The sequence below is a fragment of the Bdellovibrio bacteriovorus genome, assembly GCF_001592745.1.
GTDB lineage: Bacteria > Bdellovibrionota > Bdellovibrionia > Bdellovibrionales > Bdellovibrionaceae > Bdellovibrio > Bdellovibrio bacteriovorus_B.
Genome location: NZ_LUKD01000008.1, coordinates 414,738 through 472,408 on the forward strand (window position 1 = coordinate 414,738; position 57,671 = coordinate 472,408).

General features: G+C 45.6%; 54 protein-coding genes, 1 tRNA gene and 1 riboswitch (2 of these 56 cut by a window edge). Of the genes, 21 read left to right on the forward strand and 34 right to left on the reverse strand.

The genetic code is table 11. The features are described from left to right. The 4 genes from AZI87_RS16565 to AZI87_RS16580 all read left to right on the forward strand — a co-directional run. Positions 1-198, forward strand: partial view of an SWIB/MDM2 domain-containing protein gene (locus tag AZI87_RS16565; RefSeq protein ID WP_063209303.1) — the 3' portion only. 189 nt of this gene lie to the left of the window's left edge; 198 of the gene's 387 nt are visible here — the last part of the coding sequence; its start codon lies off the left edge, out of view; its stop codon occupies positions 196-198. Positions 199-309: 111 nt separating this feature from the next. Then, positions 310-1,074, forward strand: a complete 765-nt coding sequence (gene map / locus AZI87_RS16570; protein WP_063209305.1) for a type I methionyl aminopeptidase — start codon at positions 310-312, stop codon at positions 1,072-1,074. Between the two features lie 87 nt (positions 1,075-1,161). After that, on the forward strand, positions 1,162-2,565 hold the full coding sequence (ahcY, locus tag AZI87_RS16575; protein ID WP_063209307.1) for an adenosylhomocysteinase: 1,404 nt from the start codon (positions 1,162-1,164) through the stop codon (positions 2,563-2,565). Between the two features lie 312 nt (positions 2,566-2,877). Beyond that, positions 2,878-6,813 (forward strand): tail fiber domain-containing protein, encoded by a 3,936-nt coding sequence (locus tag AZI87_RS16580; RefSeq protein ID WP_155722602.1) that lies wholly within the window; start codon positions 2,878-2,880, stop codon positions 6,811-6,813. A gap of 35 nt (positions 6,814-6,848) precedes the next feature. Here the strand turns inward: AZI87_RS16580 and AZI87_RS16585 are convergent, their stop codons facing one another. From AZI87_RS16585 to AZI87_RS16600, 4 genes are all read right to left on the reverse strand, one after another. After that, on the reverse strand, positions 6,849-7,982 hold the full coding sequence (locus tag AZI87_RS16585; RefSeq protein WP_063209311.1) for a hypothetical protein: 1,134 nt from the start codon (positions 7,980-7,982) through the stop codon (positions 6,849-6,851). Between the two features lie 107 nt (positions 7,983-8,089). Continuing rightward, positions 8,090-8,617 (reverse strand): oligoribonuclease, encoded by a 528-nt coding sequence (gene orn, locus AZI87_RS16590; protein ID WP_063209313.1) that lies wholly within the window; start codon positions 8,615-8,617, stop codon positions 8,090-8,092. A 78-nt stretch (positions 8,618-8,695) separates the two neighbouring features. Then, on the reverse strand, positions 8,696-9,100 hold the full coding sequence (locus AZI87_RS16595) for a response regulator (RefSeq protein ID WP_063209315.1): 405 nt from the start codon (positions 9,098-9,100) through the stop codon (positions 8,696-8,698). Positions 9,101-9,211: 111 nt separating this feature from the next. Further along, positions 9,212-9,487: a heavy-metal-associated domain-containing protein gene (locus AZI87_RS16600; RefSeq protein ID WP_063209317.1), complete on the reverse strand. Its 276-nt coding sequence runs from the start codon at positions 9,485-9,487 to the stop codon at positions 9,212-9,214. A gap of 229 nt (positions 9,488-9,716) precedes the next feature. On the opposite strand from AZI87_RS16600, the gene AZI87_RS16605 reads away from it, so the two are divergent. Beyond that, positions 9,717-9,793 (forward strand) — tRNA-Asp (locus AZI87_RS16605). 585 nt (positions 9,794-10,378) lie between these two features. Here AZI87_RS16605 and AZI87_RS16610 read toward each other — a convergent pair. Beyond that, complete coding sequence (locus AZI87_RS16610; RefSeq protein ID WP_063209319.1) at positions 10,379-11,209, reverse strand: hypothetical protein; 831 nt, start codon at positions 11,207-11,209, stop codon at positions 10,379-10,381. Positions 11,210-11,236: 27 nt separating this feature from the next. Continuing rightward, positions 11,237-12,268, reverse strand: a complete 1,032-nt coding sequence (locus AZI87_RS16615) for a hypothetical protein (protein ID WP_063209321.1) — start codon at positions 12,266-12,268, stop codon at positions 11,237-11,239. Between the two features lie 499 nt (positions 12,269-12,767). On the opposite strand from AZI87_RS16615, the gene AZI87_RS16620 reads away from it, so the two are divergent. Both AZI87_RS16620 and AZI87_RS16625 read left to right on the forward strand, forming a co-directional pair. After that, positions 12,768-13,688 (forward strand): hypothetical protein, encoded by a 921-nt coding sequence (locus AZI87_RS16620; RefSeq protein WP_063209323.1) that lies wholly within the window; start codon positions 12,768-12,770, stop codon positions 13,686-13,688. Then, on the forward strand, positions 13,689-14,288 hold the full coding sequence (locus AZI87_RS16625) for a hypothetical protein (protein ID WP_063209325.1): 600 nt from the start codon (positions 13,689-13,691) through the stop codon (positions 14,286-14,288). Positions 14,289-14,476: 188 nt separating this feature from the next. On the opposite strand, the gene AZI87_RS16630 is transcribed toward AZI87_RS16625, so the two are convergent. Continuing rightward, positions 14,477-15,265 (reverse strand): HRDC domain-containing protein, encoded by a 789-nt coding sequence (locus tag AZI87_RS16630; RefSeq protein WP_172795534.1) that lies wholly within the window; start codon positions 15,263-15,265, stop codon positions 14,477-14,479. Positions 15,266-15,644: 379 nt separating this feature from the next. Between AZI87_RS16630 and AZI87_RS16635 the strand changes: the two genes are divergently transcribed. Then, entirely contained in the window at positions 15,645-16,070 is a 426-nt protein-coding gene (locus AZI87_RS16635) for a hypothetical protein (protein ID WP_063209329.1), read from the forward strand. A gap of 33 nt (positions 16,071-16,103) precedes the next feature. Here AZI87_RS16635 and AZI87_RS16640 read toward each other — a convergent pair whose 3' ends face one another. Then, on the reverse strand, positions 16,104-17,426 hold the full coding sequence (locus tag AZI87_RS16640) for a BspA family leucine-rich repeat surface protein (protein ID WP_253696966.1): 1,323 nt from the start codon (positions 17,424-17,426) through the stop codon (positions 16,104-16,106). Between the two features lie 215 nt (positions 17,427-17,641). Between AZI87_RS16640 and AZI87_RS16645 the strand changes: the two genes are divergently transcribed. Further along, positions 17,642-18,070, forward strand: a complete 429-nt coding sequence (locus tag AZI87_RS16645; protein WP_081112259.1) for a nuclear transport factor 2 family protein — start codon at positions 17,642-17,644, stop codon at positions 18,068-18,070. 126 nt (positions 18,071-18,196) lie between these two features. Here AZI87_RS16645 and AZI87_RS16650 read toward each other — a convergent pair whose 3' ends face one another. Next, a complete protein-coding gene (locus AZI87_RS16650; protein ID WP_063209335.1) occupies positions 18,197-18,565 on the reverse strand; it encodes a hypothetical protein in 369 nt (122 codons plus the stop codon). Positions 18,566-18,568: 3 nt separating this feature from the next. Then, entirely contained in the window at positions 18,569-19,054 is a 486-nt protein-coding gene (locus AZI87_RS16655; protein ID WP_063209337.1) for a VOC family protein, read from the reverse strand. A gap of 307 nt (positions 19,055-19,361) precedes the next feature. Here AZI87_RS16655 and AZI87_RS16660 point away from each other — a divergent pair, with 307 nt between their 5' ends. Further along, positions 19,362-20,162, forward strand: coding sequence for a S1 family peptidase (locus tag AZI87_RS16660; protein ID WP_155722603.1), 801 nt, complete (start codon positions 19,362-19,364; stop codon positions 20,160-20,162). On the opposite strand, the gene AZI87_RS16665 is transcribed toward AZI87_RS16660, so the two are convergent. From AZI87_RS16665 to AZI87_RS16675, 3 genes are all read right to left on the reverse strand, one after another. Beyond that, entirely contained in the window at positions 20,159-21,256 is a 1,098-nt protein-coding gene (locus AZI87_RS16665) for a 2-methylaconitate cis-trans isomerase PrpF family protein (protein WP_063209341.1), read from the reverse strand. The two genes, AZI87_RS16660 and AZI87_RS16665, sit on opposite strands and share 4 nt — an antisense overlap. A gap of 8 nt (positions 21,257-21,264) precedes the next feature. Then, positions 21,265-22,317, reverse strand: coding sequence for a P1 family peptidase (locus AZI87_RS16670; RefSeq protein ID WP_063209344.1), 1,053 nt, complete (start codon positions 22,315-22,317; stop codon positions 21,265-21,267). 82 nt (positions 22,318-22,399) lie between these two features. Next, positions 22,400-23,443, reverse strand: coding sequence for an MBL fold metallo-hydrolase (locus AZI87_RS16675; RefSeq protein ID WP_253696949.1), 1,044 nt, complete (start codon positions 23,441-23,443; stop codon positions 22,400-22,402). A 170-nt stretch (positions 23,444-23,613) separates the two neighbouring features. On the opposite strand from AZI87_RS16675, the gene AZI87_RS16680 reads away from it, so the two are divergent. Next, entirely contained in the window at positions 23,614-24,204 is a 591-nt protein-coding gene (locus AZI87_RS16680) for a TetR/AcrR family transcriptional regulator (RefSeq protein WP_063209348.1), read from the forward strand. A 20-nt stretch (positions 24,205-24,224) separates the two neighbouring features. Then, complete coding sequence (locus AZI87_RS16685; protein ID WP_063209350.1) at positions 24,225-24,488, forward strand: hypothetical protein; 264 nt, start codon at positions 24,225-24,227, stop codon at positions 24,486-24,488. On the opposite strand, the gene AZI87_RS16690 is transcribed toward AZI87_RS16685, so the two are convergent. The 5 genes from AZI87_RS16690 to AZI87_RS16710 form a co-directional block, all read right to left on the reverse strand. Continuing rightward, positions 24,489-25,313, reverse strand: a complete 825-nt coding sequence (locus tag AZI87_RS16690) for a TfoX/Sxy family DNA transformation protein (protein ID WP_063209353.1) — start codon at positions 25,311-25,313, stop codon at positions 24,489-24,491. A 43-nt stretch (positions 25,314-25,356) separates the two neighbouring features. Then, positions 25,357-26,145, reverse strand: coding sequence for a substrate-binding periplasmic protein (locus AZI87_RS16695; protein WP_063209355.1), 789 nt, complete (start codon positions 26,143-26,145; stop codon positions 25,357-25,359). 93 nt (positions 26,146-26,238) lie between these two features. After that, positions 26,239-28,020, reverse strand: coding sequence for a M23 family metallopeptidase (locus AZI87_RS16700; protein WP_063209357.1), 1,782 nt, complete (start codon positions 28,018-28,020; stop codon positions 26,239-26,241). Between the two features lie 53 nt (positions 28,021-28,073). Next, entirely contained in the window at positions 28,074-29,768 is a 1,695-nt protein-coding gene (locus tag AZI87_RS16705) for a HEAT repeat domain-containing protein (protein ID WP_063209359.1), read from the reverse strand. Positions 29,769-29,877: 109 nt separating this feature from the next. Further along, positions 29,878-31,089, reverse strand: coding sequence for an MFS transporter (locus AZI87_RS16710; RefSeq protein WP_063209361.1), 1,212 nt, complete (start codon positions 31,087-31,089; stop codon positions 29,878-29,880). Between the two features lie 68 nt (positions 31,090-31,157). On the opposite strand from AZI87_RS16710, the gene AZI87_RS16715 reads away from it, so the two are divergent. Beyond that, complete coding sequence (locus tag AZI87_RS16715; RefSeq protein WP_216635272.1) at positions 31,158-31,484, forward strand: ArsR/SmtB family transcription factor; 327 nt, start codon at positions 31,158-31,160, stop codon at positions 31,482-31,484. Positions 31,485-31,486: 2 nt separating this feature from the next. Here the strand turns inward: AZI87_RS16715 and AZI87_RS16720 are convergent, their stop codons facing one another. The 8 genes from AZI87_RS16720 to AZI87_RS16755 all read right to left on the reverse strand — a co-directional run bounded on the left by AZI87_RS16720 (position 31,487) and on the right by AZI87_RS16755 (position 37,155). Next, positions 31,487-32,344 (reverse strand): hypothetical protein, encoded by an 858-nt coding sequence (locus tag AZI87_RS16720; RefSeq protein WP_063209363.1) that lies wholly within the window; start codon positions 32,342-32,344, stop codon positions 31,487-31,489. A gap of 86 nt (positions 32,345-32,430) precedes the next feature. Continuing rightward, complete coding sequence (locus AZI87_RS16725) at positions 32,431-33,750, reverse strand: hypothetical protein (RefSeq protein ID WP_063209365.1); 1,320 nt, start codon at positions 33,748-33,750, stop codon at positions 32,431-32,433. 95 nt (positions 33,751-33,845) lie between these two features. Then, positions 33,846-34,550: a pseudouridine synthase gene (locus AZI87_RS16730; RefSeq protein ID WP_063209367.1), complete on the reverse strand. Its 705-nt coding sequence runs from the start codon at positions 34,548-34,550 to the stop codon at positions 33,846-33,848. 46 nt (positions 34,551-34,596) lie between these two features. After that, entirely contained in the window at positions 34,597-35,397 is an 801-nt protein-coding gene (locus AZI87_RS16735; RefSeq protein WP_063209369.1) for a dimethylarginine dimethylaminohydrolase family protein, read from the reverse strand. Beyond that, positions 35,398-35,874 (reverse strand): YbhB/YbcL family Raf kinase inhibitor-like protein, encoded by a 477-nt coding sequence (locus AZI87_RS16740; protein ID WP_063209370.1) that lies wholly within the window; start codon positions 35,872-35,874, stop codon positions 35,398-35,400. A 62-nt stretch (positions 35,875-35,936) separates the two neighbouring features. Next, positions 35,937-36,122, reverse strand: a complete 186-nt coding sequence (locus AZI87_RS16745; RefSeq protein WP_063209372.1) for a hypothetical protein — start codon at positions 36,120-36,122, stop codon at positions 35,937-35,939. Between the two features lie 94 nt (positions 36,123-36,216). Continuing rightward, positions 36,217-36,642 carry a hypothetical protein gene (locus tag AZI87_RS16750; RefSeq protein ID WP_063209374.1) on the reverse strand — a complete coding sequence of 142 codons (426 nt, stop codon included), beginning with the start codon at positions 36,640-36,642 and terminating at the stop codon, positions 36,217-36,219. Between the two features lie 9 nt (positions 36,643-36,651). Further along, entirely contained in the window at positions 36,652-37,155 is a 504-nt protein-coding gene (locus AZI87_RS16755) for a DUF6789 family protein (protein ID WP_063209376.1), read from the reverse strand. Between the two features lie 183 nt (positions 37,156-37,338). On the opposite strand from AZI87_RS16755, the gene AZI87_RS16760 reads away from it, so the two are divergent. From AZI87_RS16760 to AZI87_RS16770, 3 genes are all read left to right on the forward strand, one after another. After that, positions 37,339-41,337 (forward strand): DEAD/DEAH box helicase, encoded by a 3,999-nt coding sequence (locus AZI87_RS16760; protein WP_063209378.1) that lies wholly within the window; start codon positions 37,339-37,341, stop codon positions 41,335-41,337. 44 nt (positions 41,338-41,381) lie between these two features. Further along, positions 41,382-41,486, forward strand: a riboswitch (TPP riboswitch). Next, positions 41,474-43,588: a TonB-dependent siderophore receptor gene (locus tag AZI87_RS16765; RefSeq protein ID WP_253696952.1), complete on the forward strand. Its 2,115-nt coding sequence runs from the start codon at positions 41,474-41,476 to the stop codon at positions 43,586-43,588. (Overlaps the previous riboswitch by 13 nt.) Positions 43,589-43,628: 40 nt before the next feature. After that, positions 43,629-44,135, forward strand: a complete 507-nt coding sequence (locus tag AZI87_RS16770) for a DUF488 domain-containing protein (protein ID WP_063209380.1) — start codon at positions 43,629-43,631, stop codon at positions 44,133-44,135. On the opposite strand, the gene AZI87_RS16775 is transcribed toward AZI87_RS16770, so the two are convergent. Together AZI87_RS16775 and hflX are read right to left on the reverse strand one after the other, a co-directional pair. Then, positions 44,132-44,560, reverse strand: coding sequence for an SRPBCC family protein (locus AZI87_RS16775; RefSeq protein ID WP_063209384.1), 429 nt, complete (start codon positions 44,558-44,560; stop codon positions 44,132-44,134). The genes AZI87_RS16770 and AZI87_RS16775 overlap by 4 nt on opposite strands. 14 nt (positions 44,561-44,574) lie before the next feature. Next, on the reverse strand, positions 44,575-45,996 hold the full coding sequence (gene hflX, locus AZI87_RS16780; protein ID WP_063209386.1) for a GTPase HflX: 1,422 nt from the start codon (positions 45,994-45,996) through the stop codon (positions 44,575-44,577). A gap of 109 nt (positions 45,997-46,105) precedes the next feature. Here hflX and AZI87_RS16785 point away from each other — a divergent pair, with 109 nt between their 5' ends. Next, the gene (locus tag AZI87_RS16785) at positions 46,106-46,939 is read left to right on the forward strand and encodes a CvfB family protein (RefSeq protein ID WP_063209388.1); all 834 of its coding nucleotides are present in this window, start codon (positions 46,106-46,108) and stop codon (positions 46,937-46,939) included. Here AZI87_RS16785 and AZI87_RS16790 read toward each other — a convergent pair. Then, entirely contained in the window at positions 46,920-48,485 is a 1,566-nt protein-coding gene (locus AZI87_RS16790; RefSeq protein WP_081112262.1) for an FAD-dependent oxidoreductase, read from the reverse strand. The genes AZI87_RS16785 and AZI87_RS16790 overlap by 20 nt on opposite strands. Positions 48,486-48,586: 101 nt before the next feature. Here AZI87_RS16790 and AZI87_RS16795 point away from each other — a divergent pair, with 101 nt between their 5' ends. Further along, positions 48,587-49,537 carry a hypothetical protein gene (locus AZI87_RS16795; protein WP_063209390.1) on the forward strand — a complete coding sequence of 317 codons (951 nt, stop codon included), beginning with the start codon at positions 48,587-48,589 and terminating at the stop codon, positions 49,535-49,537. Position 49,538: 1 nt separating this feature from the next. Here the strand turns inward: AZI87_RS16795 and AZI87_RS16800 are convergent, their stop codons facing one another. Further along, positions 49,539-50,087, reverse strand: a complete 549-nt coding sequence (locus AZI87_RS16800; protein ID WP_063209392.1) for a hypothetical protein — start codon at positions 50,085-50,087, stop codon at positions 49,539-49,541. Positions 50,088-50,281: 194 nt separating this feature from the next. Between AZI87_RS16800 and AZI87_RS16805 the strand changes: the two genes are divergently transcribed. Then, the gene (locus AZI87_RS16805) at positions 50,282-50,614 is read left to right on the forward strand and encodes a hypothetical protein (RefSeq protein ID WP_063209394.1); all 333 of its coding nucleotides are present in this window, start codon (positions 50,282-50,284) and stop codon (positions 50,612-50,614) included. A 71-nt stretch (positions 50,615-50,685) separates the two neighbouring features. Here the strand turns inward: AZI87_RS16805 and AZI87_RS16810 are convergent, their stop codons facing one another. Beyond that, complete coding sequence (locus AZI87_RS16810; RefSeq protein WP_063209396.1) at positions 50,686-52,029, reverse strand: TolC family protein; 1,344 nt, start codon at positions 52,027-52,029, stop codon at positions 50,686-50,688. Positions 52,030-52,255: 226 nt separating this feature from the next. Between AZI87_RS16810 and AZI87_RS16815 the strand changes: the two genes are divergently transcribed. Further along, complete coding sequence (locus AZI87_RS16815; RefSeq protein ID WP_253696954.1) at positions 52,256-52,609, forward strand: STAS domain-containing protein; 354 nt, start codon at positions 52,256-52,258, stop codon at positions 52,607-52,609. Here the strand turns inward: AZI87_RS16815 and AZI87_RS16820 are convergent, their stop codons facing one another. From AZI87_RS16820 to AZI87_RS16830, 3 genes are all read right to left on the reverse strand, one after another. Beyond that, positions 52,610-53,329 carry a hypothetical protein gene (locus tag AZI87_RS16820; RefSeq protein WP_155722604.1) on the reverse strand — a complete coding sequence of 240 codons (720 nt, stop codon included), beginning with the start codon at positions 53,327-53,329 and terminating at the stop codon, positions 52,610-52,612. Positions 53,330-53,464: 135 nt separating this feature from the next. Beyond that, positions 53,465-55,297, reverse strand: coding sequence for a DEAD/DEAH box helicase (locus tag AZI87_RS16825; protein WP_253696956.1), 1,833 nt, complete (start codon positions 55,295-55,297; stop codon positions 53,465-53,467). A 90-nt stretch (positions 55,298-55,387) separates the two neighbouring features. Then, the gene (locus AZI87_RS16830; protein ID WP_063209402.1) at positions 55,388-56,185 is read right to left on the reverse strand and encodes a hypothetical protein; all 798 of its coding nucleotides are present in this window, start codon (positions 56,183-56,185) and stop codon (positions 55,388-55,390) included. A 288-nt stretch (positions 56,186-56,473) separates the two neighbouring features. Here AZI87_RS16830 and AZI87_RS16835 point away from each other — a divergent pair, with 288 nt between their 5' ends. After that, positions 56,474-57,671: the 5' portion of an ABC-F family ATP-binding cassette domain-containing protein gene (locus AZI87_RS16835; protein ID WP_063209404.1), read on the forward strand. The gene runs 434 nt beyond the window's last position; only the first 1,198 of its 1,632 coding nucleotides appear in the window; its start codon is at positions 56,474-56,476; the stop codon falls past the right edge of the window.

The following is a 57,671-nucleotide window of genomic DNA, read 5'->3' on the forward strand; positions in this document are numbered from 1 at the left end:
GCAGTTGTTGGTGCTTCTCCACTTCCACGTACTGAAGTTGTTAAAAAACTTTGGGCTTACATCAAAAAGAACGGTCTTCAAGACTCTAAAAACAAAAGAAACATCAATGCTGACGCTAAATTGAAAGAAGTTTTCGGCGGCAAAACGACTGTTTCTATGTTCGATATGACTAAATTGGTTTCTAAGCACCTTAAATAGGTCTTAGAGTCAGTTTAAACTGAACTAGATTCAAAAAGCCTAGGTAACCCCTAGGCTTTTCTCTTTTTACGGCCTATCCAAGGGCCGGCCTCTGTGCTATATATCCCCTCTATGGGAATTAAGCCTTTATCTTTAGAAGAAATCAAAAAAATGACCCGTGCCTGCCGTATTGCTGCCGATACTTTGACGTATCTGGATAAGTACGTAAAAGCGGGGATCACAACGAATGAAATCGACATACTTGCCAATGATTTCATGCTGACGAAAGGCGCGAAGTCCGCTTGTCTTGGTTACCATGGCTATCCTAAGTACACGTGCACATCTGTGAATGAAGTTGTCTGCCACGGAGTTCCCGATGATAAAACCATTCTTAAAGAGGGCGACATCATCAACGTTGACGTGACGGCTTGGATTGATGGCTTCTTCGGTGACACCTCAAAGATGTATGCCATCGGAAACATCTCTGAAGATGCCAAGGACTTGATTGAAACTGCCCGCATGGCTCGCGATATTGGTATTGAAACGATCAGACCTGGCGGCTTTACCGGCGATATTGGCTTTGAAACTCACAAATACGTGACTCGCAAAGGTTATACGACCGTGAAAGAGATCGGCGGCCATGGTGTTGGTCGCACCTTCCACGACGAGCCTTTCGTTCCGTCTTACGGGAAAAAAGGAAAAGGCGAGCGCCTGGTTCCTTTCCACTGCATCACGGTCGAGCCGATGGTGAACCAAGGTACAGATGAAATCGTGGAGTTTGATATTACCGGCTCTTCGATCAAATATTATCATACCGCAGATGGTCTATTATCCGCACAGTTTGAACATACCGTTCTTGTGACGGATACTGGTTACGAAATTTTGACTTTACCGTAACGGCGGCGGCCGGCAGAGCTGGAGCGACGGAAGTCGCGGAAGCTGAAGCAACTTTTGATTTTTTATAAACTAACAAGAGGAAACTCAATGTCACTAACGACAACAAACGGGAAATCCGCAATGAAAAAAAATGCTAAAGCAGCAGCTAAACCAGCTGCAAAAACTATCTCTGGCGACTTTAAAGTTTGCAAAGAGGCGATGGAAAATCCAGAAGTCTTCGAAAAATTGGCTAAATGGGGCCGCGAAGAAATCAAGATCGCTGAAACTGAAATGCCAGGTTTGATGGCCGTTCGTAAAGAATTTAAAAAACAACAACCATTGAAAGGCGCGCGCATTTCTGGTTGCCTTCACATGACAATCCAAACAGCTGTCCTTATCGAAACTCTTGTTGAGTTGGGTGCGGAAGTTCGTTGGTCTTCTTGCAATATCTTCTCGACACAAGATCACGCAGCGGTGGCTATCGCAGCGGCAGGTATCCCTGTGTTTGCATGGAAAGGTTTGACTGAAGAAGAATTCAACTGGTGTATCGAACAAACTATCGTGGGTTGGGGCAAAGAAGGCTTCAACATGATCCTTGATGACGGTGGTGACCTTACAAACATGATGCACGAACCACGTTTCGCAAAAGAGATGAAGAAAATCATCGGTATCTCTGAAGAGACAACAACTGGCGTGCACAACCTTGAAGTTCTTCTTAAGAACGGCAAGTTGAAAGTTCCTGCGATCAACATCAATGACTCTGTTACTAAATCTAAGTTCGACAACCTTTACGGTTGCCGTGAGTCTTTGGCTGACGGTATCAAACGTGCGACTGACGTGATGGTTGCTGGTAAAATCTGCGTGGTTGCGGGTTACGGCGACGTAGGTAAAGGTTCTGCTCACTCTCTTCGTGGATTGGGTGCTCGTGTTCTTATCACTGAAATCGATCCTATCTGTGCATTGCAAGCGGCAATGGAAGGTTTCGAAGTGACGACGATGGAAGAAGCAGCGAAAATCGCTGACATCTTCGTAACAGCAACTGGTTGCTGCGACATCATCACTGACAAACACTTCAACATGATGAAAAACAATGCGATCGTGTGCAACATCGGTCACTTCGATATCGAAATCGATATGGCTTGGTTGAACAAAAATTCAAAAGTTCGTGAAGTGAAACCACAAGTGGACATCCACACTTTGAAAAACGGTCGTCAAGTGATCGTTCTTGCAAAAGGTCGCTTGGTGAACTTGGGCTGTGCAACTGGTCACCCAAGCTTCGTAATGAGTAACTCATTCACGAACCAAGTGTTGGCTCAAATGGAACTTTTCACGAACCGTGATAAGTACCAAGAGATCTCTGTTTACCGTTTGCCTAAGCACCTTGACGAAAAAGTGGCGGCTCTTCACCTAGACAAACTAGGAGTGAAGTTGACTAAGCTTTCTTCGAAACAGGCGAAGTATCTTCATACTTCTCCTAACGGGCCTTTCAAGCCTGAACACTATCGTTACTAATCACCCGCTCGGGTGGTTCAGTCCTCGCGCTAAAGGGAGCCGTGCTGGCTCCCTTTTTCTTTTTTCTTTGTCTTCTGATTGCTATTGCTGATCTTTCTTTGCGCTGCGGAACTCGGTTTTGCCAGCAGCACAGCCCCTTTAACACCCAAGCTGGGATTTGTAATTGAGAGCACGGGTCGGATTTGTTCCGCTGGAGATTAAAGAGGATCGGACCTTTGTATTAAATTGAGCCGGTTGCTTTAGGGTAGGGCTTGAGGGGCCGATAAGTTGTTAAGGTTTCTTTATCAACTTGTACGTCTCTGGGGTAATAAAGTGCAGATATTTTCTTATCTGTTTTTTTCAATGATCTTCTTACCGTTGGTGAGCTGGGCATCACCGGCGTCTTTGACTTACCAAGGGCGTATTCTTAAGACGGATGGAACTCCGCTTGAGTATAACAACGTTTCATTTCTTTTTCAGATTACGAATCCTTCCGGCAGTTGTGTGATTTATCAAGAGCAGATCACCGGATATAGCATGGTTAATTCCGGGGGTGTGTTTGATGTGCCTATTGGAACGGGGACTGTGCAGTATCCTCTCGGTGGAGCCACGAATGTTCTGAAGGCTTTTGATAATACCGCGACATTCACGTGTGGAACTTGTTCTTTGGTGGCAGGGACTTATACCTGTGCGGATGGCTCTAGCAATTACGTGGCCTCTGTAGGTGATCTTCGTAAACTGCGTGTTTCTTTTTATGATGGATCGGGTTGGAAAGTGGTTTCGCCGGATTCGATTATTCGTTCGGTGCCTTTTGCCGGTTACTCGTATTCTTCAGAAAGACTGGGGACAAATGTCGCGAGCGATTTCCTTTTGAAAGCCGGATTGCCAACGTGTCCTGCAAATAGTTTTTTGACGTGGGATGGCTCTGCGTTTACCTGCGGATCTGTGGTGGGCGCGAGTGGCGGGACAGTGACGAATGTTGCCACAGGTACGGGGCTTTCGGGGGGACCGATCACTTCATCGGGTACGATCAGCCTTGCAAACACAAGTGTGACTTCGGGCTCTTATGGTTCCGCGAATCAGGTGCCTGCATTCACTGTCGATGCTCAAGGTCGTTTAACGGCGGCAGGCAATGTCGCGATTTCTTTAACGACAAGTGATATCTCGAATCTCTCTTCCACTCTTTCCAACTATGTTTTGCAGTCGACCTTCAATGGTTACGTTGCTTCCGCAAATTGCACTGCAAGCCAAAGCATGTATTGGAATTCTGTTTCGGGAAATTTTCAGTGCCAGTCGATTTCTTTGAGTTGGGCAAGCATCACCTCAGGAAAACCCACAAGCTTGAGTGGTTATGGCATCACCGATGCCGTCGCAAATGCGGGAGGAAGTCCTTCCGTACAAACAGGTCTTGATGCAAGCAAGCCTGCAAGCCCCACGGCGGGAGCCATCTATTTTTCAACAGACACGAATCGTATTTATCAATACAACTCTGGAGCGTGGAGTCTTATGGCTTCCGCGGCAGGAAGTGGCGGTACGATCACGGCCCTAACCTCAGATGTGACGGCGAGTGGTTCTGGTTCTGTGGCAGCCACAGTGAATTCCGTGGGCGGTTCTTCTGCTGCGAACATTCGCGCGGCAGAGCTTGCTGCCAATGCGGCGACAAATTTGAATACCGCAAGTACGATTGTAAAACGCGACGGTTCCGGAAATTTTTCAGCGGGTGCAGTGAATACTTCCTCCGTTGTTTTCAGAGACACAGGAAGCAACATCGCAACCTTGCAGGCACCAGCAGCTATTGGCACAAGTTATGTTTTAAAACTTCCTACGGGTCAGGGCTCTGCGAATCAGTTGCTCATAAACGACGGTGCGGGAAATTTATCGTGGACAAGTCTTTCTTCGATGGGAGTGACGGGGCTTTCTGTGAATACTCCTCTTACCAACACAGGAACGGCAAGTTCGCCCGTGATCGGCATCCAGCAAGCGACGACGTCTCAGTCAGGATATCTTTCAAATACGGACTGGAATACTTTTAATAACAAACAAGGAACGTCTTTGACGTCGGCAAATATTTGGGTGGGAAATGGTTCTAACGTGTCCACCGCTGTCGCTCCAAGTGGAGATGTGACAATGACGAATGCCGGAGCCTTCACAGTTAGCAAAGTACAAGGCACTTCCGTAAGTGCAACAACTCCTTCATCAGCGGGGCAGGTTCTTCGTTATGACGGAACTGCCCAATATGCTCCGGCGTTTTTACGTCTGGCAGATATTCGTGCGACGATCACTCCTTTTGGTGGAGCCTTCGCGAGCGCTGCCTGTTCTGCAGGACAAAGTCTTTACTGGCAGTCTTCAACGGATACATTCCAGTGTCAGAATATTGCCATCAATGACGGACAACTGACATTCACGGCCTCACGTTCAGCAAATACATTTCTTGCAGGCCCAACCAGTGGCTCGGGGGCGGCGAGCTTCCGTACACTTGCTTCTTCGGATTTACCGATCACGGGTGCCACGGGATCTTACATCAACGGAGGAAACTCTTTCGGTGTCGCTGCAAGCTTGGGAACGAACGACGGTAATAGTTTGACCTTGGAAACGAACGGCTCGCCGCGGGTGACGATTACAAATACTGGAGCTGTAGGTATCGGTACTGCAAGCCCAACGGCTCTTTTAGAAGTGGAGTCTGCAACGGCAAATTCGGGTCTGCGAGTGAATGCGCCTTCAGGGTTTAATAGCTATGTTGATTTCTTCAATAACGGCACTAAAAAAGGAAATATCTACTGGAATGGGACAAGCTCGACATTCCAGATCAATGATATCGGTAATACCAATACGGTGATTAACGGCGCAGGTGGTTTCGTCGGAATCGGTACCTCGAGCCCTGTTTCGATCTTACAAATCGGTGGAAATAATTATTCGACAACTTCTTGGACGACTCAAGGGTCCCAGCTCTACATTCCCGGCGTTATCATAACGGATACAACTGGTTCGGGAACTATCGCCAATCGCGCGATCACCTCTATCGGCACAAGCACATTGGCGGCCTCGAATGCAGAGACCATCACAACGGCCTCCACGATGTACATCGCAAGTCCTCCCAGTGCAGGAACGAATGTCACGATTACAAATCCACTCGCCTTACAGATCGCGAACGGAAACAGTTCCTTTGGCGGTCGTGTTGGTATCGGCACACTAAGCCCCACACATAATCTTCACGTGGTGGGGAGCGTGAACGTTGAGAGTAATACAGCGCAAGAGATTCGGATGAGAAATACAAATCTGACCTCCACCAATAAGTCATGGCGGATTGTGCAAGATGCGGCAGCAAACTTCACGCGCATTGCGAACGACGCGGATAACATAAATTACATGGCTTTCCAGATGGATACGGGCAATGTGGGGATTGGAACCGTGAATCCTGCTTCTAAGTTACAGGTGGCGGGTAATCTTCATCTTGGAGTGCAAAGCGGTGCCACTGACGACAACAGCGATTACATTATCAAATCAAACGGCCAACTTGTTTTGCAATCGAATCAGTCCGGTTTGGCGGATAATCAATACGTTCATTTGGTGCTCGACGCCGGAACGGCGACGAGTTCGGCAAGCAATATTGTGATGAAAACAAATGCCACCGAAAGAATGAGGGTCACCAACACGGGCATCAGTATGGGAACAACCGCGCAATCGATTGCAGGAAAAACTCCCACGCTTGTAGTTGCAGCCAATGGCACACCCACGATCACAAGTTATACGACCACGGCAAGCGCGATTAATCATATTATTTTTGCAAATCCCAACGGCGAAGTGGGGTACGTAAATACAGATGGCAATACCACGATCTTTGGTACCGCTTCAGATCGCCGTTTAAAACAGAACATTCGCGATTTCGATTCGGCTTATGTCGACGACGTGATTTCGCGTCTACGCCCACGTCAATGGGAGTGGAAAACCGATGAAAAACACGGCGAAGGTTTTATCGCGCAAGAACTGGCTGAAGTTATTCCGGAAGCGGTTAGTAAAGGTGATGACAACCCTCAAGGCCAAAGAGGCGAAGAGGGATTTAAGTTGTGGACCGTTGATTATAGTAAGATCACTCCGTATTTGACGGCTGAAATTCAAATCTTACGTCAAAAAATTACTGATATCTTCGCTACACAGTCGCGCGAAATCGCGAGCGTGAAAAAAGAAAACGCAGAGCTTAAACAGGAAGTGTACTTGCTAAAACAATACGTCTGCGAAAAAGACCCGCAAGCAAGTGTGTGCAAGAAATAACATCCACGAATTTAAAAACGACTTTTGTTAAACAGCTATTTTGCCAGTTTAAACGGAACCTTTGAGTACAGTTTACCGTTCACCATAATTTCTAAATAATGCGTTCCAGGATAGTAAACCCGTGTCGTCACCGGTTTGAAAGAGTGTTTCTTTCGAACGTTAAAAACTTCCTTCGCTTTGACATCTTTGCTGGTGAGTTTAAACACTTTGGGGCTTGTATTTCCATTGGACTTCTTATGATGAACTAAGTAGTCGACCATGATCTTTCCGGGCTTGGAACTTTCAATATCAAATGAGAACTCCAAATGATCGCCCACGTTGACTGAAGACTTATTGAGCTTCAGGTTTTTAATTTTCACAGAGTTGTTCGAGTCGTAACCCAAAAGCTTAAGAGCCGCAGGATTGCCTTTTTTAATCAAGGTGCGCAGAGCATGACGAACAATCCAGTCGATCTTGTCCTGATGTTTTGCGGGTGCTTCCTTAAGCCATCTTGCCGCCGTCTTAATTGCGATTTCGGCATGGTCTTTCGAGATGTCATTCAAATGGTTGGCGACGGATTTGCGAACATAAAGTTCGTCGTCATATTTTAATTTATCTAAGAGCTCGATTGTTGGGGTCGGGTCTTTGATAAAGCTTTTCAGTTGTTCTCCCCACGGCAGACGTGGGCGTGAACCCTCTGAAACCAAGCGGCGGACGTGATGGTTTTTGTCCTTGCTCCATGTGTGCAAGACCTTGAGTGTTCTTTTTTCTTCGTGAATCAGAAAGGGGCGAATAGCGAATTCAGCGGTGAAAAGTTCCGTGAATGTGTGAAGTGCTTTCATGGATTGATCGAAATCTTTAAGGCCGTAGCGGTGTACGTACTCTGTGAAGGCCCAAAGATCAAAGCCCTTCAGGGGGGCAATGCCGGTGGCTGGATTTGTTGTCGCTTTTAGTAAAATAGCCAAGGCTTTTTTGTAGTCTTCAGGAAGATGAGTTTTTAAGAAATCACAGATCAAGCGCATGCGCGGCTTTAACTCTAACTCTGGAAGTTTGTGGCTGAGTTTAATGAAAGCTTTATCGTCAAAGGCTGGGTAGTGATGGGAAATATGCTTTGCCATGCGCTTTACTAAAGCTTCGTTGATCCAGTTTTTAAAAGCGGTGTCTGTAGTTTCTTCGTTTTTCTGAGGCATGACTTATATAAGGTGCGGACCTTTTATTTGTCACGGTGAAATGCTGATTTTTGGCAGTCGCTAAAATGAAAAAAAGCCTCTGGGGTGCAGAGGCTTTTTATAAAAAACTATTTATTGAAAGTCATTTTATCGCAATAAGCGCGCAGCTCTTGAATGCTTTCACGGATATCGTCAAGGGCGCGGTGTTTGTTCGCCTTTTGGTAAACGTAATTGAACTTGTTATTGATGATCACTTTCCAGGACGACACATCCACCATGCGATAGTGCAGGCGAGGAGCAAGGTCCTTCATGTACTTGTCGATGAAAAGACGATCTTGCATGATCGAGTTTCCCGCTAAGATCGGGCGATCTTTGGGATCGGGGAAATGCTTTTTCACCATATCCACAAGTTTGGCTTCGACTTGATCTGGCTCCATACCGAATGGAACTTTTGCTGTCAGGCCAGACTTCTTATGGTGCTCGGTATTCCAAGCGTCCATATTGTCCAAATATTTTTGCGGTTGTTTAACGACAGTTTCAAATGTGTCCAGCTCTTTGAAATTAAGGTCTGTCACGATGGCTGCAACTTCGATGATCACTTCTTTTTCGACATCGAGACCTGTCATCTCCATATCGAGCCAAAAAAGTTTATTCATGAGGAAATCCTGTTCTAGGGTCAGTGACCCGGAAAGACTTCCATTTTGATCGAGGCGGGGAACTAAAACAAGAACTAGCTACTTCTGTTGCTCCATGCCGGAGCGAAGAGCCTCTTCGACGGTTCGGATCAGCTTGCGCTCATCCCAAGGCTTATCGATAAAGGCATACACGCCCAGGCGTTGCGCCTCGACAACCATCTCTTTTTGGCCATAGCCGGTGTGAATGATGAACGGAATCTTAAGATTGTTCTCACGCATCCATTTAAGGACTTCCAGGCCTGATTTCTTAGGCATCTTTTCGTCAGAAAGGACGGCATCGAATTGATGGGTTTTTAATAGATCAATGCCCTCAAGGCCATTTGCGGCTTGAGTGATTTCACCAGCGGATTCCTCAAGCAGAGCCATCAGAACTTCGCGTAATTCCGACTCATCATCGATGATGAGAAGACGACCTTTTTTTCCAAGAGTATCAAGAGTAGCCATAAGACAATTATGGCAAAAGTCATTCGAGCCGTCACCGACAGAGCGTCGGTGAGACGGTCAATTTATCGTGCAAGACTAAATTTGGATTTGTTTTCTTCTGTTAAGAAGTTTTTATTTCGCTTTCGAAGAGCCCGTGATTTTGTACTCACCAGCTTTAGAAATCGCAGCCTGAATTTGATCTTGAGAGATGTTCACGCCCGTTTTTGACGAAATCACAACTTTTCCGACGCTAACTTCACATTTTTCAAGTCCGTCCATTTTGCAAACTTGAGCTTGGATGGCTTTTGCGCAAGAACCGCAATGCATGCCTTCCACGTTGTAAGTCACTGTATCAGCCAAAGCGGCTTGGGATAGCAAAAGAGTCGTAAAGATAAGGGCCTTTTTCATAGTGTCTCCTCTTGGACAAGAGCCCTCACAGTATACCCGAAATCGGGGTTTTCCAAGCCGTCCTGATGTTGCAGTCCGTAGTTTGGGCTGTATGGAATGGAGGTTGAAACTGGGTAATGCTCACAAAGAGGGCATTGCTACCCCTTGTTAAGCTCTTTTTAAACGTTTATTAAAAAATTGATTGAATTGCGCGACCACTGTGGCTATAAAAGATTCTCCAAATCGATGTGGGGTGGTAGTTAAGTTGGTTATAACGTCCGCCTGTCACGCGGAAGGCCGCGGGTTCGAGTCCCGTCCACCCCGCCATTTTTCTAAATGGCTAATCCCCACGAACATGGAAAAAGGAAAACGGAAGTCATAACAAAGACTTCCGTTTTTTATTTGTGGGTTCGATAGTACCAAATTCATTAACTCCCGTTTTTCATCAGAATTCATAGAATCAAAATGCGTTGATGCCTTGGAAGCCATATCCATCAAGGGAATCAGGCGATTTTGGGTGCCTGTATTTTCGAGTTCTAAAGTTGTTAATTGGCTTTGAAGTGCTGCCTTTTCTTCCTGCCATTGTTTCGACTTCGATTTCCAGATGTCTTCCGGAATTTTGCCATCCAGATAGCGGTCACAAGCTTCAGATAGGCGTTTTTCTATTTCCTTGAACCTGCGTTTTATAGTTAAGAGCTGGGTTTCTTTTACCTTAACTCCTTCGGCCTCAGTTTTACGAAGTTCTTCGTCAGTCCATTGCACGACATCGGCGGGGAGCCTAATTTGTCTAAGTGCATTTTTAAACTCCTCTTCAAGGTACTCCTCGCGACGGTTTTTGACGAATTCACAGACCCTTCGACCATTAGTGCATCTGTAGCTCGTGTTTAAAGTATTCGAAACGACAATTCTAGTTTAGTTTTTTATCTTTTTGATCTGAGAGGTAGAAAAGGTCTCGAATATTTCGAGGTAAAATCTCAGAATAGAATTGTACGGAAATTGTGTTACATCAGTGCCTCTTTCGATCGTTAGTGGTTTTTCTAGAACATAAAGGTCGTCATTTATTTGCAATGTAATTTTCATGTTTTTGAGTGGCATAAAGTAAGGCTGTTGAACCATGCTTAGATTCATAAGTGGCAAGCGGGCTAGTGCAACCTTAGAGCCGAGAAGTTTCTTTTTGGGGGAACTCATAATCGGAGCATCTCCTTTTACATAAGTTGAAGCTGCAAATCTGGTCGTTGCTCCAATCTCTTGATATGTCCACATAGTACTGTGGTAAAACTTTACGCTTTCTGGCTCATCAGGTAAGAAAAGTTCAAGAATTGGAATTTGAGCGTGTGCTACGAGTATGTTAATAGCATTATGGGCATAAGGTTTGGGTTGGTTTAGTGGAGCTTGAAAAACTATTTCAACTTTTGCAGAAATAGTTTTTACTTTGTTTTTTTCTGACTGAAGGTCGGCACTTAGTAGTTTGTTATTATTTTCTTGAGTTTGTAATTGCTTCTCGAGCTCTAAAGACTTGTTTTTCAGTGTCAGAATCTCAATTTGATCAGATTTCTGACGATTTTCAGACTCCTGGGATTCTTTATAGGTAAAAAAAGCACCTGTGAATGTTGATACCACAATTAGGAATGAAATTACTTTTAGAATATCCCTAATGCGCGGGTTGTGAGATAAAAATGTGTCTAGCGGCCACTGTAATGCTGCGAGAATACCGCCGATGAGGGTCCAGGCAATTGAATTCATTTGGTTTGGTTTCGCTTTCTATGTAAGTCAGGCCAATTTTAGAATTTTAGCGACTACGGCAACTACGATTGCGAGATTGAAGTAAGATATCATCATTTGAATCCAAATTAAAAAACGCACGTTATCCGTAATTGGGATGATTTCTGATGGCACGTTGTTTGTGGCAACCATTGTAGACGTATATACGAAGTCTAAGAATCGTGGTCGCATCATCAATGAATTTAGGTCAAAAATAATTTCTAGATTGTATTTTCCCAACGCTTTAAGCGTCTCTCCGTAAAAGATGTTTTTGAGCCGTTCAATCTCGGGAAAATTTTGATTCTCAATTAATAGGGAATAAGACTCTTGAATCGCTGTGCTGAGTCTTTCAAGCGTAGTTGTTTGGGGTTGAAAGACTTGTTTATGCAGATGTTCAAGGGCGCGTTGAAGGCTACTAAATAGGCGTAGTTCGTCTACACTCATTGGGGGGGATGCGTTGATGACTCTATTAGACATTGCTGTCGCCGAAGGTTCACGAAAATACTCCATCATAATTGGGATTAACATTTCATTTATATTTGAAAGGCCGTTCTCAGTCCCGTTGAACCTAAATTCTATTTTAAGTTCTCCATACTTTTTAAATTGTTTTTCTATTAGTTGTGATGGGGTTAGCCCAAGCCTACTTATCTCACGTATGGCATCTGGCGTATCGGGATTCTCTCCGAATTGCCGATATATTGATTTATCTTCAGAAAAGCTGACCCAAGGTGCTTTACTTATTGAATCAGCGTTCTTTTGAAGCCTCAAATCGTTGATGGCGTCGATCATTAGTGTTGTTTTTAGAGATTCAGAAAAATTGAAAGCTGGAGTCGGGGAGAGTCTACCTATATAGGTTTTGCTGTCGTGAGAGACTGCGCTGATGTTTTGCCAGTGAAAAATTAACCAATAAACAACTGCGAATACGGCTATGTTAATTAGAAATAATCCTAAGCAAGTAATAAGCATTGAGATTGGGCTTCCCCAAATTTGGGAGCCAATATACGAGAGGAGTAATTTTATTTTGAATAGAATAAAACTCATTCATTTAACCTTTTTCGAGGACCAATATTACGTAATTTCTGGCAACTGCTGTATTTAGCTAATTGTCATCTGGCAACTTCATTTTGAATATTCACGAATGGAAGACTCGAAGTTTAAAGTTCTCTGGATAATAAAGATTTTTACGCACGATGTAATTTGATATTAGTTTATGGTTGGTCGCGTTATGATTTTGAATTGGTTGCTACGGGCCATTCCGTGTCCGTATTTCGTACTTAACGTTCGTAAATCGGACTTCGATCGCGCAATGACTGAATATATCGGATTAGCAGTAGGATCACTTCTTGAAGTATTTTGATTTGATGAATAGGTCATGAATTTAAATTAAACGGTTATCTTTACCATTCTGTGATTGCAGATTGTGCTTCTCTTGCTAGATATAGGTCTGGCGCAAGACGGCCAACTGCACAACAAATCGGCAATTGTTTGATTTTATTAAACTCATAACTGTATATAGCCGTTATACCTCTTGGAGGAATGAATGGCAAATTCACATTTTTTTAACTACTACACGATCAGAGTAAAAGAAAAACGCAAAGAGGGTAATGTCATCATCCGTAAATTTGGTGATGAAGAGTGGGATCTCTTCCCGATCATGCAAACATACTTTGGAAACATGAATGAGTTCGCTAAAGATGAGCTTAAAAAGTCCATGTCCGGTAAGGATATAATGAAAGAGGATCAAGCGAACAATCTATTCTACGGGATAATTCAATACGGTAACTATGGAATGCAGCAAGATATTGCTCATAAAGATGGAGAAGTTACCTATAACATGAGTGAAAATGAGGGGCCTATTAAAAAACATTTTTACCTGATCTTCATTCCACCAAATTCAACGACCGGAGCGATGATATTGCATAGCATTGGGGCGGATGGAATATCAAGTCTTGTCCAGGATGGAATTACTACGATCTTTCGCGAAATTGCGCCAAAATTTATATTAGAAATAGAGCCTGTTATGTTTAATCTAAAGGCGCAGGATGAAGTTTTTCTAAACAGTATAACGGTAAACGCTTTTGAGCGGCCTTCAAAAGTAAAAACAAACAAAACTATTGGCTCCAGAGCTAAAAAAATAGCATCGATAACGATGAACACCGCTACCAAACAGGGAATTTTAAGTAAGATATTTAAATCAGAGAATGTTGCTGAAACAGTATTGGATGAAATAAATCCGGTAATTTCGCTAAAAAATGCGGATAAATATAATACCGAAGTTAAATTGGACATTGATATTCTTGGAAAGAATAAGACGCTCAAAATTAACCGAGAATTTAAATATAGTACGTCAGAAGATATGACTGGTCGTCTGGAAATGGTTGCAGGTGTGCCAACTCTCGAGTCACTGCATAAAGAAGGCGTGGGTAGTTTAAAAGTTTTAAGAAGATTAGGGGTAATTTGAATGGAAGTGTTCTCTGCGCCTTTTGAAATCCTGTCCCATTATAATAGAATCGTTAAAGAGAATTATAATGGAATCTATCCTAGATCAGAGAAATTCTGCTTCATTGCTCTACCGATTATAATGAGTTTTTGCGTTGCTCTGATGTCTCATGGGAATATTTCAACAGCAACTTCGGAGAATTTATTGACCATTCACGGGATTTTTTTAAGCGTTCTTGTTGCGTCGTATGCTCCATTTTTAGATTTTCTTAAACCAGGTGCCACAATCACAGCGAAGGCCACCGCTGAAGTTTCAGATCAAGAGTACCTCTCGACTGAATATGTGCTTTCAAAGGCCGGTGGAACGGTCAGGAAACTACTATTCATTTCAAATTCATTATGTATTGTTTTGTCCTTGGGAATCATTGTTTTGTTATGCATTCAGCCTATAGTTTGTTCAGACTTAATTCCATGGTTTTTCGATATCGGATACATGAAGGGTCAACCGGTTATATCATTTATCTATTCGTGGACCGTTTATGGATTAGTTATTACAAATGGATATGTACTGCTGCGCATCGTCGCTATTATGGCCAATAAAATCCTTACTGAGATGGATTAAGGCTAAAGATGGTTTTCCTCTAGTTGCAATTGAGTTCTAAACTCGTCCCATACGCTCCGCCATTTTTTAGCGAAAATGGCCGACCCTACAACGATGGAAATCAAAAGGAAGCCTTGAGCTTCCTTTTTTTATTTGTGGGTTTGTAGTCCATAGGTTGGTTTAAGTCGTAAGGTCCACTTTTCTCAAACCTAAACTGATCTTTTCTTATTTAGGTCTTGGTTTGTCCTATGTTTCCAAATTATCGCTAGGAAGTGATCACCATAAAGGCGAAGTTTTTCTGATGTTACACCAATTATGTTTGCCATTGATGCGGCGTCATCTGGCATTTGCCGAGCCATCTCTTCAAGAGTGAAGTTTTTAAATACTAAATAGGCGGGAATGTTTTGCTCTATAGCAAGTCGGTTCCTTTCTTGCCTCAAATCGGAAAAAAGTTTCTGAGAATAATCTTCTGAGTATCTGTGGTTGCTATTCACAGACGTCTGAACGACAAATGTGCGCCTAACTGGGGAGTATTTATTAGTTCTAAAGCTAAAGTTAAAGTTAGATGGCGCTTCCAAAAGATAGCCTTTGTAGTCCTCGCATAATACACGTTTTTGTTCTTTAAATGTGGGGTATCGGCCGCTTTTCTTCTTTTTCCAGTCCAGCCAAGCGTGAAATAATTCATGCTGATGTCGGTCCATTACGCACAGATTTCTTAATGTGTTATCAGATCTTTTTCCATTTATGTGATGTACAACCTCATTGGGAAATAGATCCCGTTTCAAAACTCTTTTTGCAATGAGCCTGTGTTCATATTCGTTAGCCCCTCGAGCAAAGATATAGCCACCTCTATCGCTTCTCTTGCCTCTAAAAAGTTTCAACAACGGAACAGCAACACTCAAGGTTGCCAAACTCACCCAGAAAATTTTTGAAATTAGGCTCGTACCTGGAATAAGTACCATTGCAACGGCGCAGACGATCGTCAGTGTTCGAGCCATGTTCACAAGGAATCTTTTCAGCTTTATTAGAAACCAGCGCATAATAGCTGATCGACATTTTTCAGATATAAATAAACTTTATTTATAGTATTTTGACTTTAAGGCAGATTTTTTCTGATATGAAACGAGGAAATGTAATTACTTGGGACATCATACAGATATGTTTGGTTTTGATACGACAGATGTCTCTGCAATTTTAGTTTTTGATTTCGTACTTTCCCTCGTACACCTGTGCGGTCCCCTCCAGATGAAATGGTTTCCTTTTGCCCGTTTTGCTTAGACGGTGAGCAATTTTTGGTGGTATGGAATTGGCTTATATAAAATACATCTGATTTCTTGGAGTCATTGCGATACCAAGGCGATCTTTTATAGGAGCAACATGAAGAATCTAATTTCAACTTTTGTGATCATCATGGCGACATCTTCTTCGGCTTTTGCAGGAACGATGTCTTTCACTAAAGATTTCATCGCGTCTACTACCTTATCTTTGGACAACGAGCCTGGGAAAAGAATAACCATCCAGCCTTACGAAACATTTTCTAGCACTGGATATGGTCGTGACGGAATTAGTGCGTTTCCTACGTTCCGGTTGGTCTTCACTCATCCTGGTATCGACTATTCAAGCGGCTATAAAAATATTGAGCCAGAACAGTTGAATATTTACTGGGAGGGTCAATGTGAAAACGGTGCCAAAGTTTTTAAAGGTGAAATGGTTTCTTACGAAGTGCTTCGAGTTGTGATGCACAATAATTCTGGCAAAGTCAGTATTCACGGTGTTGGACAAGTAGTAGGGGACTGCAACTAAGTTCGAGGTCTGTTGTAAATCGAATCGCTAATATTAAGGAAACGTCGGCTTCCCTAAAACCCAACTAGCAGCGCCCATATCAAACAAGTTGTGACTGACACCTGCGGGAAGAGCCCAGGTACTCAGATTCTGATTGAATGAATCCGCATTTAAGAACATTTGATCCATGTTCGTCATGCTTCCGGTGAAAACCCAATTGCCGATGTCTTGGTTAAAGGCATCGGCGTCTTCGAACATTCCTGCCATTGAAATGACTTTCGACGTGTCCCAAGAGCTGCCTGATTTTGCGAGCGGGCTGTTGAAGGAGCTTGCTTCGAAGAACATAAATGCCATGTCGGTCACGTTAGATGTGTTCCAGGTGCTGATATTTTGGTTGAACGCCACGGCGCTGCCGAACATCGCGCTCATATCTGTGACGTTAGAAACATCCCAATTGCCAAGAGGCTTGTTAAAGGCCGTTGCTCCGGCAAACATATCACTCATGTCGGTGACGGCAGTCGTTGTCCAGTGATTGATGTCACTATTAAAATTCGTAGCACCTTGGAAAAGTCCGCGGAAGCCACTTGCGAGCGACGTTAAGACGGGAGCATCTGTTGCGGAAATCTGCACATTCTTACAGTTTGCGAACATGAACTCCATCTTCCACCAGGCATTGGGGCCCCATTGCTTGACGTCGACGATTTTTAGTTTGTCAGTGCCGCTACAGAATTGCAGCCATGGAAGATTACTCCCTTTCATTTTCACTTCATAAATGCCTGGGGCACCGTACGTGTGCGTGATCACGCGGCCTCCGCTGGCAGGGCTATTCACCGTTTGAGTTGAAGAATCACCCCAAGAAATTTCGAAGTCGTATCCGATCCAATCGGCCAAAGGGAAACTGGCATCCGTGTTTGCCGACGAACCTCCCTCGGTATTATTGGTATTAAAGATAACGATGAAAGAGTTTTTGACGTTGGCGTTGGAAGAGGGGCCGTAAGCCGGCGCTTGGTTGCAGTCAGCATCTTGAGCGGTGTTTGCGGCTATTGAAATATTCGCGGTGCCGTCGCCCGTACAACCTGACACAGTGACGGTGGCGGTCGCCGTAGTCCCATTTGTCACAACAGCATTGCAGCCTGCGAAGTCAGTTCCGCCTAAAATAATATCTGCATTGGTAAGATTGATCGTCGTCGCATCGGTGTAGGTCACCGTGTACACGAAAGAGGTCGCGCTGCTGCCAGAAGAAATGGCGGGTCCGGTAATGACGATGGAAGGTGCAGGCAGGGGCGGTGGAGTGACAGAAGATAAATCTGTTTTCCAGCTATTGGCCGTTATGTTCCCGATACATCCTGTCAGCCCCAAAAAGCAAAACAGGACCATCACGAACCTTGTTAAGTTACGTCCCCGAACATTCATGAGATATACTTCGGATAGCTAAGACTTTCCCTTGAATTACCAAGCCAGCATGCGATGTACCTTGCATTACCGCCTCATACTGAGACCCCCGGTCCTTCATCAGCTGTTGCGTTGATGCACTTTTTTCTGATGATCCTAAGAGCCTTTTCGACCATCATTAAGGAATTAGCGAGGTTGCCATGTCGACACATCCAAATTCAATGCGGACGCCCGAGGTTGAAACTGTTAAAGCCTTCTATGAGGCACTCAATAACAATGACATATCTGCAGCTATGAAGCTTTTTGATCCAAACATTGAGCGCGTTGAATTTGAAGACTTACCGACGGGTGGAACTTACCGTGGACTTGACGAAATGAAAGCGCATATCACCTCAGGCCGTGCGACGTGGGCCGAAGGGAGCTGTCATCCCGAGCGCTTTCTTGTCGCCGGCGATAAGGTCGTTGTATTTGTGCATGTTCACGTAAGGTTGAAAAATAAAACAGAATGGATCGACGGACATGTCGCTGATGTTTTTGCTTTCCGCGGTGAAAAGATCATCCAGATGCGTTCGTACTTAAAAAACGAACAGGCCTTAGAGTGGGCTGGGGTCAGGGACTCTTCGAAATAGCTCCATGGGCTATATATAGACGACAAGGATAAAGCCGCGTGGGTTTCAGAGCCGTTCCTTACGGACGAAAATAGATTGAACAGCCCTAAACCTTAAATTCACAGCCACCGTGGCAGTGAATTTATATTACGTTTTCTTTTTCATCACTTCTTCTAAATTCAAGCACTCGACGATTTCAACGCTATCTCCGGGAAAGATCGTGAAATGCGGATGATTTAAGAACATCTTCGCGGCTTCTTCAGCGTTAGGCGCCTCTACGATCACATACCCCGTAAGATTATTGCGAGTGTCAGAAATGCCGTTGGCATCCACGCGTTTTGTTTTTCCCAGCGGGGTTCCGTTATCTTTAATCGCGAGCTGATGTTTCTTGCCCCAGTTCATCCAGGCTTCGACACCTTGTTTTTCGCGATCGTGTCTTTCTTTTTCATTTAACGACTTCCACTTTTGATGAGTGGATTCTTCAGTTCCTAAATAGACGGCTAAAAATGTTTTCATGGATTATCCCTTATAAGCACGCTTTAAAGTTTCGATATCGAACTTCACCATTTTGTACATTTCGGCCATCACGCGTTTGACTTGCTCTGGTGTTCCATCCTTTTGCATGTCGTCCATGATCGTAGGAACAACCTGCCAAGAAAGACCGAATTTATCTTTCAGCCAGCCACATTGTTGAGGTTTTCCACCACCAGCCATTAGTTTTTCCCAGTATTCATCAATCTGCGCCTGTGTGTCGCAATAAACCATCAGGGAGATGGATTCGTTGAACTTAAAAATGGGTCCACCATTCACGGCGACAAATTTTTGTCCGTTCGCAGTGAAGTCCACGGTCATGACAGATCCTTCGGGCTTTCCGTGATGTTCAAAACCTTCCTTACCGAAACGGGCAATTGTCCCGATGCGACCATCTTTGAAAATAGAAGTGTAAAACTTTGCAGCGTCCTCAGCTTCAGAATCAAACCAAAGGCAAATACCAAAGGGCTTCATAAATCCTCCAATCTTAAAAGTGATCTTTTGTTACATACTATTTGGTATGTAAACTTTGTCAACAAGGAATTCTTTATCCAAACCTTAGGTGTCTTAAAAAGATAAAGTTTTAAACTCATCTTGCTTAAATGCAGAGAGCTAGACGCTCTAAAGATCTTTGGAGGACTTGTTGTAATTCGCGGCCAGCATTGTTCCACGCGTTTCCATTAGGACCATTATTTAGACACCAGATTCTTTTTTACCGATGACATAAGTTTCACTGTTGAAAATAAGGAACCGCCTTTAAAAGGATGTAAAGGCGGTTCCTTTGAAGACTTTGGCAAAACTCTTAGTACTGTTAACTATGGGGCTTTTCGTAGGCTGTGCACCTTCAGCGGATGATGGCAGCGTTGTCATTTCAGATGCGAGTGCAGGGATATTTGGAGGAGAGAAAGTCGATAGTGACGAGCGCATGGCTCAATCGACCGTGGGCATTTATAGCACACAGAAAAAAGCCATTTGCACGGGGACTTTGATTGCAAAAAATGTCGTGCTGACTGCCGGTCATTGTTTGGTGGGTTCCAAGTCGGATATGGAAATCAGGTTCGGGACAAAAATTTCTAAAGGGGTTTCGCGTAAGGTGGTCGAAGCTCTTCGTGAGCCTCACTACACGAACACAATCATCTTCGGTCCAGAACGTGACATCGCCCTTATCAAATTCGCAGGCAGCCTCCCTTCAGGCTATAGACCGATCCGTATTTTAAATGATTTTTCTGTTCTGACTGCGGGTAAGAAAATCATCGTTGCCGGATATGGTCGCAGTCTTCCAAAAATGAAAATGGGTGAAGGGACACTTCGCAAAACTCAGCTTAAAATCTTAAAGCCTTTCTACAGACAAGATGAAATCCAGTTCGACCAGTCCGATGATACCGGTAGTTGCCACGGTGACTCAGGCGGTCCTGCCTATACAAATGAAAATGGCGAACTGAAAGTTTTTGGCGTTACAAGCAAAGTTCGCACGACGAAGGAAAGACGTCATGTTTGCGATGGCACGGTGATCTACACTCGTATCGACTTCCATCTTCCGTGGATTGAAAAAGTCCTTCGAGATTTCGGATCTATTAACTAAACGAAAACACGTCCTTCAAAAAGAATTCTTGCGGTACGATAAAAGCTTCCACTCAAAGCCACGTACTGCGAGTTTCGTTCTTCCACCTTCGCATTCAAAGTTAATACACCTGAAGGCATGCCGATGCGGACTTCATCGAGGTTTTTATTTTCTAGTGTTTCATGAATCAGGCTTCCTGGAAGTTTCGCCGTGACGGCCGCACACAACGACACCGTTAAGGGCAAGGCCTTGTGAGGTTGTCCGCTGGCAATCACGCGCAAAGAAAAATCCATGTCGGGTGAGTACCGAGGAGCCACCAAACCTAAATAGGGAATGGCGATAGATTTTTTTGCTTCGTCAATACTTGCAGCAATGCCCATCGCCACGGAGGCCTCTAAGCGAATGCTTTCAAAGGATTTGAGAAGCTCTGGTTGATCAAGTTCCGCTGTGGACTCATCACCACGAAGGCCAAGGTCTGAGGCTTTTAAAAACACACAGGCATTCGCCGCATCAATCATTGAAACCTCCAATGACTTTCCATTGGATAATTTCAAAATGTCCCGTGTCTTGTGAGTCGGAAGAAGTTTTCCTGTTGTCGCTCCGCCTGGATCCTGAAACTCAAGACGAATCGGCGCGCCTGTTCCGCTGACTCCAGGAATCTCAAGATCTCCCGTGAAAGCCACTTCGCCATTTTTAACAGGGAAGTAGGCGTGAATCACTTTTTGAGTGTTTGTATTATAAATCCTCACGTGAGCTTCAGAGCTCGATGGCAAAACCCATTTCTTAAAAACAGCATAGGGCCCAACGGCTGAACTGATATTGCCGCAATTGCCTTTGTAGTCGACTTTTCTTTCCGTCACTGAAACTTGCGCGAAAGTATAGTCGACATCGGCATCATCACGCGAGGAGGGTTTCAGTATAGCCACTTTTGAGAGTGATGAAATGCCCCCACCCATGCCGTTAAGCTGTCTGCCGTAAGTATCGGGACTTCCTAGAGCGCTTAAAAAAATCTCGTCCCACTGGGCGCGATCTTTCGGTAAGTCGTCTTCATTAAAGATCAAGGCGCGGCTGGTGCCGCCCCTCATATAAGTGCAGGGAAAAGAAAGAAGAGACATAGAAGCCTTTACTTTACTCGCAGATTTTTGCCGTGAACATCGCGATAAGCCGGTAGGGCGCCTAAGGCAGTTGCTTCGTAAACTCCGCGAGCGACGGCGCGAGCTAAACAATCCGCAGCGACAAGGCCGATGCGATTCACGAGGTCTGCGCGTTCTTGAATGTCAGCGCCCCAGGTTCCCGTTGATGCCGCAAAAACAGTGTCACCATCAAATGGCGTGTGCACCGGGCGGATCGAGCGGGCATATCCATCTTGAGCCATGATCGCTACACGTTGCGATTCGGCTTTTGTCAGGCGAGCATTGGTGGCGACGACTCCGATAGTCGTATTTTCTCCGGCTTGATTTGTCAGACTGTCTAACGGCGAACCTGTCCACGCTTCTGCGGCTGAATTAAAATCGATGGCAGATGTTGGAATCGGTTGGCCGCCCATTTCATTCGCTTGTTCAAAAGGCCACGCCCAGAAAGAAGACTGGCCCGGCATCACCGCCGTACCCACGCAGTTGACGGCGACGATAGCGCCGATTTGTAAACCGTCACCAGAAACGGAAGAGGCACTTCCTAGTCCGCCTTTGAAAGGTCCTGCTTTGGCGCCGTAACCGGCTCCCGCGCAACCCAATTTAAAATCTAAAGACGCAGCATCAAGAGCGGCACGTCCCAGGTTCCAATAAGGGGATTTTTCTCCCCAGCCTTTATCGCCGCCATTGAGTAAGTCAAAAAGCACCGCACTTGGAACAATCGGAGCGCGAGCTGTTCCGATAGGAAATCCAATTCCGCGGGAGGCCAATGTATCTGTAACTGCAGAGGAAGCACCCAAGCCGAAAACAGAGCCACCGCTTAAGACGATAGCGTCCACACGATCCACGAGACAGCTTGGATTTAAGGCATCGGTGTCACGCGTACCCGGAGCACCACCGCGCACGTCAACCGCGGCCACTGCGGGATTATCAAACAGGATCACGGAAACACCACTCCAAGCTTTTTGATCTTCAGCTTGGCCGACGCGAATAGAGTCAACATCTGTAATGCGATTGCGAGCGCCGGGACGGAAGTTGTATTTCATCATCATACTCCTTGGTTGAGAGCTTTGATGCTAATGTCTACCCGGCGCAGGGATCAATCTAAAATTAGTTTGGAACGCGTAACTACCACCATGCTTCATTTTTATAATCGTCATTCACGGAGACGATTTGTCCAAGACGAGGTGTGACTAAGTTGATCCCTCTAGATACTGAAGCCTCTTGCAACTTCAAAATGGGATCATTCCAGGCATGAAACGCCAGGACAAACATGCCCCAGTGAACGGGAAAAAAGCGTTTCGCTTTCAGATCTACGTAAGCCTGCATGGATTCGTCAGGAAGCATGTGCACTTCCTTCCACTTTTCATTGTATTGACCACATTCTAGGAAAGCGATGTCGAAGGGACCGTATTTTTCACCGATTTCTTTAAAGTGGACGTCGTATCCAGAGTCTCCGCTAAAATAAACATTGTGCTTATCACTTCTTAACACCCACGAAGCCCAAAGAGTTTCATTATCCTTAAGGCCGGTGCGCCCTGAAAAGTGTTGAGCGGGTGTGGCGATAAATTCAATTCCATCCACGCTGTGTTTTTGCCACCAATCCAATTCCGTGATGCGCGAAGATTCAATACCCCAACCGACAAGGTGAGAGCTGACTCCCAAGGGAGTTAAGAATCGGGCCTTTTTATCTATGAAGAACTGAATGGAAGTCATGTCGAGATGATCATAGTGGTCATGTGAGATCACGATGTAATCAATCTCTGGCAAATCACTCAGATCTAAAACAGTTTTTTGGAATCGTTTTACCATGAAGGAAAAAGGCGCGGCACTTCCTGAAAAAACAGGATCCACTAAAATAATTTTGCCATCCATATTCAATAGAAACGTGGAGTGACCGAACCAGATTGTTTTTAAATGGTCCGAAGGTTTTAAGAATTCGGCCAAGTCTGGCTTCACTTCGGGAAGGGGCTGGGTCGGAGTGCGATTTTCCCCCTTGCTAAACCATTCTTTGAAAGTCGAAAAAGACATCGCGCGCTTGCGCATTTCTTTAATGGCTTCTTGCTGACGGTTGACGAAGACCTTTTCATTCTTATCGTAATTCGGCGATTGAGCGAATTTTTCTTGAAATTCTTTTCCGGGACGGGTTCCAAATGCAGCGCAGCCTACCATATAAAAGCCTCCTACAAAGGCAATAAACAAAGTGAGAAGAACGGACGCCGTTTTCATAAAACCTCACAAAGTAAACGGTTGTGTTTACTTTAGGGCGAATGCGGACTGTTTTCAACAGAAAAGTAAACGAAAGCGTTTACTTTCACAAAAACCCATGTAAAATCAGGGGTATGTTAAAAGAAGAAATCTCAAAGAAAATCAAGGACGCCGCCGTTGCCGAATTTATGAAGTGGGGATTGGATGCCGCTTCTATGGAAGACATTGCCAAGGGCGCTCAGGTCTCAAAACGAACTCTTTATAAGTATTATCCGACCAAAGAGGCGGTTTTTGATGACATGGTCTTAGAGCTGGTGGAGGTCGCTTGCGGAGGCCCTGCCATAGTCTATTCAAAAAATGAAAGTCTTGAATCACAAATAAAAGACCTCGTTGAAAAAAAAGCCGAGCTTCTGACTTCAGAAGAGTATTTAACAACAGCTCGCATCGTTTTAAGTGAAGTCATGAAGGGTAAAAAGCTGAGCGCAAAACATCTGGCGAAGTTCAATGAGTCGGAAACGAAATTCTTAAAATGGATTGAATCGGCTAAAAAGGATGGAAAAATCAAAGCGAAGATTTCGAATGAGGTTATTGCAGAGCAGATGCATGCTTTCATCAAAGGTCAGCTTTTCTATCCAGTGCTTTTTGGAATGAAGAAAGTGTCGGCTAACGACGTTAAGAACATTAAAAAGATGACAGTTGAGTTCTTCTTTAAGATGTTTTGTTAAATCTAGTTAGGTAAAATGCTATGAAATGGAAATCGGACCAAAAAATTCATATTGACCTAAAACCACCTGAGGGAAAGATCACTTGCGATTTCACCGATGAATTGGAAACAATCTCAGTTAGATCTTATGAGGTGACGGTGACGTACGGTGGGCCGCATGAAGAGGTGAAAACCTGCCGCGGAAAGATCACAGACTTTGTTACCGAAAATAAGATTGAATACATGGTGATGTCCGATGGCACCAAGATTCCACAAAACGCGATTCGACGGATTTCTTCGGAATAACTACTTCTTTTTCGCTGTCTTCTTTTTTGTGACTTTCTTGGGAGTGTTCTTAGCCAAGGCCTTCTTCTTCAGTTCCTTTTCTTTTTTTGCTAGACCTTGCACAAAGCTGCGCGCCTCGTCTTTTTCAGCCTGAGAGATCAGATTGAATTCTCTATTCGTGAGTGCTCCGATAAGCGCGTAGGCATAAATGCTGTGGCGATGTTTCGGATTCATTGCGATCAATTTTAGAAGGGTTTTCTTCCAACCTAGTTTAATGAACTGTTGCGGGGTTTTTATTCCCGCCTTCAGAAAATGTTTTTCGCTTTCCGCACCTAGGTTTTTTAGGTCGGAAATTTTCTTCGCGCGTTTCAGGACTTCCTCTGCAGGTTCGTCTGTAAACATACGTGGACGGGTGGTGTCCATCTTGTCGGGAATTCCGCGAAAAGGGTCTTTCTTGGTTTTTAATTTTGATTTGGGAATGCTTCCCCAAAAACTATGCGGACGTAATACTTGTTTAAGTACTTCGGTTGCAAGTTCGTCAAAATGCTCGGTGTGCACCGGAAGATAAAGCCACTTTGGTAAAATTGGATGAGGAATTAAAAATGGACAGCGTTGCAGAGCCTGTTCTTGAAACTCTTTATCCACCGGGAACATGCAGCCATTCCATAGATCGAAGTCGTACTTTTTTCCTTTGTAAGTGCGACTGCCGCCTTCGCTTTCAAAAATAAGAAGAACGGCTTTGTCCTCGATATAGTAAATAAAACCGCCGAACATCGCTTTTCTGCGATAATCGCCTTCAGGAAGTAAGCTCTCTATCCATTTCAGTTCTTGCGGTTCCTTTGCCATAAAGCAATTTTCAAATAAAATCGCCAAAGGGTCAAAGGGGTTTTTAAAGTGGTGGTGCTTCCGGTAAGCTCGTTAAGATTTGTTCCTGCTCTTTTTTCATTGGGCCGATCCAGGACTCTAATATTTCTTGATAGCGCGCGGATTTTTTTAGTTTAGCAAGGCCCACTTCAAATTTTTTTAATAGAAGACGGCCTTCGTCATTCTTGGCAAAGTGGACGAAAATTTCTTCTTCGGTTAGAAGTAGAAGGATCGAAAAATTGCGAAACTCTGGATTTTCTTTCAGCAGATAGTAGTACACGAATTCGTCGATAGCGATAAAGGAAACACGGTTGGCTTTAAGCATACGCAAGCTGTTATAGTCTGATGCCGTAAAAATTTTTTTTATCTTTTTATTTTCATCAAATTGCGGACCGAACGGAAAACCCGTAGGCAGGGCCACACTTCGACCTTCCAGATCGGTGACTTTACCAATCTTCTCGCGAGCGAGGGGTGATAAATTTGTGACGATGAGACCGCGGCTTTTAAATAAAGAATCTTTAGGAAAAAGAAAATCTTTATTCATCTCGGAACTGTGAGCGGAATTAAAACAAGCGGGGAATTTCCCGGCCGCCGTTAAAGCCAGGCATCTTGGATAAGGAACTTGCACCAGTTGCGGTTTTTCATCCACCAAACGAAAGGCTTCTTGCACCAGATCTACCGAAAGGCCCGCGGGCTTTCCCTGTTTTTTGAATGCAAACGGAGGCCATGAGTCCTCCACCATAATTTTTGGAATAGCGGCTTTACAGGTGGAGGAAAGAATCGCTAGGAACAAAAGAAAAATCAAAGTACGCATGCCCTTGTTTTCTAACAAGAGTGCGACAGAGTCTTCTTAAGACTCTGTAATATTAAAATTTCTGGCGAAATCACTTGGAACAGGCGCGATGAATTACTTTGTCCAAATCGCGCCGAATTTGCCTCCCGCTCCGTAAGACTGAACTTTCCACAAGCGATATCCCTGATTGCTCATCTCGTCGTACTTGCTTTGATAGACATCGCTTGTCATATCCACGACGGCGATCCATTCTCCGGGCATTTTCATCCAAACGCCTCCGAAGCGATCTCCCTTAGAAAAGGTGGCGGCTGTGAGAGATGTGCTTTTCCAACCTTGTAAAAGAAGTTCGCTGGATTTTGTTAAATACTGCTGATGATCCAGTCCATAGGTCATCTGAAATTCCAAACCATCTTGTACGAAAACCGCCGCGTGACGGCGAGTGCCTCCGACAGGATACGAGACGTAATCTTCCACTCGGAATCCTTGATTAGTCACCAGGTAATTGTACTTCGTTTGGAAGTCGGCATCGTTCATATTTGTAAACACATAGTAGGGAAGGCGGTCTGCATTCTTTTTCCACAAGGCAGTAAATCGCGGTTGTCCATTATGCACTTGAACTTGCAGTTCGCGAGGTAGCAGACCTTTAAGATCATAAGCGTGAATAGCTTTATTAAACTCGTTGGCACTCAACCAGCCTTCTGCGGCCCATGGAAAACCCACTTTATCATCAAAAGTGCCGGCTGCTTTTACGGAGCCCCCCGAGTTGTAAACACTCAGGCTTTGTAAACCCAACCCCATGTTCGTGTAATAGCCTTTGTAAAAATCTACAAGGCTCCAGCTGACATTGTGAAAATCAGGAAAGTAGGGGGCGAAGAATCGAGGGAAGTTGATTGTTTTTAGCGGAGCATAACAACCTGTGTTCATCTGGGCATAGACCGAGAACGGATCCAGAAAAACCCATTCAGTGGTATTTTTTGGACTGGGCACCGCTAACATAAAGTGCAGGTGGTTGTTGGCGCGCACAGAATCCATCGGTGTGCCGTCGTCATTCAGCCCCGTACCGACGCCGCCGGCGCCGGTGTTGCCGGATTTGCCGATGTACTGTCCAGTGCTAACCCAGTCGCCGACATTCACCGCGATGGCGTGAGATTCCTCACCCCAGTAAAGATTGCTGGTGTGAGTTTTTGTGTAACGCACATACTTTGCGAAACTGTCGGTGGCATTGGGATCTAAAGCGATGATGGCACTGGCGGCATTGATATCATGAGTGTATCCATTTCTTAAATGCATATACATGCTGCGATATTTCGATCCGTCTTTTGCCACGTGTTCGATGACGACAACATTGCCAAACCAGTTGTCCCAAATTTTTGTAACAACGCGCCCTGGAGCTACAGCCACGACATCAAAAGAAACATCCGTCCCGGCTTGAACAGAATCTCTCCAAGAATCAATTCCCGAATGTGCTTCACCGCTGTCGTAATACCAGCCTTGGATCAAAGAAACTTCATTGCCGTCAAAAGGCAAAAAGAAGGGGAGTTGTGGGTGCAGTTTTGCGGCCCAATTTCTGGCGGTGGTTTCGTTTGAAAAAACAGACTTGGGGCCTTTGTACGTCACTTCTTTATTGGCGACCGTATCCAAGATTTTATAGTTGCAGCAATCACTGGCGACGCGTGGGGAGGTACAAAGTCCCTTGTCATCCGGGAGGCTTTTATCGGGCGGCGCAGGGGGGCCTGGATCTGTGGCGACATGTTCGTCATGATCTTCGTAAAGACGGTCCGGGCCTTTATAGATTTTGACGTCATAGATGCCACGAAGATTTACTTTTTTTTCTGCGAAAGTCGAAGATGTCGAAAGAAGAAGAATGCAGACGATCAGGGCGTTTAGGGCTTTCATAGAGCTCCTCCTCCAAAATCAAAGATAGGAGGAGCTTCGCAAAGGCGTAAGGTCTAGTGTTGAGATACTTCCATATTAACCAAGGCGTGATCAATGGCACGAGCCCATTCTAAATTTTTCTTGTTGGCCATCCAACCTGAATTTTTAGAACGCTCTTCCATCAACTTATCTTTTGCGGCGGGATCATCGACAAAACTGAGGGCGCGTGTTGCCACAGCTTTCATTGTTTCATCATCTGATTTTAGAAGTTTCAAAATGTTTGGAATCGCTGGGGCTCCAGATTGACCTAAAGCTTGACTGCACCATTCGCGCACACCGTTTTCTTTGTCATGCACACAAGAACTGGCTGTTTCAAGAACGCTTTTACTGTCTTTCCATTCAACTTCAGCGAAGGCTCGCGCCGCTAACGATTTATCTGTTTGTTGCGGGGCAAAGATCTCCTTTTGCAACGCTGTCAATCCAACAGGTCCAAGACATTCTAGTGCTTTTACGGCAGGATCATCGGCTTCACCCGTTTTGATCGAGGCAACAATGACATTGATTTGTTCTTCATTGAAGTGACGTGCTTTTTCTGGCAAAGAGCACACCATGCTAATCGCGAGATCTTTTTCTGAACTTTCTACGGACAAGTTTGTCGCGACGAAATTATTAACGACGTCTTCTTTTTTTAATTCAGAAACTAAAATCTTTGAAGCCAGAGCACTGGTCTTCGGCGTGTCTAAAAGATTTGTCAGTCTTTTGCTAACCCAAGCACGCTCTTCTTCACCGAGCTTCAACATCACCAAAGAAGAAGCCTCAATGACGGGAAGGGGTTCTTTATCAGTAATGCGTTTCACTAAAAGATAGCCGATCTGTTTCACATTCGCTGCACCAAACTTCATCATTTGGCTGATCGCCGCTGCACGCACGACAGAGTTGGGATGTTTTAGCATAATGTCGGCAAGTTTTGGCAGTCCGACAACAGACTTCATCTCGGTGCACCCCACGGCCTTGATGGCCCAGTAAACCGAGTCGGCATCACCTTGCGCAGTTAAAGTTCTTTGCACGAGTTTATTTTTGTCGTTGCAGGATTCACCGGATTCGACGGCATTTTTAAGTTCGATAGCGATAGGGGAGGACGCTTGAATCGCGTGAGCTGATGTTGCCTCTTCCGAAGAGCTTGCCTGATCTGATTCTTCTGACGGAATCAGGGTTCTTTGAGAAAACGCAAAATCGGGCCGACTTTCGCGATAGGCTGTTGAAATCGTTCTTCCTAAGAATAAAGCCACAATTGGAACTAAAAGAAAAATGGGCCAGCTCAGGATAAACGCTGAGATACGGCTGAAAGCGACGCGTGAACACCACACAAGGACAGGACCCATCAGACTGCGGATGGCGAAGAAAAGACAGATCATAGAGACAACGGGAATCACCGCCGCCTGCCAAACGACTGGAGCCCAATCTGCTTTTCCCATTCCATAAATAATGTAAGCAAATGCAATGGCCACTGCCGCGCGAGCAAACCACCACCAAGGATTTGTTCTTAAGTAAGTGGGCAAAGAATGCGCAATCCAGATTCCTGCTTTTGTCAGAGTCCGGAAATTAAAATAAAGACAGATCGCGGCCCCCGCACCAATAAGTGCCAAGTAATATTCATAAACGAAGGGAAGAAAGCGAATGACAGTACCATCTAAAACCAAAGCCGCGATAATCGAACAGAAAAGTACAAACCACGGCAAGATCAAATAGCGAAGGGCATTGAATTTCATTTTTGAATAGCCTCCAGGTCTTGCGACGAGTGATTAAAATCCTCTCGAGCTTAACACAGGACGGCTATGTGAAAGATTATATTTGGCCGGACCTAGACAGAAGACAGAGTTATTGCGAGACCTTTTGAAATCCCGTCAACCACTCGGTTCCGAAATAAATAAATGCGAGCAGTGGGAATAAGAAACCCACCCACGAAGTGAGCATCCATCCTCCATGCGCATAAGCCCACGCACCGACGTAGCTGCCCACGGCTCCACCCACAAAAATCGTCGCAACATAAAGACCGTTGAGGCGACCCCGAAGCTCAGCCGAGAGAGAAAAAATCGCACGCTGACCCAAAACCAAGTTCGCCGTGATGCCTGCATCCAATAAGATCGCTGCGAACACAAGAATAGCTAACGCCCATCCCGAACCTGGCGCAAAAATATGTGTTATCAGAAATGACACTGACGCAGAAATCATAGCAACGGTCGTAGCTTGTCGACTGAATCCTTTATCGGCCATACGTCCAGCAAGGGGGGCAGACACCGCACCTGCGACTCCGGCCAATGCAAAAAGAGCAATGGCTGTTTGAGAAAGATGAAACTCTTCAACAAGTAATAAAGGCGTCGTTGTCCAGAACAATGAAAAAGCGCCAAACATGAAGGCTTGGTAGATCGCGCGTCTTCTTAAAACGGGAGTTTCTGCAAACAGATTTCCCATGGATGCCATCAACTTCGAATAGCGAATACCCGTATTGGTAGGTTGTCTTTCGGGCAGAAGTTTATAAAGTGCTAACCCTAGTAAGAGCATCAAAGCGGCAGAAAAATAAAAAACCGCGTGCCAAGAAAATAAATCCGTCAGAAGGCTCGAAATAGGACGCGACAGCATAATACCAATCATCAATCCGCTCATCAGACTTCCTACGACACGACCGCGTGTTGCTTCGGGCGCTAAGTGAGCCGCATAAGGCACGATCACTTGCACCGTTGAAGCACCTAATCCCACGGCTAAGGCCGCAAGAAAATAGGGAATCAAACTTGTCGCGAAGGCCAAGCCCAGTAAGCTAACGGTCGTTAGCAAGATCATTGTCAAAATCAGTTTTCGATTTTCAAGAATATCGGCCAGGGGAACGATCATAAGGACACCCAGTCCGTAACCCACTTGAGTCAGAGTCACAACCAAGCCCGCCAAAGAAGGATCTAGATTGAGAGCCTTGCTGATAAGCCCCACCAGAGGCTGCGCATAATAAAGGTTAGCGGCGACAACACCGACCGCCAGGCCTAAAAGCAATATAAGAGATTTAGAAAGCGAATGAGAGGAGGAAGCAGAGGAAGACATAAGAACCTTCATTTGTTAGATACCTATCGAACAATAAATAAACCTGTTCTTGCGTTGGCGCAAGAAGAATGTTAGATATTTATCTAACAATGGAAACTATCGATCATCCGAAACTTAAAGATATCAGTTTGGAACAAGTGCTAAAAGCACTCGGGGATCCTGTGCGTCTCTCCGTTGTAAAGCAGCTCTTGAAGGATCCTGAAGGTGAAATTGCTTGTGGATCTTTTGACTACTCCGTGACAAAGGCGACGTTTTCTCATCATATGCAAATTTTGCGTGAAGCGGGTGTGACTCGCAGTCGCCAAGACGGGACGAAAAAGCTTGTGTCTTTGCGCCTTGACGAACTGGAAAAAAGATTTCCCGGCTTAATTGAAGTGATTCTTACGACTAGATAGATTTATCGAGCGCACTCTTTGAGAAGTCCAGCGCATCTATCTAATATCGTCACACGAATGTTTTCCCGATGCACCAAAAGCTCGGGGAGTTTTGTTTTTTGAACAATGCGATAAAGTTGAATGGCTCTTTCTAAATCGGCCAGACGTTGCTTCTGCGGTCCACGCGAAAGAGGAAACTTCGGCAGTGTTACGTTGGCAACGACGCTTTTTTGTACGTCGGTAACCCAGTCTATTTCTGTTTGAGTTAAATAAATCGTCGGGTGAAAGCGAGTTCCCACATCTTTGTTTGCATCGGCGTGTTTTAACTGCGTATTTAACCAATGAAGTTCTTTAAGGATGTGATTGAGGTCGTCATCATGCTTTTTTCCAAATAGCTGAAAGACGACCTTTTTCCAGGCCGCACAAAAATCTTCAAAGGTGATGTCTTTCGCTTTTTCATAAAGCGGTGGGTTGGTGATGTAATTCATGGTGCGCTGTAAAACATCCGCTGAAATGACGCTGCTATTGCTTTTTAAACTGACACGCATCAGGTGATGCGCCCAGCTTACGATATTAGAAACAGCACGACTGTCGACAAGACCTGTGCGGAAATTCAAGTGGAAGTCTTCCCATACCAAAACGTCGACGGGACGCTCTAGAAGTGCATCTAATGAACTTTTTTTTCTTTCGGCTTTAGGCAAAGAAAAGAAGGTTTCCAGTTGTTTCGAGAACTTTTCAAAACTGTCCGTCCAAAGATTTTCTCTCTGGCAAGTTTTGTAAAGCTGAAAGGCCTTCATCGGATTTGGTTCAGCTTCATCCAGCAGGGCATTGATTCTTTGTTCAAGCAAACGTGGAAACGAACTCCAAAGTTCTTTGATCATAAACAAATATTAACACGATCCTATCTGGAAAGTGCATTTGCGTATTCTGTCGAACTTCTAGACGATCAGGGCTTATGAAGAAGCCCTTACACCTGTAAGCTGATTTGGAAGCGGGCGTCGCCAGCAACTCCGAAGCTTGTCACATCCATAGTGCAGCCGCCGTTGCTTGCCGCCGCTTTGACCAAAAGATAGTTTCGTTGTCCATTACCCGCGATACGCCGGTTGTTCGGTATAATATCTGGTGAGCCAGGAATATTCCTGCTGTGAATAGAACTTGAAGTCAGTTCGAAAGTTTCATAGCCAAGAGCTTCTTTTTCAATTTTAGAAATCTCACTGTAATGAACATCACCGGAAGCAAAAATAACTTTACGCGGAATCAGTTTCAACTCTTGCAAAAAGCCTTTGAAGTTGTCGGGATGATCCCCGGAAACAGATTCTTTCCATGGGACATTTGGAAAGAACTGACTGCCATTCATCAGCCATGTAGTTCCTGGGTTTTCCCAGATTTTTTCGAAAATCCAAGTTTCCTGTTCTTTTCCCCAATGCGCATAGCGGTCTTTACTTCCACGGCGTTGGCGAAAGCTGCGATCGTCTAAGAGCAGAATCGTCTGATTCGAAAATTTTAGCGCACTGGCAATGCCGGGACCCTTCTCAAGAATATGGCAATGGCTGGTATCTTGGGCAAAGAAATTGAGGAAATTTTCTTGGGACTCTTTGACGAATTTAAAATCGACACTGTTGGTGTCGTTCAGTCCGAAATCATGATCATCCCAAGTGGCAAAAATAGGGATCAGACGGCGGCTGTAGTATATTTCTAAAGTGTGGCGTGCTTCACAGAAGCGATTCCAAAGATGAGCGGGGTCGGCTCCTGTCAGAGGAGAGTCGCTATCGGCATAAACAGAATCCCCGATGAACAACAAAACATCTGGCTTTTTTTGAACCATATTCTGCCAAATTTCTGGCGCATGTTCGCGATCGTTCATACAGGAACACAAAGCGAAACTTAAATCTGGTTTGCTCAAATCCAGGGTTTGAAATTCTCTTTGATCTAAAAGCTCTCGCGTAACGGCATTGACCAGGTGAAGCTCGTAAGTCTCGTTGACATCCAAGAACGAAAAATAAACTTTGGTGATCTTTTTAGTGTGATCGCGAAAAGCGACAGTGCGGGTAAAGTCGGGAATGCGCCGACGTCCACCAGAGTCTACGGCATAAATGTCTAAGATCTCGGTGTTGTTATGAACTATCGAAAACTGTGTCTTGGTATCGTCCGTAGCACCTTGCAAGATCGAGGGACCTGACCTGCGCAGAATTTTTGGAATTTGATAAGCATTTGCTTTTCGCGTAAGTCCCAGAGCGGCGGCCTGAAGAAGGCCCAGCTTAATAAAGTTTCTTCTTTCGATTTTCATGAACCAATCCCTTTTTGATCAGACAAGTTCAACAAGTCTTGGTTCAAAAATGAAGTTAGGTTCTCGTCATGTTGGCAAATGGCAAATAAAACTGTTTAGCTCTGTTGTGCGAACAGCTTTTCGATTTTGTCCCATTTTTCACAGGTGTCGGTACGAATGGTGATCTCTTCTTGGCTCCAGGGATTTTGCATTCGAATCGACGTGGCCTTCAGGCACAGTCCACGAATGTCCAAGTGATCGCGAAAGAAACGGTTGTGATGGGAATCTCCGTGCTCGATGTCACCCAAAAGAGGATGAGCGATTCTGTCAAAGTGTCGGCGAATCTGATGCCAGCGTCCGGTCACCGGGTTGACTTCCACCCAAGAATAGCGGGCTGTAGGATATTTCTTGCCGACCGGAAAGGGCAGTTCCACCGTGCCCCGTCTTTTGTAAAGTGTCGTTGATTCCGCAAGCACACGGCCTTCATCAATTTCTAAGGGCAGATCTATGCGGCCTTCTTCTTCTACAAAACCGCGAACAACCGCTTGATAGGTCTTGTGCATTTTGCGATCTGCAAAAAGCCGGTTTAATTCACGCGCCGAATCCCGGCTCATTGCGAACAAAAGGACACCACTTGTCGGAGCATCCAAACGATGAACGGGAAAGACATCTTGGTTAAAATGTTTTCTAAGATGATAAAGACAGATTTTTTCGCGAGGAACGGGATAAGGTGATAATTCAGGGGGATGGACAAAGTATCCCGCTGGTTTATCAATCGCAAAGAAGTGTTCATCCTGAAAAAGAATTTTAAACGGATTCATAGACGGGGAACATATCAGAACTCGCTTGGAAAAGGAATTTTAAAACTTAAGGCATATTATAAACGCGAGCAGAAAGGCAGGCGGCGCTCCCGCTGGATTTATGAAAACAATCCAAGGGAGTCACAATCACATTTTTTCCCATCATCTCTAATTGATCGATGATCTCCTTTACGTCGTCACCTAAAACAATGGTGTTACCGACTTCGACCATGTTTAAGCCAAAATTATAGGCAGCTTTCTCTGAGGCGGGGATGAGCCTTTTTAGCTCCGTTAGATTTGACAGGCGTTCCCAGGCCTCTTCAGAAAAAGCCTCGCGACAAGCAAATGCGGTTCCATCACTGAGAACTGCGCAAGCCAAATCCAAGTGAAAAAAACGCTTAGAAACAAGTTCTAAAGGTACCGTTTCGATACCTAAAAAATCCTCCACTTCGTTAATGGCACGATATTCCGTTCGCTGCCCGTAACCCACCAGTGCCATTTTCCTAGAAGGGAGCAAAGTTAGGTCGCCGCCTTCGAAATAATTTTCAGCTTCTCCGGCGATGCGAAAACCAAGATCTCTAAGGCCATGTCCCCGATGGTATTGTTCATCTCTGCGTTCATGATGTCGAGGATGCGCCATAAAGGCCATGCGCTCACGGCCATTATCGATCAGCAATGCACTGTCTTTCACAAAGACAGAGTCTAAATCATCAGGCACGAGAGGAACTTCAAGCACCTGGGCTCCCGCTTTTCGTAAGACGTGACGAAATCGTTCGTGCTGTGCGCAGGTTTCCTGACTATCCCAGATGGATAATTCTTCAGCGTCACAGGTGCTTACGACCAGGGTCGGATGTGATTGTGCCTTCATTCAGTGACTCATTTCATAAGTACCAACAAGATCGGCTTCACCCAAAATATGACCTTTCATGGCCTTCAACAAATCCTCTTTGGTAAGAATGCCATTCTGAGGCAAGAACGTATTCAATGCATAAATTTTGTGGTGATAGTGATGCTTGCCAACTGGAGGGCAGGGGCCGCGGTAGCCTTCAGCCTTCCAGTCGTTTTGCACTTCTTGAGTTTCTTCCGGAAAGTCATGAAAGTTTTCAGGCAGCGCATGAATTTCTGCGGGAATATTATACACCACCCAATGCACCCAAGTTCTTTTTGGAGCTGAAGGATCTGGAGCGTCGGGATCATCCACGATGATCGCATAACTTTTCGTACCTTGAGGTGCTCCATACCATTCGAGTGGCGGCGACATATCATCGCCTTCGCAAGTGTACTGTTTAGGAATCTCGCCGTTGTTTTCAAAAACAGGCGAGCTTAAGGTGAAATCAGTTTGCATAAGTGACCTCCAAAAAAATAGGGAAGCCATCCCCCTATAGAACGACTCCCCTATCTATTGAATTAAACTTTGCCAGGATGCTGTGGGTTCTGATGGGTTTTTTCCATTTTGTCTCCAGCATCGTGGATTTTTTGACCCACTTTCGGAGCACCCATATCAGAAATTTTACGTCCTGCTTTTTCAAGGCTTTCACCTACTTTGTCAGCGAAAGAATCTCTTTTAGAGCCTGGTTTATTCATTTCAGCCATACAGCCTCCTTTTTATTTATTATCTCACTTTCAGTTCGCTCCTAAAATCACCGATGTGCGAAACTTGTGCTCACACACGAAGAAAGAAAACAAATTACTGGCTTAAGTCGCGATCCTTTTTGCGAGGTTTTTGATGAGTCGCTAGATACTCGTCCGTTTTGGCGGCGACTTCTTCAATGCCTCCGGGAGTGTATTTAAAAGATGCTCCCAATTCCGTTTGCGGGCTGTCTTCAGCTCCTTGATTTTGATAGCCGTGCAAAGAAGCGTCCAGCGCATCAGCGGCGCGATCCATTTGTTCCTTCACATCTACTTCACCACGCATGAAATCTCCCGGCTCATCTTCGAGGGGTTCATAGGAACGTGTTTTAGCACCTAAGTTTTCATCATCGGGACGAAGATTGCTTTTATTGGTCAAATCCTGATCGTTCAGAATTTCGTTTTCGTCGCGTGTGTTTTCCGAAGGTTCGCCACGGGAAATTTGCGTGAATTCGGGGATGGGGGTGCGATCTCTGTCAACCATGGAAACCTCCTATTTCGCCAGCACTGGATTTCTTCTTCCATCCAGCATTGTTGATCCTCGGCGACGCAGTTCTTGTTCTGCGTAACCCAAGCTAATGCCCCAAACAATGTGGGAAGCAAACATCATAAAATTTCTTTTCTTAGTCATATTCGGTGCCGATGTTGAAAGACCCATGCTGGGAATTAAGCCGTAATAACTTGCAAGCCACACGCCCACTCCAAAAAGACTTCCTTTGATCACAGGATTCCCCGGAAGTTTCGAAGCAAGTATTGCATACACGGCGCCTGCCGCAGCTCCGTAACCGAAATGGGACACCATTGTGAACATCTGTTGCTGCTGCGATGTCAGATTTTTTGCGAGGCCTGTTTTTTCACCGATCTCTCGGCTTAAAAGGGCTGGAGGAAGCGGAGCCTTTTGTAAAAAGGGCAGACTTTTAAAAGCCTGAAAAAGAGAAATCGTCATCGAACTTGTTGCCATAACTCCGGCCCAAAGACCACGAAGCAGTGTGTTCATAGATGCCTCCTTATTACCAACCTCATTATAGAGGATTTCAGAGGAGATGATCCTAAGAACGCTCCTTTTCTGTCGGAGATCACAGCCACAGAGCCCTTTATCTAGGATTCTATGATGACTTTTTAATAAAAGTTTGCCATTCTGTTTGATGCCCTTTGCTCGGGTTAAAAAAAGGAATTCCAAGTGTTTTTAACGCCACTGACATTACTGCAAATTTCTCAGCTTCGTGACTCTGGAGAGCGTGTGCCATTCAGCGAGCGCGAGGCTTATGTCGATGGTTTAGGGCTTTTGGAAGATCAAGGTCTTGAAGGTTACGAGCTTCTTTCTAAAGACGAAGAGCCGTTACAACTTCTGCTGTTCTTTCACGATGCCCAGCTTAACAAGGGTGTTAAAGTTCGTATCGAAGAGATGAACTATCAGGGCGCCTTGAATTTTTCTTGCGAATTCTGCGCCCAACATTTTCCTAAACATGAAAACTGCGCACACAAGTGGGCGGCCTACGTCACTTTATGGCAGGCTTTGACTTTAAATGAAAACAAAGAAGAAAATCCGGTTCTGTTAAAGCTTGCGCAAGATCTTAAGTCGCCTCTTTTTTTAAGCCAGGGAAAAACGGCAGAGGCGCGCAATGCGATTCCTAAAGATTGCCAATTGGATTCGTTAAGTTTGATTCTGGAAGATCATCCTCTTTTAAAAGGGTCTCCGCTAAATTCTTTTTTGGATAAAGACTTTAGCAAGTACCGCTTGCAGGACATCAACAAAGAAAAAGAGCTTTTATCTCCGATGCTTTGGAATATGCCCGAGGTTTTTAGAAAAAAGCTCACCGCTTATTCGGATTTCTATCTCAATGAAGTGAATGAACAGAATCGTTTGGCGGGCATGATTCGCTATAACTTCAGTAACGGAATGCAAGTGAGTGCAAAAGATATTTTGCGTCATCCTTTGCATCGCGTGGTGCCTCGCCATCTTCTTCCGCAAAAAGCGTCACAAACATCTGCTTTTAATCAGTGGCCTTTGACTCAGCAAAAAGAACATCTTTTTGTCAGCCAAAATTTGCGGGAACTGGAAGAGGTTGTGCAGCAGCTTCTAAGCACCGTGGCAACCCAGCTTCGTCAAAAAAAGATAGATCTTTATTTGCAAACTAAGAGCACGAATATGCGTGCCTTGCAGATCAAAGATATTGAATTTGATCCTAGCACCGAGCTGGATTGGCGTTGCGAATTTGTCGAGCGGGACTATTTAGAATGTGATTTCAAGCTTGTCAGCGGAACGAAGAAAAACTTCCAGTTTTTTGAAACTGTCGCCCTGGACCCGGAAAGCGGAACTTTGATGGTGCACCCATGGCTTCGGGAGTGGAATCAGCTAGAAGAAGTTCTTTACAGTGTTTCTCAGGAAAATGTCACTTGGGTGCATCACCCCGGTGAAATGCCCATTGTGTCCGTTATCGGCGAACTCGAAGCAAAATCAGTTTTAAAATATCTGCGTTCTCGCCAAATCCCCACGAAGGTGACGGGGACATCGGTGACACTTTCACCGGGGCAAGGCCTTATAGCTTTGCAGTTGGACGACAAAGGCGAATTTTACGTTGAACATAAGGCGCGCATCAAGGGTCAGAAAGATTTATCTCGCAAGGGATTCACCCCACGAACGACCTTGTATCTTCAAGCGATGTCAGAGGGCTTGGCTTTTTTACTTAATGCCGATGCAAAAGATGTGGCGACACGAAGTCGTTTAAAACGCGACTGGGATTTAAAGCTCTTAAGGCACTTAGGAATTATCCAGTACTTAGTTTTCGAAATTTTGAATCACCACTTTGATGGTGGCACTTTGTCTGATGGACGAAAAGTCACTAAAGAAGAACTCTTCATGGCTTTGCACGAAAAGGTGCAGACTTTGTTGGTAAGTGGTTCAGGGCTTGTGTTAGCTCGAGACATGACACTGGAAGAGCTTTGTTCAAAACCAGTGCTTACAAATTTTGAAGATTTTGTTCGTAAAACTTTTGAAGTTCTAAATTCTTCTGAGTCTTTTTATTCAGACCAAGGAGAAGTGACTTTAGAGGGCCTGGTCGAGCGTGAATTCCGACTGATTTATGAAATGCTCAAAGAGTGGGCTATTTCTACGAATGGTGAAGCCTTTAAAAAATCTCGCACTTCCTTGTTATCAAAAATTTGGAGTGGTGACCCTGATGCCGATCCTTATTTGGCCAAAGGCACCTTCCATTTGCCGTCTGCGAAAAAAGATGTGCCCCATTTGCACGAGACGCTAGAAACTTTCCAGGCTTTGATTCCTTTTGGATTTCAGATTTACTTCAACGGGCAACCTTTACAAGAGTTGCAGGAGGATGAATTTAAAGTCGACTTCATTCTTCAATCGGATGATGAAAAGCGCGACATCAATTGGTTTGAACTGAATCCGAAGTTCTTCTTGCGCGGTGAAGAGATCGATCCCATGAATATGCGCAACTTCGGCAGCGGCGGCGTGATTGAGTATCAGGGAAAATTGTTCCTGGTACCTCGAAAGCAGATGCCATCTTTGCGTCGATTGGAAAACTTCTGGTTGAAGCTGCAAAAAGGCAAAAAGGATTCGGCGAAGAAAAGCATCGGCGATAAGGTGTATCAACTGCCAAGACATCAAGTCCTTGAGCTATTGGCTTTGCGGGCTTCTGGTGTGGGTATTCGTGGTGATGAAGAATGGAAAAAACTTTGCCTATTCTATGACAGCCTCGGACAAGAGAACCGTGAAATTCACATTCCAAAAACTATTAAAGCGCATCTTAAGCCTTATCAATTAAAGGGCGTGCAGTGGCTGCAAGATCTTTATCGTCTGCGCCTGGGCGCTTTGCTGGCCGATGACATGGGTCTTGGAAAAACGTTGCAAACTTTGACCTTCCTTGAAGATTTGCGCACCAAAGAAGACTTGGGACAGGTTTTAATCGTGGTGCCTTCATCTTTGATCTTTAACTGGCAAAGCGAAGTGGAAAAGTTTGCTCCGGAATTGCCTTTCCGTGTTTTCACTTCTAAAGATCGAAACAACATCGGTAAAAAGCTAGAACTGAAAGAAGACGTCGTCGTTATTACGACCTATGGTCTTTTAATGGAAAACGAAGACTTCTTAAGTCAGTATCAATGGAAAGTTTTGATTTTTGATGAAGCTCAGAATTTAAAAAATATCACGACCAAACGTACAAGCTCTGCCAGAGCCCTTAATGCGAGATTTAAAATCTGTCTGACGGGAACGCCGATGGAAAACCACTACGGCGAATTCTATTCTTTGGTGGATTTGTTGGTGCCAGGCAGTTTAGGTCGCCTTGAAGACTTCCGTCGTCAATTCGTCAATACGGAAATGGTGACTCGAGAAGAAATTGAAGATCTCAAATTAAAAATGAAGCCTTTGCTTTTGCGCCGGACGAAAAAAGAAATTTTAGATCAGCTTCCGGAAAAACAAGAAACGAAGGTGAGTATCGCCTTTGAAGACAGACAGCGCGAAATTTATAGAGATATCGCTTTATCATACAATCAGCGGGTTCAAGAAAGCTTATTGACTCAAGCCGAAGCCAGCGTGCAACTGCAAATGTTGACGGCACTTTTGCGTTTAAGACAAGCTTGTTCGGATCCCGCGGCTCTTCCAAATGTCAGATACGATCGTGTGCCACCGAAATTGGAAGCCCTTCAAGATTCTTTGCAAGAAGTTGTCGAATCCGGTGAAAGTGCTTTGGTGTTCACGCAGTTTATTCAAACTTTGGAACACACTGTGGAGTTGCTCAAGAAATCCAATATTCCGGTTTTTGCATTACATGGTGGAGTGCCGACAAAACAAAGACAAAAAATTTTAGCGGATTTCAACGCCACTAAAGGTGGTGCCGTCTTAGTTATGACCTTAAAAACGGGTGGGGTGGGCCTCAATCTGACGAAGGCCAGCTATGTCTTTCACTTAGAGCCTTGGTGGAATCCGTCTGTGGAAAACCAAGCCACAGACCGCGCGCATCGTTTAGGTCAAAATAAAGCGGTGCAAGTCTTCCGTTACATCATGCACGAGTCTTTGGAAGAAAAAATTGAACTTCTCAAAGGCCGTAAAGACAAAAAGTTTCAGTCCTTGTTCTCAGCGGCGGAAACTGCTGGAGAATTAGGCCCAGGATCAGGTGCTTTAAGCAAAGAAGACTTCGATATTCTTCTGGGTTTAAAGTAGCGGTATTTTTTATTTGACTAAAGAACCTGTTCTGCGCGAAGTTGCCAGGCAACTAGGGGTGCTAGCGACCATGGGGGTTGCTGGCTGAGAATGACCCTTTGAACCTGATAGAGATAATGCTCGCGCAGGGAAGGTTATGAATAAGATATCGATGCTGGCGTTCGCCGGTTTTTTGACGCTCTTTTTTTCCACAAACTCATTTGCTAATGAAACGACGACGACCACTCTGTCAGAGTCGACTCTTTCTTCCGTTATGATTTCAGACAGTCAAGTGGCGGATTCAGAAGTCAGTGGTTTCTTTGACGTATCGGTCAAAGAACTGCCAGCCTCGCTGCATATTCTATCTGCCAAGAAATTAGAAGAAAACAATGTGCAAAGGCTTTCAGAGATCACCACTTTAGATGCCTCGGCGTCTGATTCCTACAATGCCGCTGGGTACTGGGACGCGCTTTCCATCCGCGGCTTTACTTTGGATAATCGCACGAGCTATTTACGCGAAAATCTTCCCATCAACGCAGAGACTTTTATCGCTCTAGAGAATAAAGAACAAATCGATATCTTAAAGGGCTTAAGTGGGGCTCAAGTCGGAGTGTCAAGTCCGGGTGGTGTAGTGAACTACAAGGTGAAAAGACCCACCATCAAAGATTTGCGTGCAGTGAAGATGCAAGTCGGCGAGCAGGGAAGTTTTTTAACGGCGGCTGACGTTGGCGGAAGATTTTCTTCGGCCCCTCAGTTTGGTTACCGAGTGAACCTGGCTCAAGAAAATCTGGCGCCGGAATTAGAAAATGCAAAAGGCAGCCGTTCTTTGGTTTCTTTTTCGGGTGATTGGAACTTGTCTTCGGCAAGCCTTTTACAGACGGAAGTGGAGTGGTCTCGCCGTTCCCAACCCAGTCAGGCGGGTTTTAGTCTTTTAGGAAATAGACTTCCGGATCCGGTGAATCCACGACTGAATTTGAACAATCAAGAATGGACTCAACCCGTGGTCTTTGAAGGAGTTGCCGGAAGCGTCGGATTAAAGCACAGTTTCAGCTCTTCTTGGAATCTTCAAGCAGTTGCCGGTTTCCAGAATCTTGTCACGGATGATCGCTTGGCTTATCCGTACGGGTGTTCAGCCGAAAATAACTACGATCGCTATTGCTCTGATGGAACTTACGATCTTTATGATTTTCGCAGTGATGACGAAAAGCGTGCGACTTATTCTGGAAAAGTGTCTTTCGATGGAGTGCTGCAAACGGCTGCGCTCACTCACAAGGTCAGTGTGGGAGTCATGACCGCAAATCAACAAACCCGCGTGCAAAAACAAGCTTACAACTATGTGGGTGTGGGAAATGTCGAAGGCACGGCTCAGCTTCCTCAAGACCCTGCACTGACAGATGAAGGAACGAATCGCGATTCGACAACAACAGATGTTTTTATTTTTGATAATCTTAAATACGAAAATTGGAATCTATGGTTGGGCTTACGCCACAGCATGATTAATCGCGAAAGCATCCGCACGGATGGCAGCCGGGCGGTGTCGCACGATCAGGCCTTCACTTTACCTTGGTTTGCGCTCTCGTATGATTTTGAAAAACTCATAGCTTATGCCAGCGTCGCTCAAGGTGTGGAATCTTTCGTGACCCCGAACAAAGTGGACTACACGCGTGCTGGCGAGTATGTTCCCGATGTGATCAGTCATCAATATGAAGTGGGCCTTCATGGAAACGAAGAAAACACCTGGTTTGTTACGGTCTTTCACATTGACCGACCTTTGATTCTGGATCAAAAGCCCTTATACCAAGTCGATGGAACGGCTGAACATCAAGGGCTTGAGTTGGGTGGTGAATACCGCCTTTCCAAATGGCTTCTTGAGGGAAGCGCCATGGTTCTTAAAGCCCGTCGTAAAGATGCAAGTGTGGCAGAGAATCTTAATGATAAAAATCCGATCAATGTTCCTAGTCACACGTTGCGTGCGCAAGCGTCGTACCTAGTTTCCGACATCAAGGGTCTGACACTTAACACGCGCTTAGTGCAAGAAGGTTCCCGCGCTGTGACCGCCGACAATACTGTGACGTTACCGACGTGGACTCGCTGGGATGTGGGCGCCTCTTACAACACGGCTATCGCGGATGTGAAAACTCAGTGGCGCGTTTCCGTGGATAATGTCCTGGATACACGCTACTGGAAAGAATCACCTGAACAGTACGGGCACTTGTATCTATATCCAGGGCAGGCAAGAACTTTTTGGTTAAGTCTGCAAGCCGCACTTTAACATATCGCTCTTTTTTCAGCGCAGCCTTATAATCAATGACATGAAAATCTTCACTGTAGGTTATGAAGGCTGCGATATTGATGAGTTCACAGAGGGGCTCAAGGAAAAAGGTGTCACCCACGTCGTGGATGTACGAAAAAATCCATTAAGTCGTAAGCGTGGTTTTTCGAAGAAAAAGCTAGCAGAAGAACTTGCGAAAAAAGACATTGCCTACACACATATGCCCGGCCTCGGTGTGCCAACGCTGTGGCGTAAGCAAGCAAAGACCCATTTAATCACGAGGGAAAAAATGTTTCGTGATTACGTAAAAAAGGTCTTACCGAAGCAGCAAGAAGAAATTCTGCAGCTTTTAAAGCTGGGAAAGAAGAAAGGTCTGACACTTTTATGCTATGAAGCCGACGCTTCAGACTGTCATCGGCGTTATGTGGCGGAAGAAATGGATCGCCATCAAAAAGGCAAACTCAAGATCGAAAACTTAGTACTTAAAGATCAAGAGGGAATCTTTCTTTTCAATATCGGGAAGAGGGGCCGAGCCTCTTCCGCCTAGTCATCCAAATAGGATTTCAGTTCTTTGAGGTGATAGTTCCATCCCACTTTGAAATCTTTCATCGTCGAAGACCTTAAAGCTTCAGGAAGGGTGTCCCAGCCTTCGTGTTTCACGGTCAGGGTGCGAACAGATCCCTTATCTTCGATAATAAAAGAACATTGTGTGTTGGCGTTCTTGGGCCAATTTTTTTCTTTCCACGTGAACGAGATCAGTTTTTCATTTTTAACGGCGGTGACTTTGCCGGAAGCCAATTGCTTTTCGCCTTCGTCATTTTCCCAAGGTTCTTTAAATGAGCCGCCGACTTTGGCTTGCAAGACCACGTCATCACTCCACCAGTTTTCTAATTCTGTGGAATCAGTAAGGGCTTTCCAAATCCAGGCAGCGGGAGCTTTTATGCTGACAGAAAGTTCAATGATGTCTTTCATGGTGAAACCTTTCGTTAGATACCAAACTTCTTACGCATTTTTTCGATGTCTTGCACGTGTCCACGAACTGTCAAAGTCAGACCGCGATTGTCGTAGTTTTCTGAAAGGACGCGCATCTTTGCGCGGATTTCTCCGATCGCACCTTGAACATCGTAGGGGATAAGAATCTCTTCATCGATCATCGCGGTTTCAAAATGCTTAATCAAACGAAGACGCAAATTGGCTACATCTTCTTTGTTGTGTGCGGATAAGAATATCGCATCGGGATATTCCTGCTGCAATTTTTCACGTTCTTCCGAAGACAAGCGGTCCACTTTATTTAGAACCAGGATGCTATCCAGGTCGCTCGCTCCCACTTCGTCTAAAACTGATTTCGTAACTTGCAATTGGGAGCGGAAAGTAGGATCCGAAGAATCCACAACATACAAAAGCAATGAAGCATTGGCTGCTTCATCCAATGTCGATTTAAAAGAGGCCACCAGGTCATGCGGAAGTTTTTTAATAAATCCGACAGTATCTGAAATCAAAATCTTGGGGCGAGATTCAGGATATAAAACACGCACCGTTGTATCTAAGGTCGCAAAAAGTTTATCGGCCACCAAGACTTCACTGCCAGTCAGGGCGCGCATCAAAGACGATTTACCGGCATTCGTATAGCCGACTAAAGCCACAGAGATTTCTTGATTACGACGCGAACGACGCGTGATGTGCTCTTGAGAGATCGCAGAAAGCTCTTGTTTCAACTCTTTGATGCGATCGCGGATTTTACGACGATCGAGCTCGATGCTAGTCTCACCAGCACCTTTACCGCCGATACCTCCGCCACCGCGGTCTTCTCCTCCCGCAGTTTCGCGCAAGCGAGGTGCTACATAAGTAAGTCTTGCGATCTCTACCTGAAGTCGCGCGGCCTTGGTGCGCGCATGGCGGCTGAAGATCTCAATGATGACACCTGTGCGGTCTAAGACCTGAGCTCCTGTGGCACTTTCCAGATTACGAAGTTGAGAAGGGGACAGGTCACAGTCAAAAATAACCACTTGGGCTTTTTCGCGAGGCACTTCCGATGCAGAATCCAGGGACAGATCTTCGCTTTCTTCAGGAACATCTTCAAAATCATCTTCGATCTCAAAGTCATCTTCCTCTTGATTTTTTTCAAAACGCAAAGCCGCCTTGTGTTTCTTTTTCACCACCATCGGACCGACAACGCCGGTCCCGCCCGTCCAAGAGGCTAATTCTTTCATTTTGCCGTCACCTAAGACGGTGGCGCTTTTGGTAGAGCTGCGTTTTTGTGAGGTTTGCCCCACAACTTGGTATCCCAAGGTGGTTACCAGGCGAGAAAGCTCTGCCAAAGAGCCTTGGGTCTCTTCATCGGAAACACGCGGAAGTTGCACACCCACGAGAACAGCTTTAAGAGGTTTTGAGTTATTAAGAATGTCCATGAGGCCACCGTGAAGAAAGGGATGAATTTACGGCATCATAGCAGAATTCCCATGGTTCCGAAATGGAATTTCGGTTATAGTCCGCCATAAATTAAAGGAACATAAGCTCGTGGTACAGATTGGTCATTTTAACAAACTCAAGGTCGTCAAACATGCGGATTTCGGTGTCTTTCTGGATGGCGGCGATGATGGAGAGATCCTGCTTCCCTTACGTTATATGCCGGATCAGTGTGAAGTTGGTGACGAGCTTGAAGTTTTTATTTGCTATGACTCTGAAGACCGCTTGATGGCTACGACCGAAGAGCCCTTTGCGCAAGTGGGAGAGTTTGCTCACCTTAAAGTCAAAGCCATCGAAAAAGTCGGTGCCTTCTTGGATTGGGGCTTAGCGAAGGACTTGTTTCTTCCTTACAGTGAACAATCCCGCGAACTGCGCGTAGGTCAGTATGTTGTGGTTCATATTTACTTGGATAAAACCGATCGTATTACGGCGAGCATGCGCTTAGATCGTTTCATTGATAAAGAGCCCGGCGATTACAAAGAAGGTGATGCTGTGAATCTTTTTATCGCGGCCAAAACTGATTTGGGATTCAAGGCCGTGATCAATGGCCGTCACTGGGGCATTCTTTACGAAAACGAAGTTTTCCAACCTCTGTATCATGGCGAAAAGTTAAAAGGGTATATCAAGAAAATCCGTCCCGACGGAAAAGTCGACCTCAGCTTACAACAAACAGGACATAAAGGTTCTGACGATATCGGTGAAAAAATCTTGGAGCTTTTAAATGAAAAACGCGGCTTTCTTCCTTTGACAGAGAAAACCGCCCCTGAAGAAATTTATAAGCTTTTTGGTGTTAGCAAAAAGAAATACAAAATGGCTTTAGGCGGCCTTTATAAAAAGCGCCTGATCACGATTGAAGACGATGGTATCAGGCTGGTGGAGGGCTGATACTGTCTTGCTCCTTCGGCTTGTCTTTATGACCGACGGGAGTCAGATCGTCGAAGGCCGGTCCTTCGATCACTTTACCGTGACAATCAAATCTTGAACCGTGGCAAGGGCAATCCCAGGATTTTTCTAAAGAGTTCCAGTGAACCACCCCCGCGAGGTGAGGACACACGGCAGACATAAACTCCAAGTGTCCCACTTCGTCTTTGTACACCGCCACTTTTTTAAGTCCTAAATTAACTACGGCGCCTTCGCCTTCCGGAATGTCATCCAACGACTTCACATGATCGGGGGTGACATACTCAGTGTATTGCGCGGCAACGTTCGCATTTTCAGAGATGAACTCTTTGGCCGCTTTGAGATTCACCCGGCTTGGATCATACAGCTCTTGCCAAGGGTTGGGACGATTCATAATTTGATCCCGAATCAATATTCCTCCGACCACACAATGGGTCATGCCATTTCCCGAGTCGCCGGTGATGATATAGACATTGTTCTTATCCATGGGGTTGTGCCCTAAGAATCCCATTCCATCGACGGGCTCCATCACTTGTCCCGACCAACGATAGCGCACGGACTCAATAGGGAAGCGTGTGCGTGCCCACTCTTCGAGGTTTTTCAAAGAATGTTCAGGGTAGGGGTTTTGTCCCGTCTTATGATCTTCACCGCCGACGATAATAAGATCGTGAGTGACTGAGTAAGGCGTCGTGCGAATGTAGTGGTACGGATCTCCGGTATCCCAACAAAGCACATGAGGGAAGCGCCCCTTGGCGATAAGACCAGCCACCACGTATGTGCGGTAAGGTGCTTGTTTTGTGTGAATCGCAAACAGGTCATTGATCGGTGAGTTCGTCGCCACCACAATGTTCTGCGCGCGCACGGTGTGCCCATCACGAGTTGTGACTGAAGCTTGTTCTCCACCCTGTACGTCCACGACGACGGTGTTGGTAAAAATCGCCTGACCTTTTTTTAAAATGGTATCAGCCAGTCCCCGTAAGAGTTTTAAAGGATGAAGCTGAATCTGTCTTGGAAAGCAAAGACAAGTCCCGCAATCAAATCCTAACGGAGGCTGTTGAACGAGCTTTACTATAAGACCGGCGCGGGTGGCCGCGCGAAATTCATCTTCTAGCGTAGTCAGATGATCGCCTTCGGCCAGGAACAGATATCCATCAAGATGTTGCATCTCGCATTCGATGCCTTCTTCTTTGATGATGCGTTCGATTTCATCTAAGGCAGCCTGATGGCTTTCAGCGGCGAAAGAAGCTTTCTCTTCACCGTGCAGTCTTTCAATTTCAAAGTACCGGTCATCAAGGGCGGTTGTAAAGTGAGCCGTGGTTCTGCCGGTCTGCCCACTTCCTAATTCGTGGGCCTCTAAAACGCAGACAGAGCGACCTTCTTTCATCAATAGATAGGCCGTGATCAATCCGCCCAGACCTCCGCCGACCACGCATGTGTCGACCATAAGGTCTTTGTCCAAAGCTTTGGTCGGTGGCATTTCCACCGAGTCCATCCAATAAGAGTGGGTTTCGTGTGTGTGATATGTGTTCATACGCCCATTTTATATCGCGGACATGTCGATGCCAGATGTATAGAAACAGTGTCTAGGGTGGCCGCATTCGTTTTTGAATCGCTTTCAGTTAAACTCTTTATATGACACGCAAAAATCTTTTTTACGCCATTATCGCTTTTGTCGTCGGAGTGTCCGTGTGGCTCTTCTATGTCAATCGTGAAATGCGTGAGACCCAAAGTCTGATCCTGCAACAGGCCGAGCGTCCGACACGCACTGTCGCTGCCGTGCCCGAAACAAACTTAGCCGTAGAACGCGCTCGTGTGCAATCCGAGATCACTGTGCTTCAGCAGCAAATCAGTGATGAAAGAACTAAACTTCAAAATCAGCAAAGGCTTTTAGAAGAAATTCGCGCCCGCACTCAAAATAGCATGCAGAATCAGAACCCCAATAATTCTTCCGCCATTCCACCGCAAGGATCCTATGGAACTCAATTGCGATCCACATCCAATCAGATTCAGGATTTTTTAGAGGATCTCCAAGGGTTTGATCGTATACAAGAAGACATCAACCAGCATGCTTCCGATTTGATGCGAGATCAGACCAGTCAGGCGCAGATGCTAAAAGAACAATTGGATCAGGATATTCGCAATATGGAAGCCGCTGTTCGTGAAACTCAGCAAGAATGGACCTTCTGGGTCTACAACGGGAACTACATCAACGAAAAAACCGCACGGCTTTCTGAACTTCAAACGCTTTTAGAAACTCAAAGACAGCAAATCGAGGTTTTAAAGCAGCAGCGCGCAGATGTGTCAGCCCAAGCACTCGCAAATACGCAAGCGATTCAATCCGAAAAACAACAGGCTTTACAGGATCTTCAACAAACACGTTTAGATATTCGTGATGAAATCGCAGCTCTACGACAGGAAATGGTTCAGTTGCAACAAGTCCAATCCCAAGCGCAAAGCAATCAATCCACTTTGAGTTCTCAGATTCGACAAGCTCAAGAAAATGTACGTCGACAACAAGAGCAGATCCGTGTTTTAGAGTCGAATTTGCAGCAGAAAAATGAAGAGCTCAGCCTGATTCGTTAGATTAGTACGAATTGCACCAAGGCTGTGGCGTGATCACTTTCTGAATTTCGTTTGCGCGCATATAAAGAAATTGAGAACCCACAGCTAATTTCAAACGTTGAGTTCTTTGCGAAGGCACGGCGGCCGTGACGATCTGTCCGTAACCTTGACTGTCGGTCATGGTCACACCTTGGATGCCTTTTAGATTCCAACGCACATTGCGGCTTCCCAAGGGTTGTAGGTCTTCCTCTGAAAGAACCGTCGAAATAGTGCCCTCAGAATCGCGACAGAGCAGACGGAAGTGAATCACAACTAAATGCTCTTTGTGGCAGTTCTGTGAACGTGAATAGCCATAGCCCGTGTCACAGGTATTAAAAGATTTTTCGGAAAAGCCCAAGCTATCGCGGTCTCTTTCAAGTTGCAGGTGTCTTTGGATAGCGATGTAATCAATAGCTGTAGTTTCTTCAGCAACGGGTTCTGAAGCGGGCGGGGGAGTCGAAACTTCCTTCTTAGGAGTCGTCGTACACGCCGCAAGTATCAACGCAGGTAAAATCAGAATCAGAGATCTCATTGTCGTCCTTCTTTGGAATGTTGAAACATTATGACATAAATAAGGATCACCTTACAAAGTTCGATGAAGTGCCGAACTATTGGCTAATTATAAAGGTCTAGATTGGCAGAAGAAGGTCGCCTTGAAATGAGACTTTTCCACTCTGCCTCCATAGTGTCTGTCTATTCTCATCCTAGCAAACGAAGGAGAATCTTATGAAAAATCGAAGACAAGTCCTTGCAGACCTTCAACTCTATATCGCCACAAGTGTTATTCTTGCACTCTCGGCTCCGGCCTTGGCACAGCAAGCAGACAGCGCGCGCAGTAAGTCGCATGAAGAGCATCGTGCCGCTTTCGACGCCTGTCGTGAAGAATTGGGATTGCCAGCTCCAGTTCAAGGCGAAAGACCCCAAGCCTTGGATGAGGAAACACGGGCGCAGATGGATGCTTGCTTAAAGGAAAAAGGCTTTGAGCCACCGAAATTTGGTCGTGGCCACGGAGGACGTCCGCCTAAACAAGACAGCTCGTCGTCTTCAGGTGTTCAATAATAAAAAGGGGCTCTCAACGAGCCCTTTTTTAAACCGTGTTCTAGAATACAGGTCACTAGAACTTTTTAAAATTAATTGCCGCAGACTTCGTCTAAGGACACGCGGTATTTTTCTGGTTTAAAGATACGACCCAATTTCCCTTTGATGCCGCCAGAACCTTGGCGTTCGATCGTACACTTTTCAATGTTTGCAAATTGATCTGAAATCATGATGCGGTGAAGACTGATACGAAGTGTGTGAAGATTCGTCGTCGCTTTCACTTTATTCAAAAGAGCTGTCGTCAAAGAATTACCTGCTTGAAGGACATGCAAGATGTCCGTGATACCCAATTGGTAACGCTTGTATTCTGCATCGTACACTTCACGCAAATTCGCTTCCGCCAAAGAAGCCGCTTGATACTGACGGTGAGCCTCTTGCAAAGCTCCTAAAGTCGACTCAATCAAAGCCGCTTGGTCATAGCGCAACTCTTTTTTACGAAGACGAAGTTGCTCAACATTCAAGTTTGAAAGTTCAAGACTTGGGAAGTAACCAAAGCCCATGTTCACAGAGCCCGTTGAAGTCACAGAGCTGAACGCCCCCCCTGAAGCCGGACGGTTCATCCCTAAAGAGCTTCCCGTCAAGAAGCTGAATGCCTTGCTCCACTTGTTGTATTGAGCCGCAGTGATCATCGCATTCATTTGCACAGTCTCTGGCGAGCTTTCGTGGATTTTCTCTAGTAGAGCGGTCGGAGTCATGCTTTCAGCTGCTGAGGAAGGAACAGTTGCTCCCTCAAAAACGATTTCTTGAGTCAGCTCAAGACCTAGCATTTGACGTACGGACGCTTTTTCTCTTTTGATCAACTCATCCACTTGCGACACTTGCACCAAAGCATTCTTCGCTTGAGCTTGCGCTTGCAAGTATTCTTCTTTACGGATGATGCCCACTTCGGCAGGCAAGCGCAGAGCTTCCGCGATCTCTTCGTAGTTTTCGTATTGAGCTTGAAGAGCATTGCGAAGTTCGATGTCACCCAGAACCGTCAAGTAGATCGAGTAAGCCGAAGCATAACCGTTCAACTGCGCAAGATAGTAAGACGTCCCTTGAGCGCGAAGAAGGTAAGTATTTTCTTTTAAGTCCAACCAGCTGCTTGGCATAAGGAAAGGTAAAAGCATGCTTACGGACGTCAGCATGAAGCTAGGTCCGCTGGAAATGACGGCACCTAAATTCACAGAAGGCAGAAGGTTGCCACGAGCAATCGAAACTTGTGTCTTTGCCTGTTGCACTTCGTTCAACGCAATCGCGATGTCGATATTACGAGACAAGAAAAGTTGGCGTAAAGTTGTAGGATTGATCTTCACCGGCCCTTGTTGTTTTTTAGGAGCCGCAAAAGCAGATGTCGTCACTAAGAAGAATGTCAGAATCAGAGTAAGAAATTTCATTAAAGGATCCCTCCCTCATTTATGTGACCCACAGAGTTATTAGCCACCGAGCTGGTTGTCAAACACGTCTTTATTCGGGTCCCAAATTACCATGGGGTCCCAAATCGGCCTCGTGTATTCGTTCCATCGTGAGATACAGGAATGAGAAAACTTTAATGCATGGGGAGCTATGTTAAAATTGTAAAAAACTTAGATAAAAAAGCATCGATTTCGCGGGAGTTGTACGTTGGAAGACCAGAAGTCGTTTCAGTATGCCTTTAACCAAAGAAACAACATGCTTGTTGTCTCTTTAACAGGAGAAATAACAAGCCAAGTCGTCCCGGCTTTGGAAGCCTGTCGCCAAGAACTTTTGGGTAAGAAGGATTTCAGTCGTGTGGTGATTTATTTTCAGGATGTCGACGCGATCAGCCTCGATGCGGTTCCGGTATTAGCGCAAATGCAAAGAGAAATTCGCGCCAAACCTGCCGATCTGCGACTGGCTTCTTTGCGCGAAAGTCTCAAAGAAAAATTGATTCGTATGGGGGTCGTCCGCGGACTCGAAGTCGCAGACGATTTGAAGACGGCGTTGCTTTCGTTTTAATTATTTGCAGAACGCCAAGTTTTTAACTGCTTTTTGTACTTTCTTGTATTTTTGAGATCGCGCCTGAGGGCGCAATACATCCCAATAAGATTTGCGAGAGAAAAGCGCGTCTTGCGAAGCCATTTGTTTATCTAACATGGAAAGACCACAGCGGAATGTTGTTGCTGGAGAATCGGCGTCGCCACGGCGGCAACCTTCTGCGTAAACCTGTTCACGACCCTTGTGAAGTTGTAAAAGACCTTTCAAAGTTCCATTCGGACCGCGCGCCGTAACGGATTTCGTGCATGAGCTTTCAAGATGCACCATCGTATTGATGATCATTACCCACACCATCTCTTTTCCATTATCATTCAACGAGTTGAACGCCGGGCAAGCCGCGAGTAAGTCGGGAGTGGCGTGATAAAGGTTTTCATAGCGCTCTTTACGCATTTCTTCGGCGATGGTTCGACCCCAGGATCCTAAACCGTCTGAATCGATGAAATTGTCACATTGATCCGCAAAGGTCATGAGCTCTGTCACGTCGATCATGTCTTCGACTTTTTCTTGAGCGGTGATGGTGTTACGAATGTCGCGCAGTTGCGCTTGGGCGCTTTTCTGACTTGTAGAGCAGGAAGTGCAGGTTCCGGCTTGGAATTGCGATGTGCTTGAGTGTTTCGTCGCTTCAGCTTTTGCCGCAAGCATCATGAAAACAAAAGAAAAAATAAATGTCGCAGTTTTCATAGGCATCTCCATATCTACAGCTAAAGCAAACATGGTGCCTAAATCTCAAAATAAAATGGGAAGGCATACACGCCTTCCCATTGTCGAACTCACTAACAGTTGGTTGCCGAAAAAAGCGACCGTCTCAGAGTGAGACTAGTCTTGATACTTCTTTTTTCCGGGGCGGAAACGCTTGATGCCCGGGTGATCACGGCGTTCGCCACGGTCACCACCACGATCACTGCGCTCGCTGCGTTCAGCGCGCTCAGAACGCTCTGTACGCTTCGTCGCATGACGTGGACCAGAAGCTTCTGCACGAGGACGGTAGCCAGTCACGGGATTGATTTCCGCACGTTCTTGGCGTTCTGCGCGAGGAGCAAAGCTACGCTCTGTGCGTTCGCCACGTTCTGCACGGTCACCACCGCGATCACTGCGTTCGTTACGATCACCACGATCGCTGCGCTCAAAGCGACGGCCACCGCCACCGCTGCTGTAGCCACCACGACGGTAACCACCACCACCACTGCGGCCACCGCTATCGCTGCGACCACGAGTGAAACGATTGTCGTTAGGATCACGAGGCAATAATTCGCGAGGAATGCGATCGCCCATGTAATCGAGCATCTGGTCTTTCTTCACGAACACTTTCGGGAAGTAAGCCACGATGAAGCGAGCCAAAAGCTCTTCTTTTGAGAAGTTTTGCAAGTTGATGTCTTCGCTTTGGATCAAGTCTTGGATCAAGTCATTAGCAAGTTGAAGCTCGGCGCCTTCCGCAGGCATTGTGCTGACGCGATCTAAAACGTCTTTGATTTTTAAGCCCGCAACTTCATCGGCAGAAGGAACAACGCCCTTAGTAAGAACCGCTTTCGTCGTGTTCATCACGCGGCGAAGAAGATTCAATTGCTCAGGGTTCACTAAAGTGATCGCCGTTCCTTTTTGTCCGTTACGGCCGGTACGACCGATACGGTGAACATAAGATTCCGCATCCCAAGGTAAAGAGTGATTGATTACGTGAGTTAGATCTTTGATATCCAAACCACGAGCCGCTACGTCAGTAGCCACGATCACTTTTACTTGGCGTTGCTTGAACTTTTTCAAAGTCGCTTCACGCTCTTGTTGGGATTTATCACCGTGCAAAGAATCTGCAGGGAATCCACGTTGAGTCAAAATATCTGCTAGCTCTGCCACTTCCATTTTCGTTTGGCAGAAGATGATGCCGTAGAATTCAGGCAATGTTTGCAGCAAGCGGCCAATGACTTCCGTTTTCGCAGAGTCTTTCACCGTGTAGTAAACTTGCTCGATAGTGTCAGCAGTGCCCGTGGATTTATTGATTTGAACCGTTTCTGGGCTTTCCAAATACGTTTCAGCAATACGACGAACATCGCCGCTCATAGTGGCAGAGAACAACCAAGTACGGCAGGCCGCACGGTGAGAGCTTTCGCCCTCAGAGTGTGTGGCTTTCAAGATGAACTCAAGGTCATCTTTGAAACCCATGTTCAACATTTCATCGGCCTCATCAAGCACGACCGTTTTTACGTTTTGAAGTTTGATAATTTTTTGCTCTAGGAAATCCACAAGACGGCCGGGTGTTGCCACCACGATGTGCGCGCCTCTTTTAATTCCTTCGATTTGAGTGCGGTAGCTAGAACCACCGTAAATCGTCACAACACGAAGGCCTTTTTTCTTACCTAGCAAAGTCAATTGCTCGGCGACTTGAAGAGCCAACTCACGTGTGGGGCTCATCACTAAAGCTTGAGTGTCTTTTGTGGAAGCATCGATAGACTCTACAAGAGGGATACCGAATGCGGCTGTTTTTCCTGTGCCTGTTGATGCAAGACCGATGAAGTCTTGAGCTCCTGCTAGGAGGATAGGCAAAGCTTGGCGTTGGATTGGGGTCGGTGTCGTAAAGCCCATGTCCAGCATAGCGGCCATCACCGGCGCGCTCAGACCAAAGCTTTCGAAACTATCGACAGTTGTCAATGGAGTCATTAAAGGGAACCTTTCAGAATAAGTGGCCCCGAAGATAAACGATCTTGAGGTCAAAAGCTCCCTATTTCTTGGCTTTTTACATGAAATGTACTATTTGCACAAAGCGAGTGATTTTACGATAGACTGAATTGCGCTGATCTTCTGATAACTTCCGCCTCTCTTGATCACCGCCCAATACACTCCTGAGCTTAGGACGATGGCCCCCTTATTTTTTACCTGCTTGGCCATAATTCCGACACCACAATCCAGATTCAGATAGGGGTCCAAGATGGTTTTCTTAGGGTCCGTGGCCGAGAGGTACTTATCCTTCGACCAATCAAATTCACACCAGGGGGACCACTGGATGTCCTGGTAAGAGAGCTGCAGAAGCCCCTCGGAATACACCGGTTTTCCCGTGACGGGATCAGTTCCCATCGTGGTTTCCTGCATGCGCGAAGTAGGACTGTAAGCGCTCTCATATTTCGTGATAGCGACAAAGATCTGCGCCCACACGTTGGCGCGCTCATCGTTGTCGAGCTTGTAGTAGGTCGGGCAGAAGTCCTCGATATCATCGGCTCCCGCAAGCAGGGTGTTCCAGTCCGTGCCGATGATTTTTTGTAAGTGCTGGGACCACAGTGTGCGTTGCGGGTAGCTCGTGCTTTCCCAGGCGAGGGCCTGCATTTTGTAAGAGGGGACTTCAGGTTCAGCCGGTGTCGTTGGGGTTGTTGGTTCTTCAGTGTCTGGCGTTTCGGGAGCTGGCTCTGCGACCCCTGAACTTTGGTTTGAATCTCCTAAGTGAGTTACGGGAAATTGCCCTGATTGTGAACATCCGATCGACAGGACCAGAGTTGAAAACAGTGTCGTCGCGAGTATATGGTGTCTGAAGCTTTTGTAGATCGTGGTTGCCATCTTAGAAGCCCTCCGCAGGGTTTAAAAAGCAACACGAAGACCATGTGAGGGCGCTCTACATTTCGCGAAGTGCTTGAAATTCTTGAAGCTTCCTTGCGCGATTTTTCCCCGAAGTTTATTTTTTTGTGTACACTCTTGAAAGTGCACACAAACTAAGCAAAATATTTAAAAATTTTTAGCGCACTTTCGCCATTTTCGAGATATAAATCCGCGCGGACGTGCAGGATGTGCAGCGAGCTCTGCTCGCAAGCTGGACTCGCTCCAACGCGAACTAGATAGGAAAAAAGAATGATTCACTTATCAAACATTTCTAAGCAACACGGTAACAAGATCCTTTATCGCAACGGCTCTTTCCAAATCAACGCCGGCGAAAAAATTGGATTGGTGGGACCGAATGGGGCGGGTAAGACCACCATCTTCCGTATCATCACGGGTGAAGAGGGTGTGGATGGTGGAACGATTTCTAAATCCGATCGCACTGTTATTGGCTATTTCTCACAAAACATCGAAGAGATGAAAGGTCGCTCCGCTTTAGAAGAAGTGAAATCCGCCGTTGGCAACATCGGAGATATGCAAGCGCGCATGCAAGAGTGCGAGACGAAACTAGCGGACCCGGAACTGGATGCAGACGAGATGACAAAAATTCTTGAGGAGTACGGTGAGCTTCAAGCGGAGTTTGAACGCTTGGGTGGTTACGATCTTGAGTCTCGGGCAGCAGAAATTTTAACTGGTTTGGGCATTGGCCCTGATGACTACCACCGTCCGACGGACAGCTTTTCAGGCGGTTGGAAGATGCGTATCGCTTTGGCGAAAATCCTGGCTTTGAATCCTGAAGTTCTTTTGATGGACGAGCCGACGAATCACTTGGATGTTGAATCTATTATCTGGCTTGAAGAGTGGTTGAGCAATTTCCCGGGCGCGATTTTGATGACAAGCCATGATCGCGATTTCATGAATCGCCTGGTCACTAAAATTGTTGAGATCGCGAATAAAACAATCACCGTCTATGGCGGTAACTACGATTTCTACGAAAAAGAACGCGAGATCCGTTTGCAACAATTGATCGCTGCGGCGAAACGCCAAGAAGACATGTTGGCAAAAGAAGAAGAGTTCATTGCTCGCTTCGCCGCTCGTGCATCTCACGCCGCTCAAGTACAGTCGCGTGTGAAGAAGTTAGAAAAAATTGATCGCATTGAAATTCCACCTGAAGAAGCAGAAATCAAATTTGAATGGCCGGTACCTCCTCGCGGTGGTGATGAGGTCGTGAAGTTTGAAGGGCTTTCTAAAATCTGGAAGCGGGATGATGGTAAAGAGAAATTAGTCTTCTCTGGCGCGAATGCTTTAGTGAAGCGTATGGACCGCATTGCGGTTGTCGGCGTGAACGGGGCGGGTAAGTCGACGCTTCTAAAAATTATCGCAGGCCATGCAGAGCCTACAAATGGCGCCGTCAATATCGGAGCTTCCATCAATGTCGGTTATTTCAGTC

Bases quoted from the DNA above. Each gene is read 5' to 3' on its own strand.
- AZI87_RS16725 (WP_063209365.1), bottom strand. From the start codon at position 33,750: ATGAAAATCGAAAGAAGAAACTTTATTAAGCTGGGCCTTCTTCAGGCC.
- AZI87_RS16770 (WP_063209380.1), top strand. From the start codon at position 43,629: ATGAAAATCTTCACTGTAGGTTATGAAGGCTGCGATATTGATGAGTTC.
- AZI87_RS16720 (WP_063209363.1), bottom strand. From the start codon at position 32,344: ATGATCAAAGAACTTTGGAGTTCGTTTCCACGTTTGCTTGAACAAAGA.
- hflX (WP_063209386.1), bottom strand. From the start codon at position 45,996: ATGGACATTCTTAATAACTCAAAACCTCTTAAAGCTGTTCTCGTGGGT.
- AZI87_RS16765 (WP_253696952.1), top strand. From the start codon at position 41,474: ATGAATAAGATATCGATGCTGGCGTTCGCCGGTTTTTTGACGCTCTTT.
- ahcY (WP_063209307.1), top strand. From the start codon at position 1,162: ATGTCACTAACGACAACAAACGGGAAATCCGCAATGAAAAAAAATGCT.
- AZI87_RS16585 (WP_063209311.1), bottom strand. From the start codon at position 7,982: ATGCCTCAGAAAAACGAAGAAACTACAGACACCGCTTTTAAAAACTGG.
- AZI87_RS16820 (WP_155722604.1), bottom strand. From the start codon at position 53,329: ATGAAAACTGCGACATTTATTTTTTCTTTTGTTTTCATGATGCTTGCG.
- AZI87_RS16690 (WP_063209353.1), bottom strand. From the start codon at position 25,313: ATGGCAAAGGAACCGCAAGAACTGAAATGGATAGAGAGCTTACTTCCT.
- AZI87_RS16670 (WP_063209344.1), bottom strand. From the start codon at position 22,317: ATGAAATACAACTTCCGTCCCGGCGCTCGCAATCGCATTACAGATGTT.
- AZI87_RS16755 (WP_063209376.1), bottom strand. From the start codon at position 37,155: ATGAACACACTGCTTCGTGGTCTTTGGGCCGGAGTTATGGCAACAAGT.
- AZI87_RS16615 (WP_063209321.1), bottom strand. From the start codon at position 12,268: ATGAGTTTTATTCTATTCAAAATAAAATTACTCCTCTCGTATATTGGC.
- AZI87_RS16695 (WP_063209355.1), bottom strand. From the start codon at position 26,145: ATGCGTACTTTGATTTTTCTTTTGTTCCTAGCGATTCTTTCCTCCACC.
- AZI87_RS16750 (WP_063209374.1), bottom strand. From the start codon at position 36,642: ATGGTTGACAGAGATCGCACCCCCATCCCCGAATTCACGCAAATTTCC.
- AZI87_RS16665 (WP_063209341.1), bottom strand. From the start codon at position 21,256: ATGTCTCTTCTTTCTTTTCCCTGCACTTATATGAGGGGCGGCACCAGC.
- AZI87_RS16630 (WP_172795534.1), bottom strand. From the start codon at position 15,265: ATGGCTCGAACACTGACGATCGTCTGCGCCGTTGCAATGGTACTTATT.
- AZI87_RS16735 (WP_063209369.1), bottom strand. From the start codon at position 35,397: ATGAAGGCACAATCACATCCGACCCTGGTCGTAAGCACCTGTGACGCT.
- AZI87_RS16810 (WP_063209396.1), bottom strand. From the start codon at position 52,029: ATGAAATTTCTTACTCTGATTCTGACATTCTTCTTAGTGACGACATCT.
- AZI87_RS16635 (WP_063209329.1), top strand. From the start codon at position 15,645: ATGAAGAATCTAATTTCAACTTTTGTGATCATCATGGCGACATCTTCT.
- AZI87_RS16730 (WP_063209367.1), bottom strand. From the start codon at position 34,550: ATGAATCCGTTTAAAATTCTTTTTCAGGATGAACACTTCTTTGCGATT.
- AZI87_RS16775 (WP_063209384.1), bottom strand. From the start codon at position 44,560: ATGAAAGACATCATTGAACTTTCTGTCAGCATAAAAGCTCCCGCTGCC.
- AZI87_RS16675 (WP_253696949.1), bottom strand. From the start codon at position 23,443: ATGGTAGGCTGCGCTGCATTTGGAACCCGTCCCGGAAAAGAATTTCAA.
- AZI87_RS16740 (WP_063209370.1), bottom strand. From the start codon at position 35,874: ATGCAAACTGATTTCACCTTAAGCTCGCCTGTTTTTGAAAACAACGGC.
- map (WP_063209305.1), top strand. From the start codon at position 310: ATGGGAATTAAGCCTTTATCTTTAGAAGAAATCAAAAAAATGACCCGT.
- AZI87_RS16795 (WP_063209390.1), top strand. From the start codon at position 48,587: ATGACACGCAAAAATCTTTTTTACGCCATTATCGCTTTTGTCGTCGGA.
- AZI87_RS16680 (WP_063209348.1), top strand. From the start codon at position 23,614: ATGTTAAAAGAAGAAATCTCAAAGAAAATCAAGGACGCCGCCGTTGCC.
- AZI87_RS16705 (WP_063209359.1), bottom strand. From the start codon at position 29,768: ATGAAATTCAATGCCCTTCGCTATTTGATCTTGCCGTGGTTTGTACTT.
- AZI87_RS16715 (WP_216635272.1), top strand. From the start codon at position 31,158: ATGTTAGATATTTATCTAACAATGGAAACTATCGATCATCCGAAACTT.
- AZI87_RS16685 (WP_063209350.1), top strand. From the start codon at position 24,225: ATGAAATGGAAATCGGACCAAAAAATTCATATTGACCTAAAACCACCT.
- AZI87_RS16830 (WP_063209402.1), bottom strand. From the start codon at position 56,185: ATGGCAACCACGATCTACAAAAGCTTCAGACACCATATACTCGCGACG.
- orn (WP_063209313.1), bottom strand. From the start codon at position 8,617: ATGAATAAACTTTTTTGGCTCGATATGGAGATGACAGGTCTCGATGTC.
- AZI87_RS16790 (WP_081112262.1), bottom strand. From the start codon at position 48,485: ATGAACACATATCACACACACGAAACCCACTCTTATTGGATGGACTCG.
- AZI87_RS16595 (WP_063209315.1), bottom strand. From the start codon at position 9,100: ATGGCTACTCTTGATACTCTTGGAAAAAAAGGTCGTCTTCTCATCATC.
- AZI87_RS16645 (WP_081112259.1), top strand. From the start codon at position 17,642: ATGTCGACACATCCAAATTCAATGCGGACGCCCGAGGTTGAAACTGTT.
- AZI87_RS16825 (WP_253696956.1), bottom strand. From the start codon at position 55,297: ATGACTCCATTGACAACTGTCGATAGTTTCGAAAGCTTTGGTCTGAGC.
- AZI87_RS16745 (WP_063209372.1), bottom strand. From the start codon at position 36,122: ATGGCTGAAATGAATAAACCAGGCTCTAAAAGAGATTCTTTCGCTGAC.
- AZI87_RS16620 (WP_063209323.1), top strand. From the start codon at position 12,768: ATGGCAAATTCACATTTTTTTAACTACTACACGATCAGAGTAAAAGAA.
- AZI87_RS16805 (WP_063209394.1), top strand. From the start codon at position 50,282: ATGAAAAATCGAAGACAAGTCCTTGCAGACCTTCAACTCTATATCGCC.
- AZI87_RS16800 (WP_063209392.1), bottom strand. From the start codon at position 50,087: ATGAGATCTCTGATTCTGATTTTACCTGCGTTGATACTTGCGGCGTGT.
- AZI87_RS16650 (WP_063209335.1), bottom strand. From the start codon at position 18,565: ATGAAAACATTTTTAGCCGTCTATTTAGGAACTGAAGAATCCACTCAT.
- AZI87_RS16600 (WP_063209317.1), bottom strand. From the start codon at position 9,487: ATGAAAAAGGCCCTTATCTTTACGACTCTTTTGCTATCCCAAGCCGCT.
- AZI87_RS16655 (WP_063209337.1), bottom strand. From the start codon at position 19,054: ATGAAGCCCTTTGGTATTTGCCTTTGGTTTGATTCTGAAGCTGAGGAC.
- AZI87_RS16640 (WP_253696966.1), bottom strand. From the start codon at position 17,426: ATGGTCCTGTTTTGCTTTTTGGGGCTGACAGGATGTATCGGGAACATA.
- AZI87_RS16710 (WP_063209361.1), bottom strand. From the start codon at position 31,089: ATGTCTTCCTCTGCTTCCTCCTCTCATTCGCTTTCTAAATCTCTTATA.
- AZI87_RS16700 (WP_063209357.1), bottom strand. From the start codon at position 28,020: ATGAAAGCCCTAAACGCCCTGATCGTCTGCATTCTTCTTCTTTCGACA.
- AZI87_RS16625 (WP_063209325.1), top strand. From the start codon at position 13,689: ATGGAAGTGTTCTCTGCGCCTTTTGAAATCCTGTCCCATTATAATAGA.
- AZI87_RS16610 (WP_063209319.1), bottom strand. From the start codon at position 11,209: ATGAATTCAATTGCCTGGACCCTCATCGGCGGTATTCTCGCAGCATTA.